Raw genomic sequence first — 50871 nt, 5'->3', positions numbered from 1 at the left:
ACCGACTCCATCACCGTGGTGGCCGATGCCCCCGGATAGGTTGCAGAGATGGAGATCTGCGGCGGAGCCACGTTGGGAAACTGCGCCACGGGCAAAGCCGGGATCGCCAGCAGGCCGGCCAGCAGGATGAAGATCGCGACCACCCAGGCCAGCTTGGGGCGATCAATAAAAAACCGGGACATTGTCTATCCTTGAATAAGGCTTGTCTTCTTGGCATTCAGCGCTTGCAGGACAAGCGCATAGTGCTCATTTCTTTTCCGTGACTTCCGCATCTTTGACAGCGTCAGCGAGATTTGCAGCGGCAGCTCTGATCTGCACCTTGGTGCCGGGCACGGCTGCCGCAAGGCCTCCGACCAGCACTCGGGCGTTTTCCTTGAGACCCTCGGTGATATGCCAGTCGGAGCCGTACATGGCACCGGTGCTCACCTTCTGGGATTGCACAATGTCGTTCTCGTCGAGCACCAGCACATGGGCCAGTCCGTCGGCGCCGCGCTGCACCGAGCGCTGAGGCACGAGAATGGCCGCGGGATCCTCGCCCAGGCCCATGGTCACGCGCACATACATGCCGGGCAGCAGCAAGCCATCCTTGTTGGGGAATTCACCGCGCAGTGCAAGCTGGCCGGTGCCGCGATCCACCGTCACATCCGAAAACAGCATGCGTCCCTGGCGCTTTTCGTCCAGACCGTCCGCCACCAGCGTCACTGGAGCACTCTTCTGCGACTGCTCTCCCTGTTGCTGTGAACGCAAGCGCGTGGCCAGCGCTGCGGTCTGACGGAAATCGGCATAAATGGGGTCAAGCTGCTGTATCACTGCCATCGGTGTGGCCTCCCCCTGGCCGACCAGGGCGCCTTCCGTCACCAGCGCACGGCCGATGCGGCCCGCAATCGGGGCCCTCACCGTCGCATAGTCCAGGTTCAGGCGTGCCGCCTCTACTTCGGCCTGGGCCGATTGACGCGTGGCCAAGGCGCTGTGCAGCGCGGCCTTGGCGCTGTCGAAATCCTGGCGACTCACAGCTTCCTGTTCCACCAGCGGCTCATAACGACGCACCACGGACTGAGCATCGGAGAGCGCGGCCTCCGCTCGCGCCAATTCGCCCCGGGCCCGCGACAGCGCCGCGCGCAGCGGTGCCGGGTCGATGTTGAACAGCACCTCTCCAGCCTTCACATCGGCACCTTCTTTGAAGTTGCGGCTCAGCACGATACCTGGCACCCGCGCACGCACCTCCGCCACACGTACGGGCTCGATGCGCCCGGGCAGCTCAGCGCTGAGGCTCAGCGCCCTGGGCTTGACGGTCACCACATCCACCAGCGGCAATTCCTGAGGCGGTCCGCCCGCTTCCGACTTGATGCAGCCGGCCAACATCATTGCGGCTGCCAATGCGGCCAGGGCCGACCAGGCACGCACATTCTGGCTTTTCTTCTTCATGGCTTTTGAGTCTTGTCAAATCTTGAAAGAAGCGCATGATGCATGAAAATATTTTTTGAATCAAATTTGATTCATTAAGACCTATATTGATTCATGGCATTTTGATACCAAGTAAAGTTGCTATCCCAAGCTTTTAGGCCCGCCGCTTGAATCAAAATAGGTTCATCCGTATCCGCCCCAACCGGAGCCACGAATGACGACCGCCCCCCACGACAACACAGCAATCCTCCCCCCACTGGCCCTGGCCCTGGTCAACCACCCGCGCGCCACGCTGCAAGAACTGGCCAAGGCCATAGGCATCAGCAAGGCCACGCTCTATCGCTTCTGCCCCACGCGCGATCTGCTGATCAAGCGCCTGCTGGAGCAAAGCCTGCGCACGCTGGACGATGCGCTGGACGAAGCCCGCATCGAGGAAGGCCCGGTGCTCGAAGCACTCAAGCGCCTCAATGCCAAGCATCTTGAACACCGCGAATTCACGCTGTTCCTGACCTATTACTGGAATGAAGTCGAAAAACCCATGGAGGAAAATGCGATCTGGGAACCCAAGGTCGACGCTTTTTTCCTGCGCGGCCAGCAGGAAGGTGTGTTCCGCATCGATTTCAGCGCCGCAACGCTGACCGAGCTGTGGTTGGGAACCGTGATCGCCCTGATCGACGGCGAGCGCCGCGGTCGCATCCCTCGCGCCCCGCTGGCACAGCTTGCCGAGCAGGCGTTTTTGCAGGGAGTCATGCGCCAGGACGGAACGGCGACAGCCTGACAGAATCGACCCGGACTGCGGCCTTAGCGGCAATACCTGCCTGCAACTGCACCATGGTCATGCCGTTCCCCTGCAACGCGATCTCGCGTGCCTTCACACTCGTTTTCACAACCAGAGAGTAGCCTTGTCATGATCAGTCACCTCGACCACCTGGTTCTCACCACGGCCAACGAAGCCCAATGCATACGCTTTTACACCGAAGTCCTCGGCATGCGGCTGGAATCCTTCATCGGCGGCACCTCGGCCGTGGAGCGCAAGGCCTTTGTGTTCGGCCGGCAGAAGATCAATCTGCATGTGAAAGGGCGCGAGTTCGAGCCCAAGGCCCACACGCCTGTGCCCGGTGCCCTTGATCTGTGCTTTCTGGCCTCGGTGCCGCTGGACGAGGTTATCGCGCGTCTGCAGCAGTTGTCGGTTCCCATCGCCGAAGGCCCTGTGATGCGCACCGGTGCCACATCGAAAATCCGCTCCATCTATGTGCGTGACCCCGACCTGAACCTGATCGAGATCTCGGAGCCGGCCTAGCCGCCCTCGCGCTGACAAGCCGGGGCCTCTGAAAACGGCCCCCGCTTGTCAGCTCAGAGCTGTGCCAAAGCCTTTTTTGCTGGTGCATGGCCTTGCTCTGCGGCGCGCTGCAACCACTCACGAGCCTGCTTGGCATTCTTCTTCACACCCAGACCGTCCCGGTACAAAGTTCCCAACGCGTACTGGGCCGGGGCATCCTGCTGCTCGGCGGCAAGCCGATACCACTTGAGCGCCTGAGCCAGGCTCTTGCCCACACCCTCGCCGTTTTCGTACAAGGTGCCCAGGTTGTACTGGGCCTTGGCATAGCCTTGATTGGCTGCCATGGTGAACCACTTGGCGGCCTCCGTGTAGTTGGGTTGCGCAAAGCCCTTGCCCAGATATTGAAAGACACCGACGTTGTACTGGGCCAGAACATTGCCCTTGAGAGCCGAGTTCAGGTTCTCCATGTATTCCATGGACTGCGCAAACTCTGCGGACTTGGGCGACGAAGCGGAGAGCTGCTCCAGCCGCTGCGCCGCCGCTGCATGCTGGTACTTCAGCGCCTGGGTGTAATAGGCAATCGCTTCTTTTTCGTTGCGATACTCGCCCTCTCCCTGCTCGAACAGACGGCCCAGCTCATAGTAAGCCTCGCCCGAGCCGCGGATGGCGACAGCGTGCAGCAGCAGCACGGCCCGCTTGTAGTCGGGGGCCACACCCTGGCCTTCGAAGCAAATCTTTCCCAGCAGCAACTGGGCCTTCTGCACGCCTTTGTCTGCCAGCGGGGTCAGCCATTTCGCAGCTTCGGCACGATTCTTCTCCACGCCTTCGCCAAGGTAGTACATCTCGGCCACGGTGAACTGCGCAAGCACATCGGCTTGCTGGGCCGCCTTCAGATACCAGCGAAACGAGGCCTGCAAATCCTGGGCAAGCAACTCGCCTTTGCGGTAGACAAAGCCCAGGCTATTTTGTGCCGTTGCAGAGCCCTGTTGCGCGGCGCGCTCCAGCCATGCGACACCTGTTGCGGCATCCTTCTCAACCGCTTCGCCTTTTAGATAAATAGTTCCCAGCAGGTTCTGCGCATCGAGATTTCCGGCGTTTGCAGCCTGATGAATGTGTGCCAGGCCTGCCTCAGGATCCTTTTTCACACCTTCGGCACCCAGCACATAGACCAGACCCAGCAGATACTGGGACGGCGCATGATTGTGCTCTGCGGCCAGCCGCAGCCAGCGCAAGGCATCGTCGGCATTCTTTTCCACGCCCTTGCCGTAAAGATAGGCTTTTCCCAACTCGTACTGTGCCGCGACATCTCCTGTCTTCGCGGCATTGACCATTTCGCTGGGCTGAGCCTGCGCACAACCCCAAACTGACAGCCAAGCCGACAGAACCAAAGCACCAGACCATCGCGCAAGCATTGCTTCCCCTGTTCACAGAAAAAAAGGGAGTATATAGAAGCAATACCTTGTCCATAAAGCGTTGGCAGCTATCAAAACCATACTGACCCGCCTCAGCACGGAAATGACTGCCGATAGGGCTCGTCCTTAACTGTAGTCACAGAGCCGCTATACGCCCGCGAAGTCTCTCTTGTCTCGGGACAGCATTGCTGCTTGATACTCACCCAGGCGGCAGCACAGGGATCTGCCCGGTCAAACTCCGCCGGAGTGCAATTTGCGTCGCATGTTCGCGATATTGCAAACAGTGCGGAAAGCCAGGCCCGGACCTTGCGCCTTTGCGGGCAGGCATCTCTGCGGATCAGGCAGCCATGGGCGTACAAAGCTCCACCACGCAGCCGTCGGGGCAACGCAGATAAGACACCATCTGACCCCAGGGCTTGGCCGTCGGAGCGGCCATCTCGATGGCGCCGGCGCTCAGCGCGTTCCGATGGGCCTGCACGATCTCCTCCGTGACCAGCGCGATTTCAAATCCCAATGGCTTGGCAGAGCTGTGCGCTTCGACATGGCCTCCAGGAAAATTCAACGCGCCCAGTTCATGGGCGGCGAATGCCAGCGTGGTCTGCCCTGTCTCGAGCTCGCCGTAGGTTCCGGATTCATGCAGAAAACGCTGTTGTATGCCGAATGCCCGGCTAAAGAATTCCAGCGATGCCGAGACATCCGGGACGTAGATGATTGTGTAACCCAATTTCATGAAGGCATCCTCTCAAAACCCAACCGAATTTGAACGGTCGCATCTTTACTGCTCAAGACCATTGCCTGCATCATCCTACTCAGCAAAAACGGCAAAGGCCTTGAAACGCTTCAAGGCCTTCCGGGGAACGGTCAGATTCAAGCTCTCATCTATAGCCCCATGCCCAGAATCGAGTTATCGGCATGCAGCTCGCTACCGCTCATGACACTGGACTCGTCGCTGGCCAGGAACAGCACCAGTTGCGCGATGCGCTCGGGCATATAGGCGCGGCCGGCGCGGTTGAGTTTGGGGTCGTGCAAGACCATTTCCTTGCTCACGCCCTTTGGCAGCGAAGCCTGCATCATGGGCGTATAAATGCCATCGGGATGAATGGAGTTGACGCGAATCGCATAGCCTTGCTTGCGACAGTTCAGCGCAGCGGCGCGCGTCAGCGCGGACACTGCAGCCTTGCTGGCGCTGTAGCCGGCATATTGCTCCACGGGCAGCCAGCTGGATACCGAAGCCATATTGATGATGGAGCCACCGGCCTGCTTCATCGCCGCAATGCCCTGCTGGCAACCGATGAAGACCGACTCGGTGTTGATCTTGAGCAGGCGGCTGAAATCCTCCAGACGCCCTGTTTCCATATCACCAGGCAGCAGGATGCCGGCGTTGTTGACCAGCACATCGAGCCTGCCAAGACGTTGCTGCACCGCCGCCATCACAAGCTTCCAGTCCGTCTCGCTGCTCACGTCATGGCGAACAAACATGGAGCCTTCGCCCAATTCAGCCGCCAGTTGCTGCCCCGCCGTTTCATTGATATCGCTGAATGCGACCTTGGCACCTTCGGCAAGAAGCAGCTTCACCACCTCCAGCCCCACGCCGCTGGCGCCACCAGTGACCAGGGCCACCTTGCCCTGCAAACGATTTGTCATCTACGTCTCCTCTTGTTTTTCCAAGCCCTGAGCAGGGCATTGCTACTGCCACATAAAAAAGGAGGCGCAAGCGCCTCCTGACTTGAATGGCAAAAGCCCGCAGCCACACAAACTACGCCACAAGCTGTTTGCCGGATTCATTTTTTAGTTGCCTGCGTTACGCGCTGCTTCGGGCGTAAACATGGCTGCAGTCATATTGCCCTTGTTCAAGACGGGACCCTGGGGGCGCTCCTGGAACAGGTTGTAGGCCACATAGCCGCCAGAGTTCAAGTCGTGATAGAAGCTGGTGCCCGCATGCCAGATCCTTGCGTCGAAGGCGTAGTAATGATTGACCACCGCCTGCAGCCACAGCTGGCCGCGTGCATCGTAGTAATCGCTCATCAGTGCCTGCCCGGTATCTTCATCGAGGAACAGCACGCGCTTGCCGAACATGTGGCGGTAGCCATCCTTGAGCGAAGCCTCAAGCACCCAGACCCGGCGCAGCTCGTAGCGCATGTAGTCGGGGTTTTCATGAGCAGGCTTGAGCAGATCGGCATACTTCACGTTGCTGCCGTGAATCTTGTAGGCATTGGCCGGCACATAGACTTCCTTCTTGCCCAACGACTTCCAGTTGTAGCGCTCGGGCGAGCCGTTGAACAGGCGATCGGAGTCAATCGTCAGCTTGCCACCGGTGCCCGACAATGGCTGGTCAAAACCGTACTCGGGAATCTGGCGCACACGACGTGTGCCGGGGTCATAGCTCCAGCCCAGGCGCTTTTCCTTGCCAAACTCAACCGGCTCGGAAACCACGCTGACGCCGCCTTTCTCGCGTTCGGGCAACTTGACCGCATTCATGCCCTGGGACATGGGACTGCCCAGTGGCTGTCCTGCGTTGGCCGGGTCGTTGATCTGACTGAAAGCGCGATTGTCGGCACGACCCCAGACGATGCTGCCATCGGCCAACACATTGGCGTTGTCACGCAGCGTGTGTTCGGTGAAAGCACGCGAAGGCAGCAGATTGTTGAAGGCCAGCTCAAGGCCATTTCTGGGGAACGGGAAGGGCAGCGCCCCCTTGACCGCACCCGTTGTGCCCTGACCGTCTGCGTTCATCACGGCATCCTGGGCATTCTTTCTGGCCGCCGCGCAGACGGCATCCGAGAAGCGAAAGTCACGGTGGCCCTGATAGACCGGAATGCGATAGGTCTTGGGGTATTTGGCAAACATGGCCTTCTGCCCCTCGCTCAGGCGCTCGCCATACTGCGCCAGATTCTCAGCCGTGATGGTGAGCAACGGCTTTTCACCGGCATAGGGATCCACCGGGTGCTGGCCAGCATGCGGGTTGTATTGAATGCCAGGCGGCGTACCCAGCCATTTGCCCGTGAACTCGGGTACACCACTGGCTGTACCCGCTTTTTCTCCTCCCGTGCAGGTCAACGACTTGCCCAGCCTAGCCAGCTCATCGGGCGTCGCCTTGGCCCAAGCCCCCCCCACAAACAATACACCTGCAGCCAAGACCGCCAGCAAATGGGGTCCCTCTCCTAACTTCATGCCTAGTCTCCTTGGATGCATCCGCCATGCATCTACCTGTCATTGAACTTCTCTTATCGTTCTTCTTCCTTGCCCACTCGCGATTCGCGATTCGGAAGCAACGAAATCATTGTTCGACCGGCGACAATCGCAAACATCGTCAATTAGGACTAGCGCAGGCAGACGCCAGCAACAGACACAAAAAAGCGGGCCATTGGCCCGCTCGGGAAAAGCAGTTTTCGTTCAGCGCTTGATGCCGAACACACCCAGCATCTGCTCCGTCTGCTTTTGCATCTGCTCCTGCATCTGCGTGAACATGTTCTGGGACTGCTCCATATAGCTGCCCATCAAACCCTGCATGGCTTGAGGCTGCATGCTCATGAACTGCTTCCAGGCCTCGGGATTCATGCCCTGGGACTGGCCCGCAAGCTTGCTTTGGAAGTCCGTGAACATCTGCACGTTCTTTTCGATGTAGCTCCCCATGAAGCCCTGCATGGCATGACCGTAGAAGCGAATGATGTTGGCCAGCATTGCCTCGGAGAACATGGGAGCCCCACCCGCTTCTTCTTCCAGAATGATCTGCAGCAGGATGGAACGCGTCAGGTCTTCATTGGTCTTGGCATCCCTGATGACCACTGGCTCGCTATCCATGACCAGTTGCTTGACCTCGGCCAGAGTGATGTATGAAGAGGTATTGGTGTCGTAGAGGCGGCGATTGGGATACTTCTTGATGATTCGCTGGCTCCCCACCTGGACATCACCCTCTTTGCCCTCTTTGCTTTCTTGCATCGCAAGTCCTTTATGTTCTGGGGGTCGGCCCCGTCGTCAATTGAGCTATTGCAGTGCAACAGATTTTAGGCAGTGCACAAGCCGCATCGGCAAGCAGTAACCCTGACAACCCTGCTTGTCCGTGTTGCAACAAAGTCGCACCACCGTCACAGCCAGCATCAGGTCTTTGCCATTTATTCACAAAAAACAGTTTGCCGTCTATCGAAATCAAGCTTGCAGAAGGTTTACAGTGCCTCTCGTTGTTTGACGAAAGGCTCAACGGATGATTACCACCAAAACACGCAATGCTGTTTGTCTGACCGCCCTGCTGGCTGCCGCCGGCTTCATGACTGCAGCACAGGCCCAGCCCGATGCTGCTGCGGCCGATGCCGCCAAGCCCGCTGCGCCGCAGGCAGCACCCGCAGCTCAGGCAGCCCCTGCCAATGTGGATGCCGCTGCCGCAGACGCCGCATTGCGCAAGCGCCTGCAGGCAGTTGTCGCAGCCATGGACGGCAAGTCCAAGCTGGCTGCCAACAATTTCAACGAGGAGTTCCTCAAGAACTCCCCCATCGACACCGTGCAGAAAGCCCTGGACTCCGTGCGCACCGGCGTCGGCAGTTGCCAGGCGGTTGGCCGCATGGAAAGCTCCACACCTCTGGCCACCAGCGTGCTGCTGAGTTGCACCAAGGGCTTTGTGCCTATGGAACTGGCGGTCGAGCCCAAGGCCCCTTACCGCATCTCCGGTATCTTGCTGCGCCCGGCCTTCTGGAAATAAGTGCTTTCACCACCAAAAATGGAGCCTCCTGGCTCCATTTTTTGTTGGTACTGACAAAGTCAGATCACCACCGGCTCGGGCTCCAGGCGAATGCCAAAACGTTCGTAGACACTGGTCTGAATTGCCCCTGCAAGCGTCATCACCTCGCCGCCGGTCACGCTGGCGTCGAGGCTGTGGCGATCTCCGCGATTGACCAGCACCAGCGCCTGCTTGTCGTAGACGCCCGCGCGGCCCATGGTCTTGCCTTTCCAGCCGCAGGCATCGATCAGCCAGCCGGCCGCCAGCTTGATGGAGCCGTCATCCATGGGATAGTGAACAATCTTGGGCTCGCGCGCGATGATGTCCGCGCATTGCTCGGTCGTCACCGTGGGATTCTTGAAGAAGCTGCCCGCATTGCCGATGACTTCGGGGTCCGGCAGCTTGGCACGACGAATCTCGCAGACCCATTCAAAGATCTGCTGTGCAGTCGGCTGCTCTATGCCTTTTTCCGCCTGCTTGCGCTGCAGATCGAGATAGCCCAGATCCGGCTGCCAGCTCTTGGGCAGCGCCAGACGCACCCGGGTGATCACCGCCCGTCCTTTGAGACCCAGGCCGCGCGGGACAGCCGTCGAGCCCGTCACGGGCCAGTACTTGGGCTGAGCCGGTGCATGTTTGAACACCGAGTCACGGTAGCCAAAGGCACATTGCGCGGCATTGAGGCTGAACTGCTCGCCGGTGACCAGATCGATCGCGTCCAGGGAGTCGAAGCGATCCTGCAGCTCCATCCCGTAAGCGCCGATGTTCTGCACCGGAGCCGCGCCTACCGTGCCTGGAATCAGGGCCATGTTTTCAAGGCCTGTATAGCCCTGGGCCAGCGTCCATGCCACCATGTCATGCCAGCGCTCGCCCGCCCCGATCTCGACAATCCAGTGCCTGTCGGTTTCGCGCAGCAGCCGCATGCCCATGATTTCCATCTTGAGCACCACGGGGGCCACGTCGCCCGTCAGCACCACATTGCTGCCACCGCCAAGGACGAACACAGGCTGCCGCCCCCATAGCGGGTCGGCGAGAAACTGACGGATATCGTCCTGGCTACGAATGCGCACCAGCGTTTCGGCGCGCGCGGCAATGCCAAAGGTGTTGCAATGCTGCAGGGGAACATTTTTCTCGACTAACATCCATCCAATTGTCGCACTGCGCCTGCTCTGCTGCTGGCAAGCAGCACATCACGGCCCGGCGCACTGTGGCTGTTTACCGCTCTGATACTGATAGGAATTACACATGCCTTCTTTTGACACTGTTTGCGAAGCCGATTTCGTCGAAGTGAAGAACGCCGTTGACAACGCCACCAAGGAAATTGGCACCCGTTTCGACTTCAAGGGCACATCGGCCGCCGTCGAACTCAAGGACAAGGAAATCACCATTTACGGCGATGCCGAGTTCCAGCTGCAGCAAGTCGAGGACCTGCTGCGCAACAAGCTGACCAAGCGCAATGTTGACGTGCGCTTCCTGGACATCCAGAAGGCACAGAAGATTGGCGGCGACAAGGTCAAGCAGCTCATCAAGGTCAAGAACGGCATCGAGTCCGAGCTGGCCAAGAAGATCCAGAAGCTGATGAAGGAAAGCAAGCTCAAGGTGCAGGCTGCCATTCAGGAAGAGAAGGTCCGCATCACCGGAGCCAAGCGTGACGATCTGCAGGCGGCCATGGCATTGATCCGCAAGGATCTGGCCGACCACCCTCTGTCGTTCAACAACTTCCGCGATTGAATGAAGCCCCCCCTGCGCAGCTCCGCTGCTTCCCCTTCCCTCGCCTTGCGGGAGGGGGGCGAGGCCCTTGCCACAGGGCGACGCGGCCAGCTCAGCTCCTTGCCCCGCGCCTCTCGCCTGCGTCGCATGGGGCTCTTGCTTTCAGTCGCTGTGGCCTCCAGCAGTGCCTTTGGACAGTCCGTAGCCCTGACCGGCGTGCTGGGCAGCAAGGCCTTGCTGGTCATTGATGGCAGTGCCCCCAAGGCGCTGGCCGTCAACGAAAGCCACAAGGAGGTGCGCCTGCTGCAGATCAGCGGCGACTCCGCCGTGGTGGATATCAAGGGCCAGCGCCAGACCGTGCATCTGGGAGCAGCTCCGGTCAGCGTGGGCAGCAGGGGCGGCATTGGCGGCGCCGCGCGCTCGGGCCGGCTGGTCCTGATCGCCGACTCGCGCGGCCATTTTGTGGATCGAGGCTATATCAACGGGAAAACCATGCAGTACATGGTGGACACCGGCGCCAGCACCATTGCCATAGGCCGTGCCGATGCCGATCGCATGGGACTGCCCTACGAGCAGGGTGCCCCCGTCCTGATGCGCACGGCCAACGGCACTGCCCAGGGCTGGCGCATCAAGCTCGACAGCGTCAGACTGGGCGAGATGGAGGTCTACGGGATAGAGGCCGTCGTTGCCCCCCAGTCCATGCCCTATGTGCTGCTGGGCAACAGTCTGCTGACCCGGTTTCAGATGACCCGCAAGGGCAATGAGATGGTTCTGGAAAAGAACTGAACCCGCCTCTCGCCCATGCACGCACGCTACGACGACCCCTATGAAGACCTGCTGGGCCTATGGTCGGATCTGGAGGCCGCACTCGCGGTTTTGCTGACCGAGCCGCTGCGCATCCCCGGCTTTGCCATCAAGCTGCACCAGCTTGATCTATGGCTGCAAGACCTCATCACGCAGGACAGCGATGCCGCGCTGTATCTGATGTTTCAACGTGCCAGCTCGACAACCGTGGGCTATAGCCCATCTCACGCCGTGGTCTGCGCGGGCCTGTGCCATATCCTTGCCAAGGAGCTTGACCTGCCTCAATCCGAGCGCGACACGCTGATCCAGGCCGCTCTGACCATGAACATCGGCATGACCGTGCTGCAGAATCAGCTGGCCGAGCAGCGTACACCGCTGAGCAGCCAGCAGGCCGAAGCTGTCAAGCAGCACCCCACAGAGGGCCGGCTGATGCTGGAGCGGCTCATGGTGCGTGACCGACTCTGGCTGGACACCGTGCAATACCACCACGTGGTGCTGCAGCCCGCGCCGCTGGCACAGTTGCAGCCGCTGGAGCGTCTGGTACGCATTCTGGGCACGGTAGACCGATATGCGGCCCTGATCAGCCCACGCAAGACCCGTAGCGGCCGCTCGGCTACCGAGTCGCTGCAAGTGCTGCAGCAGGGCGGCCAATACGCCGATGAGGTCAAGCAGGCCTTGATCGATGTCGTGGGCCTGTACCCGCCCGGCACCTATGTGCAGCTGGACAATGGCGAAGTGGCCGTGGTGCTGCGCCGCGGAAAAAGTCTGGAAGAGCCCGAGATTGCCAGCGTGATCGACCGTGACGGTCACAGCATGTACCCGCCCATCTGGCATCTGGACGGGCGCAGGCCGGCCATCACCTCCGCGCTGGCTCGTTCGTCGCTGACGCTGGATCTGGACCTGCGCTCCATGGCACAGCTGGGCATTCACAGTGCACGCGGCAATGCCGAGCTGTACCGCATGGTGAAGCTGCCGGGCAGCAGACGCTGACCCTTTCTAGACGCCTTGTGCAGCGATCAGGCCGGCATGGTGGCCACGCGTGAACGCCTCTTCCAGTACCGAGTAGCCGGCCCAGTCCGAATGCGCAAAGCTCAGCCGCGCCGTCGCAGGCGTGGGCAGGCCTTGCACTCGCTCCCCATTCAATAGCAGATTGCGCTTGCTGGCACTGAACTTGACGGCTATTTCACTCAATATCCGCTGATCGCCAGGACGCGGAATCGCCATTGCATGGCCATAGCGGGTGATTTCCATGCGTGTGGCATGCTGCAGCAAGTCTGGGTGCGGCTCGCTCAGCGTGTTCACGATGCGCTCGCGCCAGAAGGCAAACGGCTGCTGCATCAATTGCCGGCGCCCATCGGCCCAGTCCCCCAGCGCCTGGTAGTAGCTCAGCACCGTAGGCTGGCTGCGGATGCGGTCCAGTCGCTGATTGCCCGCATCCACATAGCCCAGCCCGCCCGCATTGCCATCGCGATACAGCACATTGTCCCAGGCGGGCTCGGCGCCGGGGTAGTCGGCCAACGGTCGGTCGATATGGATGTTCGCCACCAGCCAGGGAGCCCAGTCCAGGCGAGCCGCCACAGCACGCAGAAAATCGGGCGCATTGCGCAGCACTCTTGCAGCAACAAAGCTAGGCAGCGCCACCACGCAATGGCGCGCCAGCCAGCGCTCATGCTGCTGGCGGCCATGGTGATAAACCTCGATCTGCACGCCGCCCGCGTCCTCGGTGACGGCAAGCACGCTGCAATCGGTCTGCAGCTGCGTGGCTTTCAGTCCCGCCGCCAGTTGCTGCGACAGCCAGCCATTGCCCTGGGGCCAGGTCAGCACCTGCTCGCCATCCGCTTCGCTCTCGTGCTCGGACTGCGGACGCGGCGCATGGAAACCATGGCGGCTGGCGAAATAGTGAATCCCCGCCCAGGCCGATACGCGGCTCAGACCGGCACCGAAATCATCCCGGCAGCTGTAGTCCAGATACCAGAGCAGACGCTCGTCATCGAGGCCCTGCTCCGCCAGCCATTGGTCGAAACGCTGTGCATCGAGCACGGCATGAGAGGCAGGCAGACCCGCTTCGCGCTGCCAGACACGGATGGAAGGCATAGCAAAGGCCGCCGCCCGAGACGCTGCCTCGACCTGCTTTTCAAACAGCGCATATTGCTCCAGCGTGCGCTGGCTCACGCCCTGCACCGGCAACAGTCCTTCGTGCCAGCCGCCCTGCCAGTACAGACGCTCCTGCGGGCTATGGCAGAGATAGCGCTCGTCATAGCGCCAGCGGCCAGCGAAGCGCTGGCGCACGCCCAGCTCCTCGAGCCAGTCCTGCACCTCATGGGCATCGTCGCCGGGAACGGGCAGATAGTGGGCACCCAGGGGGCAGGCAATGCCCTTGACTTGCCCGGCCTGGCTGTTGCCTCCCATGGCGGCCTGGGTATCGAGCAAGGCTGCGCCCTGCACGCCAGCCAGTTCCAGCGCGCGTGCGGCCGCCAGCCCGGCCATGCCCCCGCCCGCAATCACGACCGGCGCCTGGTGTACCACCGCAGGTGCAGGCAGCTCCAGCCCCTGCGCCAGGCGCTGCCAGAAAGGGCGCAGGCCATGACCACGCTCCAGCGCCACGCCGCTGAAGCCGCCAGGCAAGTCCTCCAGTCTGGGCGCTGGCTGCTTGCAGCCGGCCAGGCCAGCTGCGCCCAAAGCGCTGGCAGCCGCCAGCCCGAGCCAGTCGCGCCGCTTCAGATCGGCCCGCATCAATGCTCCACCTTGCCCCACTCGCGCTCATAGGTGTTGACCAGCACCTGATTAGACAGGCGATTCACCTCGGTCGGCAGGCGCGCCATATCGAGAGGGAAGTCAAACATCAGGCGCAGCGTGGGCAGGGTCAGAAAACGCATGCCAGCGGGCAAAGCCTCGGGCTCGCGCCAGGGACGGTGGCTGGCCAGCACAAAACCCCATTCGCCAAAACTGGGCACATGCACGTGATAGGGCTTCGCCGTCAGACCCACGGACTCCACGGTCTGCACCACGGTCCAAAAGCTCTGGCGCGCAATCAGCGGCGAGGTGGTCTGAATCACGGCATAGCCGCTGGCCGCCAGACGCTTGTCCAGCAGCGAATAAAAACTATTGGTGAACAGCTTGCCTATGGCGAAATTCGTGGGATCGGGAAAGTCCAACACGATCACATCGAAGGTGTCCGCAGTCTCCTGCAACCAGTGAAAGGCGTCGGTGTTGACGATGCTCACGCGGGCATCGTTGAGTGCATTGCCATTGAGCGCCGTCATCATGGCATTGCTCTTGAACAGGCCGGTCATGGCAGGGTCCAGCTCCACCAGCACCACGGACTCCACGCCAGGGTACTTGAGCACCTCGCGCACGGCCATGCCGTCGCCGCCACCCAGCACCGCCACCTTCCTCGGTGCACCATGTGCGGCCATGGCGGGGTGGACCAGCGCTTCGTGATAGCGGTACTCGTCGCTCTGGGCAAACTGCAGATTGCCGTTCAGGTACAGCCGCGCGCCCTGGCGTCCCTGTGTCACCACGATGCGCTGGTAGGGCGAGCTGCTGCTCAGCACGATGCGGTCCTGGTAGAAATGGTCGTCGGCCAGCCGGGTCAGCTGATCCGCGCCCGCGATGCCGCCGCCCAGGGCCAGCAGCACCAGCGCACAGGCCCAGGCATGGGCGCGCAGATTGCGCAGCTCATGCTTGAACAGCACCAGGGCCCACACGGCAATGGCCGCGTTCATGAAGCCGAACAGCAGACCTGTGCGCACCAGCCCCAGCTTGGGCACCAGCACGATGGGAAACGCCAGCGACACGGCCAAGGCTCCCAGATAGTCGAAGGTCAGCACCTTGGAGACCAGATCCTTGAGCGATGCATTGCGCTTGAGAATGCGCATGACAAGCGGAATCTCCAGCCCCACCAGGGTGCCCACCACCATCACCATGCCGTAGAGCAGAAAGCGGAACGCGCCCGGCGCATAGGCATTGGCCAGAAACAGCACGGCCGGCAAGGCACCGCCGACCAGCGCCACCATCAGCTCCACGCGCAGAAAATGCGCGGGCAGCTGATCTTCGAAATAGCGCGACAGCCACGAGCCTATGCCCATGGCAAACAGATAGGTGCCGATGATGGTGGAGAACTGCAGCACCGAATCACCGAGCAGATAGGATGCCAGCGCGCCTGCCGCCAGCTCATAGAGCAGACCGCAGGCCGCAATCACGAAGACGCTGGCCAGCAGCGCCACATCAATGGGCCTAGGCCCCAGGCCAGCGCTGTCCTGCTCGGCCACCATCGAAGTCATCAAAGGTACTTTCTATCTAGTTCAGCACACCATCGGCCTGCACTCCTCAGGAATCAGCACTTCCCATTGGACTCTGAAGCTCAGACCCGGCGCGCTGCAAACGAGGGACTGCCAGCAAGCGCCGCCGCGCAGCGATGCAGTCGTCCCCCTCCCGCGTAGCGAGAGAGGGGGAAGGCGCGGGCGCCTCAGGGGGTGTTTAGTGAATCGCCGCAGCGACGATGATGCTGATCCCCAGGCACATGGCCGCCACCACCATGGCCAGTGCCTTGTTGTGCTTCTCCACGATCTCGGCCCACATGTCCACGGGCGTGATCTTGTCGATGATGATGAAGCACAGCCAGAACACCACCACGCCCACCAGGGCGTAGATGATGGAGCCGAAGAAGTTCTGGGCGCTGAACCAGTCGAAATTCATGATGTCTCTCCTGTAATGAGATAGGGGGCCTGCCTGTGAGAGCAGCGACGCTTATTTATGGCTGCCACCGGAGGTGTAACCACCGTAGGAGCCGCTGCTGGAGCGGCTGTACGTGCAGTTGGGATCTGTGCGCGGGTCGCAGTTGGGACTGGACATGCAGGCACGCAGGAACGGCAGGATGAACAGCAGCAGGAACAACCAGAACAGAATCGTGCCCCAGCTGAAGCCGCTGCCCGACAGAGGACTGACCTGGGAGCGATCCTTGAGCTTGGCCGTGCCGAACGCCTTGGCCACCGTCTCAGCCGAAACGCGCTGGCCATGGGTCCAGGTCGTTTCCTGATTGGCAGTCTCCAGCGCCAGCGTGGACTGCTTGCCGCCATTGGCAAAGTCCACATTGCTGGACTTGGCGCCCTTGAAGACGGGCCAGTAGAACTCGCCCTCTGCATATTCCGTCTCCGCCAGGTAGGCGTAGTCGCGCTGGTATTTGCGCTGCAGATAGGTCGCAGTGGCGCCATTCTTGCTGAGCTTGGGAGCACCCGTGATGACGCGGGCCGTGCTCCAGCCGTCTTCCGAATCGACGATGAACGAAAAGCCCGCCTTCTTGTTGTAGAGCAGGTACTCGTCCCAGGTGAAGCTGTCGTCCTCATCCTCGCCCAGACCACGCCCGCTGCGCCTTTGAAAACCCACGACCTGCCATTTCAGGCCATCCAGCGTGCCTTCGCTGCCCAGCGGGATCAGAGGCTTGACCTTTCTGCGCTGCTCGGCATAGCTCAGCTCCGCCCCCATGCCCTTGGACATGTCGATCAGGCTGCCACAGCTGGGGCAGCTCAGGGCCTTGGTGGTGTCGAAGCGCACGGGCACCACGGCACCGCACTTGGGACAGTTGAAGTGGCGGCCCTGGGTTTTCTGCTGGGCGCTGCTGCGCAGGCCCTGCATCTGCAAAGCATCCAGCGCCACGGCTGCCCCCAGGCTGAAGGCCGGTGTCTTGTCGCTGAAGTCGATGGAGAGAATCTGGTTCTTGTCGCTGCGCAGCTCCACCAGCTTGAAGCTCTTGCCCAGCTGAGGCAGTCGGGGCAGCTCGCCCTGAGCCACCATCAGTTGCGCATCCTGAATGCTGGTGACGGTGAAGGATTCGGTGCCTGCCTTGAGCTCGCGGCCCATGCGCCATTCACGCTGCTGGAACTCGGTCACGTTCCAGCCCGGCGGCTGCCAGCTCACGGCAAAGACAAAGCTGCCGTTGTCCTCGCTCAGCCAGGCCAGCTCGCCGTTGCTGAGCGCAGCCACCCATTCCGACCAGTTGCCAGCCGCGCTTTTGTACTGCGCGCGGCCCACGATGGTGAAGGGCTCGGGCTTGCCGTTGCGCTTGACCATGCCCGAGGCGCCCAGTTGCAGCGGGCTGTAGTCCTCGAACACCTCGGCCATGGAGCCAATGCGCTTGAGCGTCTCGCCATCGCGCAGCACGGTGCTGCGACAGAACTCGCAGACGGCAAAACTCGATTGCGCACTGGCGAAGTGGACCGGCGCGCCACAACCAGGACAGGGAGCGCTGTAGTCGCGCTGCGATGGGCTGGAAGCCATATCTTTTTGCTATTTAATCAGGAGCTTCTTGCGCTTGAATGGAAGAGGCCTGAAGGCGGCCTCGGCGAAATGTAGCAGCCGCGTCCTAGCGATGCTTGCTCTTGCCGTTCTTGCGGGCCGCGCCCTCTGCAGGCTTGGAGCCATCGGTCTTTTTCTGTCCCAGCCTGGATTCCTTGCCGGCGATCAGGCGCTGGATGTTTTCGCGATGACGCCAGACCAGCAGGATCGCCATCACGACAATCGCGGCAGTGATGGGCGTTTCCGCATCCCAGACAATGCCGCTGCACAGCACGTAATACACGGGCGCGAACACCGATGCCACCAGCGCGGCCAGGGAGGAATAGCGGAAGAACACGGCCACTATGACCCAGGTCAGGGCCGTCGCCAGACCCAGCCAGCCGCTGATGCCCAGCAGCACGCCCAAGGCCGTGGCCACGCCCTTGCCACCCTTGAAGCCGAAGAACACCGGGTACAGATGGCCCAGGAACGCTGCCAGGCCGACCAACGCGACCGTGCTGTCGCCCAGCCCGAACTGCGCGCCGAAGGCTTTGACCAGCACCACGGGCACCAGGCCCTTGAGCGCATCCAGCAGCAGCGTGACAGCCGCAGCCGCCTTGCTGCCCGAGCGCAGCACATTGGTGGCACCGGGGTTGCCGCTGCCATAGGTGCGCGGATCGTTCAGGCCCATGACGCGGCTGACGATGACGGCGAAAGACAGCGAACCAATCAGATAGGCCGCGATGACGGCAATAACGGGATAGAGGGCGTTCAAAGGAATTCCTCGGCCAGAGACTGGCCCTTAGGCCCGCCAACCCAAGTCGACGGAGCCGATTGTTGTCACGACTTACGCAAGTTCGGACCGTGCATGCTGTCTTGTCGATAGCAATGCCGTTGTAGATCCTTGATTGCGTATGTTTTAGTTGTTTGCTTTTTTGCCAGCCGGCGTCTGCCCCGGCTGACCAGCCCCCTATTCTGCCAGCGCGCAGTGCACCGGCCGGGCATCGAGCAAACGGGTGCAGACCTCAGGGGCCAGTTGCACCAGATAGCCGCGCCGCCCGCCATTGATGGCGATGCGTGGCAGCGCGAGTATGGTTTCCTCGATATAGACCGGCATTTCGCGCCTGGTGCCGAAGGGCGAGGTGCCGCCCACCAGATAGCCGCTGTGGCGGTTGGCCACTTCGGGCTTGCAGGGCTCCACGCTCTTGGCCCCGATCTGGCGTGCCAGGTTCTTGGTCGATACCTTGCAGTCGCCATGCATGAGCACGATCAGCGGCCTGGCATCCTGATCCTGCATCACCAGGGTCTTGACCACCGCATGCTCGTCCAGTCCCAGCTGACGCGCCGACTCCTCGGTACCGCCATGCTCCACATAGTCATAGGGGTGCTCGGTGAACTCCACCTTGTGGGCCCTGAGCATCTGCGTGGCCGGAGTCTCGCTCACATGGGCGTTTTTGTCTTTTTTTGCCATGATTCAATTTTGATAGCTAGTGGCGCATACCCGATATGGGCCACTAGCCATTTTCCCTCAATAAAGCGATCAGACAGCAGGATCGCGCATCTCCCAGCGGATGCGGTCGATTTCGGCCAGCAGCTCGGCAGACAGCTCGGTTCCCCAGGCATCGAGATCCTCGTCGAGCTGGGCCACCGAAGTCACACCGATGATGGTGCTGGCCACCTGCCACTTGGTGTAGCAAAAGGTCAATGCCAGCTGCGTGGGAGTGAGGCCGTGCTCGCGCGCCAGCGCGTTGTAGCGGCGCGCGGCGGCCAGCGCATCGGGGCGACCCCAGCGCTGTTTCTGCACGGATTCATACCTGGCAATGCGTGCCTCCTTGGGCGCACCGGCCTCGGTCGGCGCAAACTGATCGAACTTGCCCGTCAGCAGGCCGAAAGCCAGCGGCGAATAGGCCAGCAGCGACACCTCGAGACGGTGACAGGTTTCGTCCAGCCCGTTCTCATAGCTGCGGTTGATCAGGCAGTAAGGATTCTGGATCGCAGCCACACGCGGCAACCCATGCTGCTCGGCCAGTCGCACAAACTCGTGCACGCCATAAGGCGTCTCGTTGGACAGACCGATATGGCGAATCTTGCCCTGCCTGACCAGACCGGCCAGCGCCTGCAACTGCTCGTGAATGGGCGTGAGCGAGCTTTCCTTCTGCGGGTCGTAATACATGGTGCCGAAGGCCGGCACATGGCGCTCGGGCCAGTGAATCTGATAGAGGTCGATCACCTCGGTCTGCAGGCGCTCAAGGCTGGCGTCGCAGGAACGAACAATGTCATCCGCCGACATGCCAGAGCCTTCTCGGATCCAGGGCATGCCGCGCGATGGACCGGCCACCTTGCTGGCCAGCGTGATCCGCTCGCGCATGCCGGGGCGGGCCTTGAGCCAGCGGCCGATGATGGATTCCGTCGCGCCAAAGGTGGCCTCACGGGCGGGCACGGCATACATCTCGGCCGTGTCGAAGAAATCCACGCCGCGCTCCACGGCTCGGTCCATGATGCGCCAGGCTTGAGCCTCATCGACCTGCTCGCCGAATGTCATGGTGCCCAGACAGATGGGGCTGACGCGCAGATCGCTCTGCCCCAGAGCAACGGGATTCATGGAAAGACGGGAAGTGGATGCAGCAGAAGTCATGCTTCCAAGTTTAGAGCCTGACCGTACAAGATCGGGGCAGACTCCTTGTTTTTGCTGACACCGCTGTCCCGCGCACGACGGGCCATGCTGCAAGCGCAGCAATAATCAAAACAACGGAGACAATATGACAACGCACAACCCCGCGCAGACCGGCCAGCTCACCGATATCCCGCCCTATCAGCCGCGCCGCCAGTGGCGCTCGCAGATGCTGCCCGTGCGCAATATGCACTACCACCAGCGAAGCTGGGAGCCCGAGCCGGCTTCTGGAATCGATCCCGAGTTGCCCGTGCTGGTGCTGGCCCATGGCTGGATGGATGTGGCCGCCTCCTACCAGTTTGTAGTCGATGCCTTCAGCGACGCCTTTGTGCAGGGCCGCCGCATCCTTGCCCATGACTGGCGCGGCTTCGGCCTGAGCCGCTGCACCGAGCCCTGCGACAGCTACTACTTCACCGACTACCTGGCCGACCTGGACATGCTGCTGGAGCAGATTTCGCCCGATCGGCCCATCGACCTGGTCGGCCACAGCATGGGCGGCAATATCTCCTGCATGTATGCCGGGGCGCGGCCCGAGCGCATACGCCGCTTTGTCAATCTCGAAGGCTTCGGCATGGCGCCCACAAGGCCCGACCAGGCCCCCGGGCGTCTGGCCCAATGGATGGATCAGCTGCGCGAGCAGCGGGCGGGCGGCATGGGTCTCGCCCCCTACGACAGCGTGGAGGCCGTGGCCAATCGCCTGCAGAAAACCAATCGCCGCCTGCCCCGCGACAAGGCCCTATGGCTGGCTCATCACTGGTCGGCCCCGGATGCCCAGGGCCGCTGGCATATTCTGGGCGACGCCGCACACAAGCTCTCCAACCCCTATCTCTACCGCGTGGATGAAGCACTTGCCTGCCTGGCCGCCATCAGTGCACCTACCTTATCGGTCGAAGCTTCGGACGACAGCCTGGGCCATTGGCACCAGGGCCGTTACACGCTGGAGCAGTACCACGAACGCATTCGCCACATCCCGCAATGCGAGATCGCCCGCGTGCAAGACGCCGGCCATATGCTGCACCACGACCAGCCCGAGGCCGTGGCCAGGCTGATCGAGGATTTTCTGCGCTGACCGCTCGCTATCTAAAAAAGAGCTTTTGGCGCATGTTATCAAATGATTTCAGATCTATTTACCTCTTAAATCAATTGAATACATACGCCATCAGCTCATTTAACAATAGCAAACTCTGGATCACCGAGCCTGCAGCTCCAGCACATGGCGCCAGCGCCCGGGCTGCATCCGCAGCGGGCGATAGCGGCCGTCGGCCCATTCCGCACTCATGTCGGCATAGCGGCCCGACAGCGCCAGCCCGCTCTGCCCGGTCTGGTAGATGAACTGCGAGGACTCCGGATCGCCGAGGTCGTAAATGGCGCGCAGCGAGGGCGCATGGCGGCTGACAAAGCGCCCTCCCAGCGGACCTTTGGCATCGGCGGGCGACGGGTTGGCGTTGTACTGCCCGACATTGACGCTATAGGTGTCACCGCCCGAGGCCACACTGACATTGAACACGCCGGCCAGCGCCGCCACCGCGCCCAGCGGCTTGTGCGCGCTGAGCGCCGGATGCGCCGCGCCCCAGCGCCATTGGCGCGGATCATTGCCATAGGCCGCCTGCAGCTTGTCCAGCGCTCGGGTCAGCGCCTGCCCTGACTGTTGCTCGCAGCTCAGCGGCGCGCACCACCAGGCGTCATTGCGCGCGAGGATTCCTTCCAGCCCGGCACGGAAGTCACGCTTGCCGTAGCTCATGGCAAAGCGCTGCTCGCCAATGCGCGGAATCACCAGGCCGCGCGTCAGCTCGTCGACCCATACCGAGAAGATCAGCGGCTCGGGCCTGTCCCGCTCCATCTGCCCCTCAAAGCCCGCCAGCAGTTGCTGCGCCTGCTCTGCCAGGGCGTGGCTCGATTGCGCCTTGCGCAGCACGGGCAGCAAGGCCTGGGTGGCCAGGGACTGCACATCGTTCTGAATCGCCGCCATGCTGGCCACGTCATGCTGGCTGCCTGCCGCCAGCAGTTGCTCTATGCGCTGGTGGCGGTAAGGCAGGCTCCAGTCCTGGGTCAGAAAATGCGCATAGCCGGCATCCGTCACGCGCTGGTTGGCCGTGGCCACAAAGCCGCGCGTGCCGCCATCGTCCTGCGGCGTCTGGTCGTATCCCAGCCAGCCCTGCCAGTCATACCGCGCATCCCAGCCGGGCGCCGGCGCCACGCCGCGCAAGTCATTGCCCGGCGCACGCACAGGCACCCTGCCCGCAGCCTTGAAGCCGATATGTCCCTGCACATCGGCCGCCACAATGCTTTGCATGGGCGAGTGGTAGATGGAAAATGCCTCGAACAATTCGGGGACGGTCTGCGCCCCGTTGGCTCTGAGGCCGGCCTCCACCGTGCGGTTGTCCGTGTCCAGCGCTGCCCAGCGCAGGGCCAGCGCATAGCGATCGGTGTTGATGACCTTGCCGTATTGCTGCTGCGCGTCGCTGATCACCGGGCCGTGGCGCGTGCTGCGCAGCGTCACCCTGACATCGCTCTGGCCCTTGACCTTGAAGACTTCCTCGCGCACGACAAACTTTTCCCAGCCCATGGGCGTGCGGTACTGGCTGGCATCGGTCGGGTTGATCTGTTCCAGATACAGATCCTGCACATCGGGGTTGGTGTTGGTAAAGCCCCAGGCCACCTGCGCCGTACGGCCCAGCACCACGAAGGGCATGCCGGGCAAGGTGGCGCCCGTTACATCCAGCGCGCTCAGGACGCTGCCGTCGCCGGCCCGGCCCTCTGGCGACTGAAGACGCGCGAAGTACCAGATGGCTGGAGCGCTCAGCCCCAGATGCGGATCGTTGGCCAGCAAGGGCTTGCCGCTTCGGGTCTTGCTGCCGGCCACCACCCAGTTGTTGCTGCCCAGTCCGTCGTTGCTGCCCATGTCCCTCGCCATGGAGGCCGCCCATTGCTGCAAGGCCGACTGAATCTGCCCGTCCGGTGCCGAGACCTTGGGCTTGGCATCCTCTTGCCGGTAGACACCGAGCTGCCGGTACAGACTGGCGAGGTCCAGCGCCGTCGCGGGCTGCTCGCCCGGATAGGCTGGCATCAGCTGCCACAGCTGCTCGGTGCTCAGGACCTGCAGCAGATTCAGCCGTGCGAACTCGTTGCCCCAGTTGCCACCCAGATCCAGCGCCATCATCAACGCCCAGCCCACGGTGTCTTCAGGCTCCCAGGTCGATGGCCCTCCTGCTCCGGCCCTGGTGCCCAGCAGCAGGAACTCCGGCGCTGCAGCCTGCGAAGGCCTGGCATAAAAGGCGGCGATACCCTGACTGTAGGCCTGCAAGGCCTCCTGCACCGAGGGCGGCAGCGCCGCGTACTGGCGACGCGCCGCGCCATGAATATCGAGAGCACGCATCAGCTTGTCCAGCTCCAGCGTGGCTGGCCCCAGAATCTCCGACAGCTGCCCCTGCATGAGACGGCGGTTGAACTCCAGCTGCCAGCCGCGCTCCTGCGCATGGACAAAGCCCAGGGCCCGCCAGACATCCTGCGGCGACCGGGCGCTGATATGCGTGACATCGGACTCATCGCGCCTGACCCACACGCTGCGCTCAAGCCCGGCGAGGACCAGCTTGCCATCCATGCGCGGCTGGGCCCGCATGCCATAGACCGCCAACGCGGCCCCTGCCAGCAAAACCAGCCCGGTGGCCGCAGCCGCCAGATGCAGTGTGCGCCTGAGCCAGGGACGGGCAGAGGGTTCTGCCGCCGAAGTGATGTCTCCCATATCGCCTCTTGTCATGCGTCCGGTGCGCAACATCCACATGCTGATCGCGTCCAGCCATGGGCGACAATACCTGTTTGGGCCACGGCCCGGTGTTAGGAAAACGACTTACGCAGATTCGGATCAGGCATGGCGCTCCATGCCTGTCGTGCTTCCCTGTTCGCGTCAGTCCCAAGGAATTCAACGCATGTGGCCCTTCAGTCTGCTCAAGAAACTCAGCCAGGACCCCGCCGTGGGTCAGACCCGGGGCGACTATATCGGCTGCTATCTGCTGGGCACGCATACCAGCGGGCGCGACGATGACATCAGCTATATCTCGCTGGCCACCACGCGCGAGCAGCTTGAGCTGGATGCGCGCCAGTATCTGCAGGAGTTCCTGGAGCAGCATCCGCAGTTGACCGAAGCGGAGCGCCTTGCCCTGCAGGATCTGCTGGAGCACTGGAATGCGCGCGCCGATGCCCATCTGGCCAAAGCAGCCGGCAAGCCCAGTCAGCCCCTGGCCGTGCAGGGCGGCAGCGAGCTGTTCCTGCGCACCGGCATGCGGGCACGCAAAAAGGGAAAAGGCGTCTATCTGGAATAGACGCCGGGGCGGCGGCTGCTGCCCGACGCCTGCCGCTACTGCGTGAAATTCATGTCAAAGCCGGCTTCGGTCAAGCGCACCTCGCCGCCTGCTTTTTGCAGCCAGCCCCTGGTGACGGCCCAGTCCAGCGCGGACTGACGCTCGCCGTCGAAGATGCCATGCTTTTGCAGGTCGGCAGCAAGCGCTTTCTCGCTCATTCCTTCGCCGGCACGCAAGCTTTGCTCCACCACCAGGATGTAGACCATTTTGTGGGCTGCGATCTGAATGCTCTGCTCTGTCATGTTCACAAGTCCTTGTTCTTGAATGAAGGGAAAGCCGGGTGCCCGCCAGGCTCCAGGCCTTGCGCCCTGGCCTGCTGCTTGTGTTTTATGCCGCGAGCCATACCCACTCTGGCAGTGAGTTTGTAGCCATCTCTCTAGTATTTCCGATGCGTTTCCTCTGCTTGCCGGCTCCGCAACATGGTGCCGGCGCTTCAGTTTCAGAACTGTGTTTCAGGGAGGTCATCATGGCTCGCCACACGCCCATAGAACGCTATCGCAATATCGGCATCTCCGCGCATATCGATGCCGGCAAGACCACCACCACCGAGCGCATACTGTTCTATACCGGGGTCAACCACAAGCTGGGCGAAGTCCATGACGGCGCTGCCACCATGGACTGGATGGAGCAGGAGCAGGAACGCGGCATCACCATCACCTCGGCGGCCACCACGGCCTTCTGGTCGGGCATGGAGCACAACTTCCCGGCCCATCGCATCAACATCATCGACACACCCGGCCACGTGGACTTCACCATCGAGGTCGAGCGTTCCATGCGCGTTCTCGACGGCGCAGTCATGGTCTACGACTCCGTGGGCGGCGTGCAGCCACAGTCCGAGACCGTCTGGCGCCAGGCCAACAAGTACAAGGTGCCGCGCCTGGCCTTCGTCAACAAGATGGACCGCGTGGGCGCCGATTTCTTTCGTGTGCGCCAGATGATGGTGGACCGCCTCAAGGCCCACCCGGTTCCCATCGTCATCCCCATCGGAGCCGAAGCCGATTTTCATGGTCTGGTCGACCTCATCAAGATGAAAGCCATCTTCTGGGACGACGAGTCGCAGGGGGTGAAGTTCGAGTACCAGGAGATCCCCGCTGCACTTCTGGCCAGCGCACAGGAATGGCGCCAGAAGATGGTGGAAGCCGCTGCCGAGGCCAATGAAGCCCTGACCGAGAAATACCTGGACAGCGGCGACCTCGGTGCCGAGGACATCATCACCGGCCTGCGCCTGCGCACCATCGCCACCGAAATTCAGCCCATGCTCTGCGGCTCGGCCTTCAAGAACCGGGGCGTGCAGCGTCTGCTCGATGCGATTGTCGAGCTCATGCCTTCGCCGCTCGATGTTCCTGCCATCGAGGGTCATAGCGAGGACGACAGCGCCAGCACCACGCTGATACGCCATGCCAGCGATGACGAAAGATTCGCCGCCCTGGCCTTCAAGCTCATGACCGACCCCTTCGTGGGCCAGTTGACCTTTGTACGCGTTTACTCGGGCGTATTGGCCAAGGGCGATCTGGTCTACAACCCGACCCGCGGTAAAAAGGAGCGCATAGGCCGCATCGTGCAGATGCATGCCAACGCACGCCAGGAGATCGACGAAATCCGCGCCGGCGACATTGCGGCCTGCGTGGGCCTCAAGGACGTGAGCACGGGCGAGACGCTGTGCGATCCGCAAGCGCCCATCGTGCTCGAAAAAATCTCCTTCCCCGAACCCGTGATCGCCCAGGCGGTGGAGCCCAGGAGCAAGGCCGACCAGGAAAAAATGGGCCTGGCACTGGCGCGCCTCGCGGCCGAAGACCCGTCCTTCAGAGTCAGCACCGACGAGGAATCGGGCCAGACCATCATTGCCGGCATGGGCGAGTTGCACCTGGAAATCATCGTCGACCGCATGAAACGTGAATTCAATGTGGCCGCCAATGTGGGCAAGCCCCAGGTGGCCTACCGCGAAACCATTCGCAAAACAGTCAGCGATGTGGACGGCAAGTTCGTGCGCCAGTCCGGTGGCAAGGGCCAGTACGGCCATGTGGTGCTGACCGTTGAGCCGCTGGAATCGGGCAAGGGCTTTGAATTTGTAGATGAAATCAAGGGTGGCGTGATTCCGCGCGAGTTCATCCCCGCCGTGGAAAAAGGCCTGCGCGAAGCCATGAACTCGGGCGTTCTGGCCGGCTACCCGGTGGTCGATGTGCGGGTGCGGCTGACCTTCGGCTCCTACCACGAGGTGGACTCCTCGGAGCAGGCCTTCCGCATGGCCGCCATCCTGGGCTTCAAGGAAGCCTGCAAGAAAGCCGACCCGGTGATCCTGGAGCCCATCATGGCCGTCGAGGTGGAGACGCCCGAGGAATACGCAGGCGCCGTGATGGGCAATCTGTCCTCGCGCCGCGGCGCCGTGCAGGGCATGGACGATATCGCAGGCGACGGCAAGACCATCAGGGCCGAGGTGCCGCTATCGGAAATGTTCGGCTATGCCACGCATCTGCGCTCCATGACTCAGGGCCGCGCCACCTACACCATGGAGTTCAAGCGCTACGCACAGGCCCCGCAGCAGGCAGCAGCCGCGGCGACCGCGACGACCGGTCACCGAAAACAGGGCTAGGCGGATCCAGGCAACTCCGCCGCGGCTCGGCGGCAGAGTTGCCGGGCGGGTTCAGACAGACGACTCAGGCCGCATGCAGCCACTGCATGGCCATGGCATCTTGGGTAAAGGGGAAATGCCTGACCTCGGCATGCGTGATATGCCTGCCGACGAACTCGGCCATGCCCGCCAGATGACTGTCGGTCACCAGAGCGATCTGCTCCACCTGATGGCGATGATCTCTGACAAAGCCCATATGGGCGCTGAAGCCGGCCCAGTTTTCCCAGCCTGGAAAGTCCTTGGACTGAATCATCACCCCATGCAGTTTGGGATGCTCGGCCAGGAATTCGTCCACATCCTGGCTGACGCCGTCAAAATCCTGCTCGGTCAGGGGCCCATGGGGCTCCAGCAGCAAGATGCCTTCGGGTTTCATGAGGGAGTAATTGAGCATATGCAACTCCTGCAGCGAAACTTCACTGTACGCCTGCGCTCACTGGAATGCAGCCCTAGACAGCACCCGCAGCACAGGTTTTCTCTGCTCTTGCCGCCGCTCTGTACGGACTTGCTGAAACGCGACTGATTCGCTTACTGGCAGCCCATGGCCCGGCTCAGGCTCTGCATCTGCTCGCCCAGCGCGACACGCAGATCGGCGCGCATGGCATCGCGTGTCAGCAGTTCTTCGGCATAAAGTGCCGCCCAGTCAATCCCCACGCCCAGCACCACACCAGCGACCGCTCCCGCCACCGCCCCCACTGCCGTGCCGACACCGGGAACGACAGAGCCCACGGCCGCACCGGCTACCGCTGCCCCGGCCTTGCCCAGACCCTGCTTGGCAGCCGCCTTGGCCAGCACCTTGCTGGCGGCCTTCATCGAGGCCTTGGCCATGGCTTTGCCCGCGACGGCCGCGGCAAAAGCACCGCCCCCCGTGCCCACCAGGGCACTGGCCGTCAGACGCTGGCGTGCATCGCCCAGCAGCTCCAGCGCAGGCAGGCTGGCAACCTCGGCACGCACCAGACATTGCTCGGGACTCAGGGCCAGATGATGACGCGCCAGGGTTTGCTCGATGCGCTGCTGGCCCTCGGCCAGAGCGGCACCGCTGGTCAGCGCCTGTTTTTGCAGGGTCTGCACCCAGCCCTCCAGCCCTGGCGTGGCTCCCAGGGTTTCGCTGAGCTTGTTCTGCAGAAACTGACTCACATCGCCCGTGAGCAGACTGAGGATGCGGCCCCACTCCGCCCCCAGACTGAAATACCAGTCCAGATAGCGCTCGACGGCGGCATCCAGTTGCCGGTTCATCTCCGGGATGCTCTGGCACAGGGCCTGTCCGGCCTGGGCCCGGCCCAGCAGCTGCAGAACCTGCTGGCGTGTGGCCTCCAGCGTGCCGAGGCTGTAGAGCTGCTGCCCGATGCGCTCGCACTCGGGCAGGCGCTTGAGCGCCAGCGGGCTCTCCTGCGCACGCGCCAGGCCGTCAAGGGCTGCCGTGGTCTGCACCAGAATGCCCAGCACCAGCACGGCAACCAGGGCCAGCAAAGGCGCGGCCAGCAAAGGCGCGGCCGTCGAAGGCACGTCATTGCGCACTGCCCCCGAAGGCCTGGCCTGCAGCAGCAGGGCCGAGGAAGCCGATGCCCCCTGCATGGCGCGCGCCAGGCACAGCAGCACGCCTACCGGGCCGAACAGCGCCAGCAGCAACAGGCGCAGCATGGGCAACTGGGGCAGGTCGGCCATGGCGCCACTCGCCAGCTGCACGGCCAGCAGGGCATCCAGCCCCCAGCGCACCAGCCCCGAGGGCGCTGCATGAATCTGGGCCAGCGCATGATTCAATGCCTCGGGCTCCATGCCGGGGGCCAGCCCTCGCCCCAGATCCTGCTGACTGGCCATGGCGCATAGCCAGCTGCCGCCCCAAAGCACCAGCAGCAGCCAGGTGACAGCGCGCTGGGCCCAGGCCCAGGCAAAGGCTGACGATGAAAACTCTCGCTTCAGGCCCGCCTGCATGCCACAGGCCAGCAAGGCATAAAGCAAGGGGGCCAGCGCCAGCAGCGCCCATTCCCAGGGCGCCAGAAACCAGGCCTGCCAGAGTGAGCTGGTGCACAACAGCAAGGCCAGTGTCAATGCCTTGCAGGCCGGCCACCAACCGCCGCCGAGCCAGCGACCGATATGCCCCTGCGGCGCGAACTGCAAGCGCAGCAGCTTTTTGCGCAGCATCAGGAGCAGCCAATGCCCCCAGGCTGGCAACAGCACCAGCAGCAGGACTGCGAGCAGCCAGCCCCAGGGCGGCAGGCGCGTCAGCAGATGAGAAAAGCCGGCCAGGGCCGCCAGCCACAGCCAGCCCAGCAGTACCGCGCGCAGCAGAGTCCGCGGCCGGGTCGGCCCAAGCTCGGTCGCTGGCGCGCCAGCACGGTTCATGGTTCGCGGCTCTTGCCCGCTGCCCCCCGGCCTGCAGCAGCAATCCCTCTGGCGATGCGAGCGTTGTAGACCGTGAGGCGGCTCAGGCCCAGTTGTTCGGCAATCTTGGCGTCGGATGCGGTGCCAAGCAAGGCCACGGCCTCGTCGCTCCAGTCGAAAGCGCTGCTGGCAGCAGCTCCTGTCATCGAGTCAATACCGAGCTCGGTGCGCTTGGCCACCACGCTGGCCTTGCTGATGCCCAGCTGCTTCGCCACCTCGGCATCGGCCTCCCGGCCCAGCAGAGCCAGCGCTGGCTGCGTCCACTGGAAATGCCCGAAGGCGGGAATGCCCAGCGCATTGCGCTTGAGGTTGACCGTCTTGGCCGATGTGCCCCAGCGCTCGGCCAGCACGGCGTCTTTTTCCTGGCCCAGCAGGGCCAGCATTTCCTCGGTCCACGGCAGTGCAGCCTTGCCCATGCGTGCGTCCTTCCCGATCTCAAAAATACAAACCAGATTGGCACTCAGCCTATATTCAGTCTACGTTAACAGCTATTAAAACTGAATCATCTTAGGCACAGACACGAGGCGCAAGCCATGCTGGCGGCTCAACCTCAGCGGCAGTCTGCCGTCAGACATGTCCCCAGTAGATCAGCGCATCCCGCCCTTCCACAGACAGCGATACCTGCGCGCCCACGGGCAGCAGCACCTTGGTGGGCACATGGCCGAAGGGCAGGCCTTGCAGCACGGGGCGCTTAAGCTGCATGCGCAGCCAGTCGACAACGGTCTGCAGCTTGAAGCCCTTGTCGTGGGTGGTGAGTTTGAAGTCGGTGAACTGGCCAAAGATGATGGCTTTTTGCTTTTGCAGCACGCCCGCCAGCAGCAGCTGGGTCAGCATGCGCTCGATCTTGTAGGGGTGCTCTCCCACGTCTTCGATGAACAGAATGCCGCCGTCGACCTGCGGGAAGTAAGGCGTGCCCAGCAAGGACACCAGCACCGCCAGGTTGCCGCCCCACAAGGTGGCCCCGCCAGGAACATAGAAGTCCTTGAGTTGCGGCTTGCCATTGGGCAGCTCGCCAATCCTGGGCATCTGCCAGCCCGCGCCCTCGCCCTGGCCGCTGAGCAGGTCCTCGAAGCAGTCCAGCATGATGTCGTCCACGGGCTCGCCGGTCTTTTTGCTGTCCACACCGAAGTCGGCGTTGAGCGCGGGACCCGCCCAGGTGACCGAACCGGTCTGTGCCAGCATGGCCAGCTGAAAAGCCGTGAAGTCGCTCAGGCCGACAAACTTGGTGCCGCCCGCAATCGCCTTGGCCACGGTCTTGTACTTGATGCCCGGCAGAATGCGCGTGAGACCGTAGCCGCCGCGCGAAATCAGCGCCACGTCGGCTCCGCTGGCCGCTGCACGGTGGATAGCAGCCAGACGGGTGGCGTCGTCACCCGCAAAGCGCTGGCTGCTGGCCAGCGCATCGGCATCGACCTCCACCTCGTGGCCCAGGGCCTCCAGCTGCTTGATGCCGCGTTTGAAGGCTGCCTTGTCGCGCACCGCCCCCGAGGGCGAATAGATATAGACATGCTTGCCGCCATGGCTGTGATCATGGCCGCAGCAGCTGCCATCGGCGCTGTGCACATGGTCGTGATGATCGTGGTGACCGTGCTCATGGCTGCAGTGCTCGTCATGCACATGAGCCTGGTGGTCCGGCTCCTGCCCGTGCGAGTGGGCGTGGTGGGGATCTTGCTGCTGGGGCGCTGTAGTGGATCCAGGGGATTTGCGCGAGGTTGCCAAAGCCTTTTCATGCGGCCATCGGCCGCATGCTCCGTGAAAAGTGGGTGAATCCGCAGATTCAGAAGTTCATACGACTTCCGCAAAACAGGTTCAGGCCGGGCGACTGCCTCGGAAGGCAAGCCCTTGTTGCATTCTTGTTTGCGTAAGTCCTGGTTCAGATTCTTGCTCCGCCGGTCTGACCGATCGGGCTACGGCGCAAAGTATTCCACAGCCGCTGCACCACCGCCCTGCTGTGCTGCAGGAACCGGAGCGCCAGGCCGGGTTTGCCGCCAGACCCTGGCCTGTGCCGCCAACTGCGGCACGGCCTGCAGCCAGGCTGCCTGCCATTGCACAGCAGACACGGGCTGCTGCGTGGCTGCGGGCTGCAGCCACAGCCTGCCGGCCTGCGCCCATTGCTGCAGCAGATCGGCGGGAGGCGCAGCCAGCTCGGTCTGCAGACGCGGCCAGGCCTTGAGTGCGGCCCGATGGCCGGGCTGCGCAAACGGTGCATTCCACGCGCGGTCCTCTTCGGCATTGCTGCGCCCTTCCAATTCGGCCATGGCCCTGGCCACGTCCCAGCCGGGCTTGCGCGCTGCCTGCTCAAACCATTGCTGACGCTGCTCTGGCTGCGCATTCAGCGGCCAGGTATCGATCAGCCACGCGCCGGCAAAGCGCTCTGGCAGGGCTTGCGCTGCAGCCAGACCCAGGCGGCCACCATCACCCTGCCCGACCAGGACCAGCCGCCGCAGGTTGAGCGCTTCGATCAGCTCGGCGATAACCTGCAAATGCCACTGCGCGCTGTGCCGTTTGTCTTTCTTGGGTTGGTCGCTGCGCCCGAACCCTGGCAGATCGGGCACCACCACACGATGACCGGCGGCCAGCAAATCGGGCAGCAGATGCCGGAAGCCATAGCCCCAGCCCGGGCTGCCATGCAGGCACAGCCAGGTCAGTGCTGCATCCTCTGGCCCTTCATCGACCACCGCCAGACGCAGGCCCTGCAGCGCCGGCAGGTCGCTGCGCCACTGCGGCCGCCAGGGCCAGGCGGGCAGGTCGGCAAACGCCTCATCGGCATTGCGCAGCGCCCAGTCCTTGAGCGGATGCGGCTGCCGCGCCTTTTTTTCCTGGCGTCGCTGCTGGAAGAACTCTGCCATCAGCGCCGAGCATTGCGCGGCCAGCACGCCGCGCAGCACCCGCGTCTGGTGATTGATGGCGGGGTAGCCGAAGACATCGAGCACCGAACCGGCCGCACCGGTCCTGGGTTCGGCCGCGCCATAGACCACGGCATCCACACGCGCATGCAGCATGGCACCGCTGCACATGGTGCAAGGCTCCAGCGTCACATACAGCGTGCAACCCTCAAGCCGGTAATTGCCCAGAGTCCGAGCCGCTTCGCGCAGGGCCAGCACCTCGGCATGGGCCGTGGGGTCCTGGGCAGAGAGCGGGCTGTTATGACCGCGGCCTATGACCTGCCCGTCCTTGACGACCACAGCCCCCACCGGCACCTCGCCACAGGCGGCGGCGCGGCGCGCCTGCTCCAGCGCCTGGCGCATGAAGTGCTCGTGCACGGAAGCATCAGAATCCATAGCTATATGTGCCTGACAGACAAAGGCTTGGCAGATATTCCTTCAAGAAACACCGATACCGCTCAATGACCGCTGATCACCAGTTCCTTGCGCTCGCCAGAGTCATAGCCGTAGAGCGTGACCCGCGGGCTTTGCAACTCGCCCTGCGAATCAAAGGCAATCGTGCCCGTCACCCCTTCGTAGCGCGTCTGGCGCAAGCGGGGCAAATAGGCCTCGGCCTGGGCTGAATCGGCACTCAGCATGGCCTTGGCCAGCACCATGGTCGCGTCATAAGCGTAAGGGCTGTAAACCTGATATTGGCCGGGAAAATGCTGGTCGTATTTCTGCTTCCAGAGCAGACCGCCTGGCATATTGCCCAGGGAGCTGCCGCTCATCACGCAAACCACGTTCTTGAGCGCTGGCACCTTGTCGGCCATGGCAGGCAGGCGCTCCGAACATTGCGCATCACCGCCCAGGAATTTCACCTGATTCATGGCCAGCTGCGACATCTGACGCAGCATGAGACCGGCCTGCGCATCGAGCCCGCCGAAGAAGATCGCATCGGGCTTGCGGCCTTTGATGGCCGTGAGAATGGACGAAAACTGCGTGGCCTTGTCGCTGGTGTACTGCTTGTCGACAATCTGCACATCGCGCTCGGCCGCAGCGGCTTCAAACAGCTTGACGATGCCCTGTCCATAGGCCGTGCGATCGTCCACGATCGCGATGCGTTTGACGCCTTGGTGCTTGACGGCATAGTCCAGCAGAGCATTGACCATGGCCCGGTCATTGGCGATGACGCGGAAGGTGTCGTCATAGCCTGCCTCGGTAATCGCGGGGTTGGTGGCTGCGGGGGTGATATTGGGAATGCCACAGTCGTTGTAGATCTTGGCAGCCGGCAAGGTCGTGCCCGACTGAAGATGCCCCACCACGGCCGCCACCTTCCTGTCGCAGAAGCGGCGTGCCAGCGCCGTGGCCTGGCCGGGGTCGCCCACATCGTCACCGGCCTCCAGCTTCCAGTGCACGGGACGGCCGCCCAGTTGCAGCTTGCGGGCGTTGAGCTCGTCAATCGCCATGCGCACGCCGTTCTCCTCATCCTTGCCCAGGGCTGCGATAGGACCGGAGACCGGGCCGCCATGGGCAATGCGCACCACCAGAGGCTTTTCCGCATCCGCCGCGTAAGCGGACGACAGGGATGCGGCGACCAGGGCCAGGCTCAGGGCAGACGAGGTGCGAACACAGCGGCTCTGGGCCGAGCGATCAGTCATGGACATGCTTTCTCCTTGATGAAGCGGAAGGCTGTGGCACGCAAGCCTACGCCAGGCCAAAGCCTCAAGCGTAGCGGCAAAGCCTGCGATACCAGCTCGATGTGCAAGCGAAGGGGCAAACCCTGGAGTCTAGGGACCAGAACTCCATTGGAGCAATTGCTAGCAAGCCCGAGCAGGCCCGACTCTTCCTGCGTTGAGCACAGACTCCGGCTGCTGGGGATATTTCGGATTTCGGCTGAAGCTGCCGACCATGCTCTTGCACCATCGCCGACTCAGCGCCTTGATTGTGCCGCGTTGACAGGGATGGTGCACGCTGCGCCGGACTTTCCTGGCTTCAGGGAAAGCCTTTTTTTGAAGGCCGGCAAGTTCACCACGGCCACAGGCAGCCGCAGACCGTGCAGGCCCGGTACGGCTTTCGCGACCTCAGCGGTAACAATCAGGGATCTGTGACCTGCCTGCACGGTGTGAGCAGGTCCCGCGATGGGGAGCATGGCCACGCGCAATCTATCGGGCCAGCACCTGATTCAGCGCATACATCGATTGCGCCAGCGCGCGAATATCAGCCTGCTGATGCAGTCTTTCCAGCCAGTGCGCAGGAATGCCGCTGCGCCCCCAGAACGCCCCCGCGATCTGGCCGGCAATGGCCGCTGTGGTGTCGGCATCGTCACCCAGATTGGCCGCCTCCAGAACGACGGCTTCAAAGCTCTCAAGCCTGTCAAAACACCACAAAGCTGCTTCCAGACTGTGCACCACATAGCCCGAACTCTGGATCTGCTCGCGGCTTTTGCCGCGCCAGCTGCCTTGTGCAATCTCGGCAATGCGTGGGCTGCCAAACGGCAGCGCGGCAAGATCCAGCACCTGCGCCTTGTTGGCGCCCAGCAGGGCGCGGCTCAATATCACGGCAAACAGACGGCAGGCATCCAGGCACTCCGCAGCGGCATGTGTGGTGCGGGAGCTCAGCGCCGCCATCTCCTGCACCTCTTGCTCGTCATGGGCATACGCCATGGCCACCGGAGCCAGCCGCATCAGCGAGCCATTGCCGGCGCTGCGCGCATCTTCACTTCCCGCCAGCGCATTGCCGGTACGCAGGTATTGCTGTATCGCCTCGCGCGTTGCCATGCCGATATCAAAGCAGTGACCGGTGGAGCTCCAGTAACCCCACTGATACCAGTTGGCGTAGCGCGTCATCTGGTCCCCGGGGTCGCAACCTCCCTTGACGACCAGGCTCTCGGCCAGGCACAAAGCCATGGATGTGTCATCCGTCCATTGTCCGGCCCTCAGTGAAAACGGCCCGCCCCCCACCATATCGGTCAGCGGCGCAAAGCTGCCGCGCGCCCGGAACTCCAGTGTCGTGCCCACGGCATCGCCGCAGGCCAGGCCCAGCAGAGCTCCTTCAAAACGGTCCAGCGTGTTCATTGTCCGGCCCTCAGCTGCGCACGCGCGGCCATCAGCGCAAAACCCAGCAGGTTCTGTCCGCGCCATTTGCGCGGCTGCTCGGCGTCGGGATTGGCCGCGCCCATGCCGATGCCCCAGATGCGGTCGCGCGGACTGGCCTCGACCAGTACACGCTCACCAGTTCTCAGCAGAAACTCCCCCATGGCCGGGTTCTGCGAGAACTTGGCCACACTGGCGCGCACCACGATATCGAAGCACTCCGCCTTCCAGCGTGCCTCGTCAAAATTGCGCACGCTGCGCCCTATCTGCTTGGCACTGGCCGGAGACGGCGCAGCCAGCACCTGCGCGCGCGCCTCTTCATCCCCGAACAGCCGCGCCTTGGCTGCCATCATGAAATGCTCTGCCGTGGCAAAGCGGTCTCCTTCGACGGTGAATGGAGCAGAAAACCACTGGCTCAGGCAGCCTTTGCCCACCGAGCAATTCTTTTCGGGCTGATGGCCCCAGAAGCAAAGGAATTTGGGGCGGTAGCCTTGATCGAGCTGGACCAACAGGTCCGTCAGGGATCGAATTTCGTAATCTCGGTTCATGTCTGTTCTTCTTGATAATGGTTCAGCCACCAACGGGAAAAGCCCGCCAACGTGGCGTGAGTGGAGTCAATAGCCTGCAGACCCGGCCCGGTATTGGGCGACCCGCCTTGCTCGCGCAGCACCAGTGCCTTGTGAATCCGCTCGCCCACGCCTTCGAAATACGGCAGAAAGTCATCGACAAATGCCAGGGGCTGCAACTGGGCCAGGGCTTGAGCCTTGGGGCTGAGGCCTGGATCAGTACGGCTGCTGGTGGCGATCACACGCGATATGGGAAAGCCCAGCTTGCGCAGATTGGTCTGCCGAGCCTCGGCGAACTGCGGCTTGATCGCCGACACACAGACCAGCTCGTAACCGGCGGCGCACAGCTGCTCGCAAGCCTGTAGCGCTCCTGCAATCGCGGGAATACCGGACCAGAACTGCGCATCAAAACTGGCGCGAAAACGGTTCAGATCCTCGCCCTGCAAGTTGGCAACGCCCCATCGCTCCATGGCCCAGTAGGCGTCAGGCTGCTTCAACACCGGACGCTCGCCAAATACCCGCTCCCAGGCTGAGGCATAGGCGAGGTTGTAGTCCAGCAGCACGCCATCGGCGTCGCTAGCTATGATTTTTGAAACTTTCATGACGGCAGCTTCAGCAGATACCGGGCCGGGACGACATCGGTCAGCCACACGCCGTTGTCGGAGCGATAGAACACATGGCCCTCGCCCTGCATACGCGCGGCGTCCACCTGCAGCAAGGCCAGCTTGCCGTGACGACTGCCGACCTGAGCAGCCACTGCCTGGCTTTCGGACAAGTGGACATGATGGCGTGACTGCCGGTTCAGGCCCTCATGAAAGATCGCATCCAGAAAACGCGTGGCCGTGCCGTGGTAGAGCACTGCCGGAGGGCGCCTTGCCTCAAGACCCAGTTCTACCTTGATGGAGTGGCCCTGATTGGCGCGTATGCGCTTGCCATCTGCGCTGAAGGAATAGCGTTGCTTGTTGTTGTCAGCCACGATGGTCTGCAAATCCTCCAGACTGGTGGGTCGGCCGGAGCGCGCCAGACAGGCCAGCAGTTCATCGGTGTGGGCCCAACCCGCATCGTCGAGCTTGAGGCCTATGGTCTCAGGACTGTGTCTCAGCACCAGGCTGAGGAACTTGCTGCGTGCGGTAGTGTTTTGATTTTTCATTTTCTTGTTCTCTTTGTTTGAAGCTGTCGACCTGGCTCATGACAGGTTCTAGCGCTGCCCAGCGCCCGACCTTGGCGTACTTTCCACGGTGCCACAGCCTGGTCGCAAACCCAGGCCCGGCTTTGTCGGCATGCGTCTGCATGCGTCTGCATGCTTGGAGCGGGCTCCAGCTACAGGATATAAGTTGCATTGAACAACTTAAGAAAGTTGTACAATACAACCCATCATTCATCCCGTCAAGCCTGATTTATGAGCGTTACACAGCGTCACTCCAAGCCAGCGCCGGACTTTCCTCGCCCCTACACCACGGTGGATGTGGTGATCTTCACGATTGCGCAAGGCCGCTTGAATGTATTGCTGGTGCAACGCCCAGGTCACGACGATGATCCATTTCCCGGCCTCTGGGCCTTGCCCGGGGGGTTTGTGAATGTGGATCTCGATGCCGATCTGCAGGCCTGCGCCGCGCGCAAGCTCAAGGAGAAGACGGGTGTGGACAGCCCTTATCTGGAACAGCTTGGCAGCTGGGGCGGCGCGGCACGTGATCCGCGTGGCTGGTCGGCCACCCATGTGTACTTTGCGCTGATTCCCGCCCATGAGCTGCAACTGACCAAAGGCGCCAATGCGGCCGATGTGGCCTGGTTCGAAGTGGATGAATTGCTGCGCCGGCCTGCACTGGCGTTTGACCATGGCAGCATCTTGCAGACGGCGGTGGAGAGACTGCGCAGCAAGGTCGAATACACCTCGCTGCCCGCTTTTTTGCTGAGCGAGCCCTTCACCCTGCCCCAGTTGCAGCAAGTCTATGAAACCGTGCTGGGTCGCAGCGTGGACAAAAGCGGCTTTCGCACCCGCATGCTGGCAGCGAACTTTCTGGTCGAAGCCGGCCATGTGGAAGGCGTGTCGAACCGCCCCGCCATGGGCTACCGGCTGGCGGACCGCAGCGGGCCCGTGGTATTTCCGCGCACATTCAGCCCACGCGGCCATTGATACAGGCGATTACCCGCCGCTGTGCCGAAACCGGGGCTTGCTGAGATAATCCTGCCCCTATGTCTCTCCTGCCCCACCAGCTCGAACTCCTGTCCCCGGCGCGCGACGCCGATATCGGCATCGAAGCCGTCAATCACGGCGCGGACGCCGTCTATATCGGCGGACCGGCCTTTGGCGCGCGAGCGACTGCAGGCAATGACATCCGCGATCTGGAGCGGCTCATCAAGCACGCCCACCGCTTTGGCAGCCGCATCTTCATCACGCTCAACACCATCTTGCGCGACGATGAGCTGCAGGGCGCACGCGATATGGCCTGGCAGATCTACAACGCCGGCGCCGATGCGCTGATCATCCAGGACATGGGTCTGCTGGAACTCGATCTGCCACCCATCCAGCTGCACGCGTCCACCCAGACCGATATCCGCACGCCCGAGAAGGCCCGCTTTCTGCAGGACGCCGGCCTGTCGCAGATCGTGCTGGCGCGCGAGCTGGATCTGAAACAGATTGCCGCCGTGCGCGCCGCGACAGACCCGAGCCGCACCACCATCGAATACTTTGTGCATGGCGCGCTGTGCGTGGCCTACTCGGGCCAGTGCTTCATCAGCCATGCCCATACCGGACGCAGCGCCAACCGTGGCGACTGCAACCAGGCCTGCCGCCTGCCTTATGAAGTAACGGACGCCAGCGGCCGCATCATCGCGCATGAAAAGCACGTGCTGTCCATGAAGGACAACAACCAGAGCGATAACCTGCGCGCCCTGATCGACGCCGGCGTGCGCAGCTTCAAGATCGAGGGCCGCTACAAGGACATGGGCTATGTGAAGAACATCACGGCCCATTACCGCAAGCTGCTCGACGAAATCATCGAGGAGCGCGAGTTCTCCGATCAGCCGCTGGCGCGCTCGTCGTCAGGCCGCACCACTTTCTCGTTCGAACCCGATCCGGACCAGAATTTCAACCGCGAGTTCACAGACTACTTCGTCAATGGCCGCAAGGATGACATCGGCGCCTTCGACACGCCCAAGACACCGGGTCGTGCCATCGGCTGGGTGACACAGGTCGGCGACAAATGGTTCGAGATCGAAACCAGCGACAAGACCGCCGAGCTGCACAACGGCGACGGTCTGTGCTACTACGATCTGCAAAAGGAACTGGTGGGCGTGCACATCAACCGTGCCGAATGCGTGAGCGCCAAAAAAGGCATCTGGCGCGTCTTCCCCAAAAACGAGATCGCCGAATTCAAGGATCTGCGCAAGGGCCTGGAAATCAACCGCAACCGCGATATGGACTGGGTACGTACGCTGGAGAAGAAGTCCAGCGAGCGCCGTATCGGTCTATGGGCCGAGTTCAAGGAAGCTGCTGCCGGCTTTGCGCTGACGCTGACCGACGAGGACGGGTTTGTCGGGGCTGCCGCCATTGCGCATGAGCACCAGAGCGCCACCGACCCAGCCAAGGCAGAAGCCACGCTGCGCGAGCAACTGGGACGCTTTGGCGCGACGGTTTTCGAGGTGAACGATATTTCACTGAGCCTGAGTCAGCCCTGGTTTGTACCCGCCTCCGTGCTCAACCAGCTGCGTCGCGATGCCGTTGCCGCATTGGAACAGGCCCGCGCCGACGGCTTTGTGCGTCTGCCCCGCGCCAAGCCCGTGGAGCCGCCCGTGCCTTTTCCTGAAGACACACTGACCTATCTGGCCAATGTCTACAACCAGAAGGCCCATGACTTCTATGTGAAGCATGGTGTGAAGATCATCGACGCCGCCTACGAGAGCAAGGAAGAGGAAGGCGAAGTCTCGCTGATGATCACCAAGCACTGCGTGCGCTTCTCGATGAGCCTGTGTCCCAAACAGGCCAAGGGCGTGATCGGCGTCAAGGGCACCATCAAGGCAGAGCCGCTGCAGCTGATCAACGGCAAGGAAAAGCTCACGCTGCGCTTTGACTGCAAGCCCTGCGAGATGCATGTGGTTGGCAAGATGAAGAAGTCGGTGCTCAACCAGCATGCCAAGGAAATGAAAGAGTCTCCCATGCAGTTCTACCGTACACGCCCCACGCCTCAGCAACTTTCCTGAGCACGTTTGAGCCCACAAAAAAGCCCGCTACCGGCAACGGTTGGCGGGCTTTTTACAGCCTCAGAACCACTGGTAAAAACCCTCGGTTCAATCCCTTTGCTCAAATCGTCTATTTTTTAGGCAATCCGTGCAAATCACCATCTGGCGCGGGTTTCAAGGCTTGAAAGCATAGTTTTCCACAAGAGCGTCCACATGATGCGGGGATAAAACTGAGGCATCCATCACACATAACTGTATACATGAACAGTTGCATGTATCAGGCTTGTCCAACAGCCGATATCTTGCCAAAAGACAGCTTTGTACAAGCCTCTTGCAGCAACTTTGCCACTGCCGGCACCAGGGTGCTGAAGTTGGCAAACCCATGCAACATGCCTTTCGCACGAAGGCTGGAAACGGGTACGCCAGCCTGCTGCAGGCGCAGGCCAAAGGCCTCTCCTTCGTCGCGCAATATGTCCAGCTCCGCCGTCACCAGCACCGCTGCCGGCAAACCAGCGAGATCGGGGTACTGCATGATGGAGGCCAGTGGATGTGCAGGCCTGGCAGGGTGATAGTGATGCCACATCGCGGCCATGGCTTCGGTGGTGAGAAACGGCATCTGCCCATAAAGCGCATGCGATGGCGCATCCATATGCGCATCGCAGACCGGATAGAACAGCAATTGCTGGGATATGCCTCTCCAGCCGTCTTCTTTTGCGCGCAGGCAGGTGGCGACGGCCAGATTGCCCCCCGCGCTGTCGCCCGCCACCATCAGTTGCCGCGCATCGCAATGCAGCTCGGCCGCATGCAGTGCCACCCAGCGCGTGGCGGCATAGGCGTCGTCCAGCGCGGCGGGAAAGACATGCTCGGGAGCCAGCCGGTAATCGACCGACACAATATTCATGCCGGTTATACGCGCCAGGTGGCGGCACAGATTGTCATGCGTTTCCAGCGTGCCTATGCACCAGCCACCGCCGTGAAAATAGACCATGACCGGCGCTGCCTGCGCGGTGCCGGGACGGTACAGGCGCAGCTTGAGCGGCTGGCCATCGCCACCGGGAATGTCGATCTCACGCACCTCATGCATGGGCAGGTCGGCAGGCGGAAAGGCCATGTGGTCCATGAGCTTGCGGATTTCGGGCACCGGAGTGGCCACAAAATCCATGGGCGGAGCATCCTTGAACTGCTCCAGCACAGCAGCCATTTCTGGGTGTATCTGCATTGGGACTCCTTGAAGTTGATGGAGCGCGCCCGACCAGGACAGGCCAGGACGGGCGCAAGACGGCACTCAGGCCACAAGCTCTTCGGTCTGGTGGTGGATATAGTCCTGCCATACCGGCGCACTCATCTCCTGCCGGAAGCGCGACTGCGACCAGGGCCATGTGTTGGGCACACCGTTTCTGTCCAGGTACCAGCTGTTGCAGCCCGAGCCGAAGACCGAGCCTTTGGCGGCCTGCAAGCGCTCCTGGTCGTACTGAGCCAGGGCTTCGGGCCTGGCCGAAAGCCCTGCCACACCGGCTTGCTGACCACGCTCTATCAGCTGCGAGATATAGCCCCACTGCATTTCCGAGGTATCGATCAGCGAGAAGTTGCCCACGGGAGAGGTCGGCCCGTTCATGAAGTAAAAGTTGGGAAAGCCCGGCACCGAGATGGACTTGTATGCCGTGGGCACATCGCTCCAGGCCTGCTCCAGCGTGGCTCCGTTCAGGCCCGTCACATTCATGGGGCGCACATAGCGGTCGGCCTTGAATCCCGTGGCCAGGACGATGATGTCCACCTCATGCAGCACGCCGTCGCTGGTACGCACTCCCTTTTTCTCGACCTTGGCAATAGCTTCGGTGATCAACTCGGAATCGGGGTGCTGGATCGCCTTGTAATAGTCGGGCGAATAAATCAGGCGCTTGCAACCAGCCCGGTAATGAGGCTGCAGTTTTTCACGCAAGGCTGCGTCTGCAACAGAGCCATCCAGGTTGTCCTGGCAGATTTTCTGAATTTCCTGAATCTGCTCCGAATTCGGATCCAGCACACCCTCGGTAAAGCGCTCCACATTGGCTACATAAGTGGGTTCGCGCTGCAGATAAACCAGCAGATCGCGGTTGCTGCGGAATTCGGCACGCTGCTCTTCGCTGAAAGCTGGATTCTCGACCGGAAAAATCCATTGTGCCGTGCGCTGAAAATGTCGCACCCTGGCACGCGACGCCAGTGCCGAGACAATTTGCACGCCCGTTGATCCCGTGCCGATGACGGCGATCCTTTTGCCGTCCAGCGGTACAGAATGATCCCAGCGCGCACTGTGAATCGTGTCCCCCTCGAACTCCTCCAGGCCCTTGATCTGCGGATAGTTGGGGTGGTGCAGCACACCTGTGGCGGCAACCACCACCTTGCCCTGGTATTGCTTGCCATGCTGATCCTGCAGCGTCCATGCATCGCACGTCCATTCGGCACGCGTGATTTCGGTGCCGAACTGCGAAAAATCGGCAATACCGTGCTTCTGGAACACGCCTTCGAAATACTGCTGAATCTCGGCTCCGGGCGGAAGTACCCGAGACCATTCGGGGTTGGGCTCGAAAGAATAGGTATAGGCGTGCGATGGCACATCGCAAGTCAGGCCTGGATAAGTATTATCCCGCCAGGTCCCCCCCAATGTCCCGGCCTTTTCCAGAATAATGAATTTCTTCCCGCTATTCTTCAGATGAATACCAGCCAGAATTCCGGACATTCCGCAACCAATCACTATGACGTCATATTTCATTGGAAATCCTTAAATATTAATTACTTTTGCTGCAGAGAATCCACCATCCACCGGAAGATTGACCCCGGTAATAAATGAAGAAATATCGGAAAGCAAAAATGCCACGGCATTACCTACCTCTTGCGGCCTGCCCGCACGCTTGAGCAAATGCATGGCCTCGAAAGCCTGGCCTACAGGCAGTTCATCAAGCATGGTGGTCATGGGTGTATGGATATAGCCGGGGCTGATGCTGTTGACCCGCACGCCGTAAGGACCGAGATCCGATGCCAGACTGCGCACCATCTGGATCACAGCTCCCTTGGAGGTGCAATAGGCCAGATTGGTCGGGTTGCCCAGCATGCCGTTGATGCTGGCGATGGTGACGATGGAGCCCTGACCCCGCCGTTTCATGTGGCTGGCCACGGCACGAGCACTGAGCATGGTTCCCGTCAAATTGACCTGCAGTACCTGCTCCCACTCATGCAAGGGCATGCTCTCCAGATCACCCACGCGGGAAATGCCAGCCGAAGTCACCAGCCCATCAATCTGCCCATAGCGGTCCAGCATGTAAGCAGCCAACTCATTGGTCAGCTTCTCGCTGCTCACGTCGAGCTTGCGAAATTCGCAGCCCTGCGGCAAATCCTGACTTTGCTGCAGATCGGCACACACCACCTTGGCTCCGCTGGCTGCCAGGGCCTGGGCGCTGGCCAGGCCTATGCCCGAGGCACCACCTGTAACCAGAACCACTTTTCCTTCCAAACCACTGATGAATGGATTCATTTTCAAACCTCAATACTGGCTGACCGCCACCAATTGGCGATGAGGATTGAGATTCTTTGTTCTTTTCAAATTCAAATCACTCTGAGTTTTCCTCTTTACAAAATAAGTTTGTGTTTACAGTCCCTAGTGGAAACCATTAATTCATTTGGACGTACTGTGCCCGGATTTTTTATATGTCAAGCAGGTCTTTCCATTTAATCAATCAATAAAGACTGTAAACACCTTCAATAACTGTCAAGCGGGAATTCGTGAGAAATATAGATAAGCCGTAAATGCTTTAATTCATTCGTATTTAGCCAATGAGGAAATCATGAAAGTTGCAGTCATCACCGGTGCAGCCAGCGGAATTGGTGCAGGCCTTGCCAAAAAGGCAGTCACTCTTGGAATGAAAGTCGTGGTTGCAGACCGCGACCAGGCGGGTCTTGAGAAAGTCGCGCTGGAACTGGGAGATCAGGCATTGGCCGTGGCCACCGATGTCACCAGCCAGGCGTCGCTGGATACACTGGCCGACAAGGCCTATGCAGCTTTTGGTCAGGTCGATCTGCTGTTCAACAACGCAGGCGTTCTCAGCACCGGCAATAGCTGGGAGATCAGCGATGCCAAGTGGCAGCAGGCCTGGCAAGTCAACGTCAACGGCATTGTCAATGGCCTGCGCGCTTTTGTGCCGCGTCTGCTCAAGGCCAACCGGCCTGCCCGCATCGTCAACACAGCATCGGTAGGCGGCTTTCTGCCCAGCGCCATGATGGCCCCCTACTCCGCCACCAAGTTCGCAGTGGTCGCGCTGACCGAAGGTCTGGCTGGCGAACTCGCGGCCATTGATCCGCAAATCAAGGTCTCGCTGCTGGCACCAGGCCCCGTCAGGACAGCCATCTTCCGAGAAGCGCCTGACGCGGCGTCGGCAAAGTTTCACGGCATGATGACCCATTTGCTAGACGAAAACGGTATGGACACCGAGGAGTTTGCCAACCGCGTCTTTGCAGCCATTGACCGTGGTGAATACTGGATCGTGCCTCAGCCGGAAATGCTGGACCCGCTGCTCAAGGCCCGCAACAAGCTCATCGAGACGCGCACCGACCCGGTGCTGTCCTGGACGCAGGAGATCGCAGAGTGAAACCAGGGCCTGCTTTTGCAGGCCCTGGCAGCATTTGCGGACACGCCCGGATATCAGGTGCCCCAAAGCTCTCTGGCCACCTGCTCGAACTGGCGTCGCATCACGTTTTTCTGCACCTTGCCCGTCGCCGTGGACGGGAAGGCCTCCACAAAATGGACCAGTTTTGGCACTTCAAAGCCGCTGAGATGATTGCGGCAATGGGCCAGTATCGACTCCGAATCCACTTGAGCCCCCGGCTTGCGCATGACAAAGGCACAGACCGCCTCGCTCCAGTGGGGATGCGGCAGACCGAACACGGCGGCGGCCGCCACTTCAGGATGCGCCAGCACCACGGCTTCAACCTTCACGCTGGCCACGTTCTCGCCGCCGGTCTTGATCATGTCCTTCTTGCGATCTATGAACTCCATGCGCCCCTGCGCGTCCCACATGCCCAGGTCGCCGGTATGGTGCCAGCCAAACTTCTGTGCCTCTGCCGTCGCCTTTGGGTCCTTGAAATAACCCAGCATGACATTGGGGCCGCGATGCACGATCTCGCCGACCTGGCCCGCTCCCAGCAGATTGCCATCGTCGTCCATAACGGCGGTCTCACACGTGCTCAGAGAGCGCCCCCAGAAATTGGCATCGCATTCGGCATTGAGCAAGGGGTAGAAAGTCATGGTGGCCGGATATATCTCGGTCTGCCCCGTGGCTAGAGAGATATTGCGGCACATGCGCTGCGCAATCTGGGCGATCAAGGGTTTGGGAATGGGTGCCATGGCATAGATGCACTGCCGGATGGTGGTGGGCGCAAAACCCGGATCGGCCAGCACCGCTGCATACATCAGGGGCAGCCCGACAAAGATCGTCACACCCTCCTTCATCACCAGTTGCCCCACCTCCGCCGGCACAAACTGCCGCGTGAGCACGGTGCAAGCACCTGCCGCCAGCGCAGTCTGCACCAGCGCATGCTGGGCGCAATGAAACAGAGGCAACCAGCCGCTGAGCACATCGGCCTCGCCATATTTCATCTCGTCGATATTGCCCTTGACCGCCGCGTATACCGACAGATGGGAATGCACCACGCCCTTGGGATTGCCCGTGGTGCCGCTGGTGTACATGAGCAAGGCCGCCTGGTTGTCGTCAATATCAACCTCGGGCAAAGCATCGGACTGGCCTGCCTCGGACTGTGCCAACGATATGCCCGGCAGTCCTGGCTGTACTTGCTGCGTTTGCGGGCGCGTGATGATGAGCGGCACCTGCAATTGCTGCAGAATTTCGGCCAGCCCGGGCAGGGCCAGCAACTCCTGATCGACCACCACTGCCGACACCTCTGCATGCCGCAGGATGTAGTCAATGCTCGATACCTCCAGCTTGATATTGACGGGCACCCACACCTGCCCCGCCTTGTGAATGGCATTGCAGGCCACCACCATGTCTATGGAATTGGCGCACAGCATGCCGATCTGCTTGCCCGTCCCCAGCGTCGAGAGCAAATAATGCGCGAAGCGCGAACTTCGCGCATCCAGCTCGGCATAGCTGATGCGCTCAGCACCATCGACCAGCGCCGTGCGGCTGCCAGACTTGCGCGCACTGCGGTGGAGCAGGTCGCCCAGCGCAATGCGCCGGATGCGCCGTGCCTCCTTCGTCAGACTCATCTCGATCATGGTTTGTCTCCTTGATAGTGTGCAACCCGGAACCCATAACCCACGCTTTTTCTTGTTGTGTCTCTAATTCTGCTGCGGCATGGCCATCGCGGCGGCAGCAACCATGGGCGAAAGCTGGCCCTGCGCCCCGCCGTCACAGGCAATGACCGTGCCGGAGATATAGCTGGCCGCATCGCTGCCCAGAAACATGGCCAGTCGGGCAATATCCGCGATCGTGCCCATGCGTCCCAGCGGCACCATGCTGCGTACCAGAGCGTCTCCTTCAGCTCCCTGCGGGGCCAGCCGACGCATGCCTTCCGTGCCCTCGATGGGGCCGGGGGAAATGGCGTTCACACGAATGCCCCTGCCACCCCACTCCAGTGCCAGTACCCGCGCCAGATGGTCCACTCCTGCCTTGGCTGCACAGACATGGGCCTGGTACATCATGGGCACGGTGGACTGCGGCGCGGTGATGAAGATCAGGCTCGCCCCCGGCTGCCGCAAGTGCGCCAGAGCCTGACGCGCGACATGAAAGCTGCCCAGCAGATCGATGTCCACCACCACCCTGAAAGCGTTGGACGACATCTGCTCCGCAGGTGCGAGGAAGTTGCCTGCCGCACCAGACACCAGCACGTCGAGCGGCCCGTGGCAAGCCACGGCCTGCGCCAGCGCCGCTGCCACCGCCGGTTCATCGCGCACATCGGCTACCACGCCAAAGGCCTGAGCCCCCAGCGTCGCCAGGGCCGCGTCCACATTGGCCTGCTTGCGGCTGACGACCGAGACCCGGGCTCCTGCCATCGCGTAGTGCTGGGCAATGCCCAGGTTGATGCCTGTGGTGCCGCCAAACACCATCACATGGCGGCCTGAAAAATCAAATTGCACATTCATGAACAGCACTCCTCTGCTCTCAACAAGGCTTTCTGGATCTTTCCTGCCGGGGTCAACGGCAACTCGGTGCGAAACACCAGCTGGCGCGGCAGCTTGTAGTCAGCGAGCTGCTGGCGGCAATGCGTGAGCAGTTCCTCCTCGCCCACGCTGGCACCGGGTCTGATCACGATGTAATAGCGCCCCACCTCGCCCAGCACGGGGTCCGGCACGCCTATGCCGGCGACCATCAGCACGCCTGCATGACCGGCAATCACGCCCTCCACCTCGCAGGGATAGACGTTGAAGCCACCCTGTATGAACATGTCTTTTTGCCGCCCCTTGAGATGGATCAGGCCCTGCTCATCCACAAACCCCAGATCACCCGAATGAAGCCAGCCGCCGGAAAACACCTCTTCGTCCTGCTGCTGCCCCACATAGGCCGGAATCACCCCAGCACCACGAAACCACAGCTCCCCCACCTCGCCGCTGCGCAGCTCTTCGCCATCGGCCCCGGCCACGCGCAGTTGTACCCCTTGCAGCGGCTTGCCTATGCTGTGCAACAGGGCTTGCTGATCCGCCTGCCAAGGTGTCATCGCGATAGCCCCGGAAGTCTCGGACAGACCGTAGAGATTCATGATGTTCACGCCCGGAAACTGCTGCTGCAGCCGCTGCAGCAAAACCGGCTCCACATTCGACCCGCCCACCACAATCAGGCGCAGCCGGCTCATATCCACCTCTACCAGAAGCGGATGCATGAGCAGCAGCGTCAGCATGGTGGGCACGCCCACCAGCCAGGTCGGCGGATGCTTTTGCGCCATCCTCAACACGGATTCGGGGCTGAACATGGGCACCAGCTCGCAACAACCGCCCGCCAGCAACATGGTCAGCACGCCGCAGGTAATGCCGCCCACATGGTTGAGCGGCATGGCCAGTTGCACCATGTCGTCCGCCGCAGCCTTCACATGCGCATGCTGCGCCAGCGCTGAGCCCAATTGAGAGCGATGCGTCAGCCCCGCAGCCTTGGGCCTGCCCGTGGTGCCGGATGTGTAAATGATCATCAGCAGGTCATCCGGTGCAGGACCGTCGCCTTCATGCAAGGCTTTCGCGCCGGACTGCAGCGCTTGCTCGAATCCTTCATCCACCCACAGCAGATGCTCCAGCGCCGCAAAACGCCGACGGGCCTGCGCCAGATAGTTCTGGTAGTCGAAGCCGGCAAACTCGCGCGGCGCAAGCACGGCCTTGACCTGGCTGTCCTGCAGCATGAAGTCCAGCTCGGCATCGCGGTATCGGACGCTGAGGCCCACCACGACCAGCCCCGTCTTCGCCGCCGCAAGATAGCTCAGCACCCAGGGCAGACCGTTGGGCAGGATGATGCCGATGCGTTCACCGGGTCGCAGGCCCAGCGAGGACAGATGGGCGGCCCAGGCGCTGGCCATGACATCCACCTGCTGCCAGCTGTAGCCGCGCCCCTGGTCGATATAGGCATTCCTGTGGGGATGGTCGGCCACGGTCTGCGCCAGTGCCTGCGCCACGGTCCGAGGATGAGTACAAGCGTTCATCTGTGACTTCTCCCTGATTCAGGCAGCCAGGTGCAGCATCTGCCTGGCCTCCCTGGGAGTGGCGACTTCACGGCCCACATCACGCGCATAGCGAGCCAGCTGCTCTATCAGCGGAGCGTTGGATGTGACCTTGCTGCCGTCGGGCAGATAGAAAGTGTCTTCCAGTCCGCTGCGCAGATGTCCGCCGAGCTCGGCTGTGCGCAAATGGGTGGGCCAGATCTCGCTGCGCCCGATCAGCGTGGTCTGCCAGGGCGCATCCTTGATCTTGAGCCTAAGCAGTATGGGCAGCAGATCGGGGTCTGCCGGCATGCCGGACTCCACCCCCATCACGAAGTTGTATTCGGGCAGGCCTCGGTACATGCCGGTTTCCACATACATGCCCACGCAGCGCACGATGCCCACGTCAAAGCACTCGAACTCGGGCAATGTGCCGGTCTCTGCCATCACATCGAGAAAGTCCTGCACCTTGGCGGGCTGATTGTCGAACAGCATGGGCGGCCAGGCCCAGCTTCCATTGCTGCGGGTCTTGAGATAGTTGAGCGAGCCCGCATTGCAGGCCGCCATCTCTGGCCGCGTGGCACGTAAACAATCCAACGGTCCCTGGTAGTCGGGGCCGACCACGCCAGTGGTCTGATTGATGATGAGCTCGGGGCAGGCTGCACGCATGGCATCCACGCAGGCCCTGGCCACTGCCGGATCCCAGCTGGGCAGATGACCCTTGCCCTCCTCCTGGCGCCTGAAGTGGACATGAACCACCGATGCGCCTGCGTCATAGGCTCGGCGCGCCTCCTGCGCCAGTTGCTCTGGCGTCACGGGCACATGATGCTGATTCGGATCGGTCAGTACCCCGGTAATGGAACAGGTAATAATGGCTTTGTCGGACATATCGCTCCTTGGATAGAAGCTGATAACGCTTCATTCACAAGCGTTTCAGGCTGATTTCGCTCAAATTTCCCGGCAACGGCTGAGGCCGCTGCAACAGCCGCGCTAGATACGCCACTGGCGCGCGGCCAGCTCTTTCATGATTTCCTCGGTGCCGCCGCCAATCGTCAACACCTTGACTTCGCGGTAGATGCGCTCGCTCAGCGTGCCGCGCATAAAGCCCATGCCACCCAGAATCTGCACCGCCATATCGGCGCAGAACTGCATGGTCTGGGTGGCGTGGTTCTTGAGCACGCAGACCTCGCCCACCCAATCCGCACCGCTATCGCCGCCATCGGCACGTGCGCAGACGGCGTTGAGCCAGGCTTCGGTGCTGCGCAGGCGCTGCTGCATATCCACCAGCTTGTGGCGTATGACCTGATGCTGATTGAGCGTCACGCCAAAGGTCTGGCGCTGCTGGGCCCAGGCCAGCGCCTCGTCATAGCAGGCCTGAGCAAAGCCCAGTGCACCACAGGCAATGCCCAGGCGCTCGCCGTTGAAGTTCTGCATGATGGCGCGAAAACCCTCGCCCTCGGCGCCGAGCAAATGGCTGGCCGGCACGCGCACGCCATCAAACAACAGGTGGGCCGTGTCGGAGCATTGCCAGCCCATCTTGTGCAACGAGCTGCGTCTCAAACCCTCGCTGCCGCCAGGCACCAGGATCAGGGAGATGCCGGATGCACCTCTCTCCTCGCCCGTGCGCACTGCCACCGTGATCCAGTCCGCACGCATGCCCGAGGTGATGAAGGTCTTCTCGCCCTCGATCACATACTCGTGGCCATCGCGCCTGGCCCTGGTACGCAGCGCCGCTACGTCCGATCCGCCGCCGGGCTCGGTAATCGCCAGCGCCGCGATCTTGCGGCCCAGGAGCACATCGGGCACCACCTGCTGCTTGAGCGCATCGCTACCCAGAGCCACCACGGGCGGCAGGCCAATGTTGTGCGACAGCAAA

At 61.9% G+C, this 50871-nt stretch carries 47 protein-coding genes (1 of these 47 only partly in view); 12 read left to right on the top strand and 35 right to left on the bottom strand.

Annotated elements, in window-relative coordinates; all coding sequences use genetic code 11:
- A partial coding sequence (locus tag CSE6_RS11035) for an efflux RND transporter permease subunit (protein WP_152668559.1) occupies positions 1 to 182 on the bottom strand: 182 nt, incomplete at its 3' end.
- A gap of 64 nt (positions 183 to 246) precedes the next feature.
- Positions 247 to 1425, bottom strand: coding sequence for an efflux RND transporter periplasmic adaptor subunit (locus CSE6_RS11030; RefSeq protein WP_012837893.1), 1179 nt, complete (start codon positions 1423 to 1425; stop codon positions 247 to 249).
- Between the two features lie 193 nt (positions 1426 to 1618).
- On the opposite strand from CSE6_RS11030, the gene CSE6_RS11025 reads away from it, so the two are divergent.
- Positions 1619 to 2182: a TetR/AcrR family transcriptional regulator gene (locus CSE6_RS11025; protein WP_003063204.1), complete on the top strand. Its 564-nt coding sequence runs from the start codon at positions 1619 to 1621 to the stop codon at positions 2180 to 2182.
- Positions 2183 to 2311: 129 nt separating this feature from the next.
- Positions 2312 to 2704, top strand: a complete 393-nt coding sequence (locus CSE6_RS11020) for a VOC family protein (protein ID WP_059440523.1) — start codon at positions 2312 to 2314, stop codon at positions 2702 to 2704.
- A gap of 53 nt (positions 2705 to 2757) precedes the next feature.
- Here CSE6_RS11020 and CSE6_RS11015 read toward each other — a convergent pair whose 3' ends face one another.
- The 5 genes from CSE6_RS11015 to phaR form a co-directional block, all read right to left on the bottom strand.
- Positions 2758 to 4014 carry a tetratricopeptide repeat protein gene (locus CSE6_RS11015; RefSeq protein WP_238585682.1) on the bottom strand — a complete coding sequence of 419 codons (1257 nt, stop codon included), beginning with the start codon at positions 4012 to 4014 and terminating at the stop codon, positions 2758 to 2760.
- Positions 4015 to 4432: 418 nt separating this feature from the next.
- Complete coding sequence (locus CSE6_RS11010) at positions 4433 to 4825, bottom strand: VOC family protein (RefSeq protein ID WP_034351770.1); 393 nt, start codon at positions 4823 to 4825, stop codon at positions 4433 to 4435.
- Positions 4826 to 4974: 149 nt separating this feature from the next.
- Entirely contained in the window at positions 4975 to 5739 is a 765-nt protein-coding gene (locus CSE6_RS11005; protein WP_034393082.1) for an SDR family oxidoreductase, read from the bottom strand.
- Positions 5740 to 5883: 144 nt separating this feature from the next.
- Complete coding sequence (locus CSE6_RS11000; protein ID WP_059440521.1) at positions 5884 to 7266, bottom strand: DUF1329 domain-containing protein; 1383 nt, start codon at positions 7264 to 7266, stop codon at positions 5884 to 5886.
- Positions 7267 to 7488: 222 nt separating this feature from the next.
- Positions 7489 to 8034 carry a polyhydroxyalkanoate synthesis repressor PhaR gene (gene phaR / locus CSE6_RS10995; protein WP_012837888.1) on the bottom strand — a complete coding sequence of 182 codons (546 nt, stop codon included), beginning with the start codon at positions 8032 to 8034 and terminating at the stop codon, positions 7489 to 7491.
- A gap of 262 nt (positions 8035 to 8296) precedes the next feature.
- Between phaR and CSE6_RS10990 the strand changes: the two genes are divergently transcribed.
- Positions 8297 to 8788 (top strand): hypothetical protein, encoded by a 492-nt coding sequence (locus CSE6_RS10990; RefSeq protein ID WP_034351767.1) that lies wholly within the window; start codon positions 8297 to 8299, stop codon positions 8786 to 8788.
- 59 nt (positions 8789 to 8847) lie between these two features.
- On the opposite strand, the gene murB is transcribed toward CSE6_RS10990, so the two are convergent.
- Positions 8848 to 9945, bottom strand: coding sequence for a UDP-N-acetylmuramate dehydrogenase (gene murB / locus CSE6_RS10985; RefSeq protein ID WP_034393080.1), 1098 nt, complete (start codon positions 9943 to 9945; stop codon positions 8848 to 8850).
- A gap of 103 nt (positions 9946 to 10048) precedes the next feature.
- On the opposite strand from murB, the gene CSE6_RS10980 reads away from it, so the two are divergent.
- From CSE6_RS10980 to CSE6_RS10970, 3 genes are all read left to right on the top strand, one after another.
- Positions 10049 to 10534 carry a YajQ family cyclic di-GMP-binding protein gene (locus CSE6_RS10980; protein WP_003063225.1) on the top strand — a complete coding sequence of 162 codons (486 nt, stop codon included), beginning with the start codon at positions 10049 to 10051 and terminating at the stop codon, positions 10532 to 10534.
- A gap of 126 nt (positions 10535 to 10660) precedes the next feature.
- Positions 10661 to 11299: a TIGR02281 family clan AA aspartic protease gene (locus CSE6_RS10975; RefSeq protein WP_034351847.1), complete on the top strand. Its 639-nt coding sequence runs from the start codon at positions 10661 to 10663 to the stop codon at positions 11297 to 11299.
- A 15-nt stretch (positions 11300 to 11314) separates the two neighbouring features.
- The gene (locus tag CSE6_RS10970; RefSeq protein WP_034383801.1) at positions 11315 to 12307 is read left to right on the top strand and encodes an HD-GYP domain-containing protein; all 993 of its coding nucleotides are present in this window, start codon (positions 11315 to 11317) and stop codon (positions 12305 to 12307) included.
- A gap of 6 nt (positions 12308 to 12313) precedes the next feature.
- Here CSE6_RS10970 and CSE6_RS10965 read toward each other — a convergent pair whose 3' ends face one another.
- From CSE6_RS10965 to CSE6_RS10935, 7 genes are all read right to left on the bottom strand, one after another.
- On the bottom strand, positions 12314 to 14050 hold the full coding sequence (locus CSE6_RS10965) for an FAD-dependent oxidoreductase (RefSeq protein WP_059440520.1): 1737 nt from the start codon (positions 14048 to 14050) through the stop codon (positions 12314 to 12316).
- Positions 14050 to 15600 carry a polyamine aminopropyltransferase gene (locus tag CSE6_RS10960; RefSeq protein WP_059440519.1) on the bottom strand — a complete coding sequence of 517 codons (1551 nt, stop codon included), beginning with the start codon at positions 15598 to 15600 and terminating at the stop codon, positions 14050 to 14052. Before CSE6_RS10960 ends, CSE6_RS10965 begins: the two co-directional genes overlap by 1 nt.
- Positions 15601 to 15796: 196 nt before the next feature.
- Positions 15797 to 16015 carry a DUF350 domain-containing protein gene (locus CSE6_RS10955; RefSeq protein WP_003063240.1) on the bottom strand — a complete coding sequence of 73 codons (219 nt, stop codon included), beginning with the start codon at positions 16013 to 16015 and terminating at the stop codon, positions 15797 to 15799.
- Between the two features lie 51 nt (positions 16016 to 16066).
- Complete coding sequence (locus CSE6_RS10950; RefSeq protein WP_059440518.1) at positions 16067 to 17593, bottom strand: DUF4178 domain-containing protein; 1527 nt, start codon at positions 17591 to 17593, stop codon at positions 16067 to 16069.
- A gap of 85 nt (positions 17594 to 17678) precedes the next feature.
- On the bottom strand, positions 17679 to 18365 hold the full coding sequence (gene plsY, locus CSE6_RS10945; RefSeq protein WP_034351753.1) for a glycerol-3-phosphate 1-O-acyltransferase PlsY: 687 nt from the start codon (positions 18363 to 18365) through the stop codon (positions 17679 to 17681).
- A 195-nt stretch (positions 18366 to 18560) separates the two neighbouring features.
- A complete protein-coding gene (ybaK, locus tag CSE6_RS10940; protein WP_034351750.1) occupies positions 18561 to 19061 on the bottom strand; it encodes a Cys-tRNA(Pro) deacylase in 501 nt (166 codons plus the stop codon).
- A gap of 69 nt (positions 19062 to 19130) precedes the next feature.
- Positions 19131 to 20192 (bottom strand): aldo/keto reductase, encoded by a 1062-nt coding sequence (locus tag CSE6_RS10935; protein WP_059440517.1) that lies wholly within the window; start codon positions 20190 to 20192, stop codon positions 19131 to 19133.
- Positions 20193 to 20349: 157 nt separating this feature from the next.
- Between CSE6_RS10935 and CSE6_RS10930 the strand changes: the two genes are divergently transcribed.
- Positions 20350 to 21330, top strand: coding sequence for an alpha/beta fold hydrolase (locus tag CSE6_RS10930; RefSeq protein WP_059440516.1), 981 nt, complete (start codon positions 20350 to 20352; stop codon positions 21328 to 21330).
- 120 nt (positions 21331 to 21450) lie between these two features.
- Here CSE6_RS10930 and CSE6_RS10925 read toward each other — a convergent pair whose 3' ends face one another.
- A complete protein-coding gene (locus tag CSE6_RS10925; RefSeq protein ID WP_238585681.1) occupies positions 21451 to 24003 on the bottom strand; it encodes a penicillin acylase family protein in 2553 nt (850 codons plus the stop codon).
- A 184-nt stretch (positions 24004 to 24187) separates the two neighbouring features.
- Between CSE6_RS10925 and CSE6_RS10920 the strand changes: the two genes are divergently transcribed.
- The gene (locus CSE6_RS10920; protein ID WP_059440514.1) at positions 24188 to 24580 is read left to right on the top strand and encodes a hypothetical protein; all 393 of its coding nucleotides are present in this window, start codon (positions 24188 to 24190) and stop codon (positions 24578 to 24580) included.
- 35 nt (positions 24581 to 24615) lie between these two features.
- Here the strand turns inward: CSE6_RS10920 and CSE6_RS10915 are convergent, their stop codons facing one another.
- The gene (locus tag CSE6_RS10915) at positions 24616 to 24861 is read right to left on the bottom strand and encodes a hypothetical protein (RefSeq protein ID WP_034407752.1); all 246 of its coding nucleotides are present in this window, start codon (positions 24859 to 24861) and stop codon (positions 24616 to 24618) included.
- 224 nt (positions 24862 to 25085) lie between these two features.
- On the opposite strand from CSE6_RS10915, the gene fusA reads away from it, so the two are divergent.
- On the top strand, positions 25086 to 27209 hold the full coding sequence (fusA, locus tag CSE6_RS10910) for an elongation factor G (protein WP_059440513.1): 2124 nt from the start codon (positions 25086 to 25088) through the stop codon (positions 27207 to 27209).
- Positions 27210 to 27273: 64 nt separating this feature from the next.
- Here fusA and CSE6_RS10905 read toward each other — a convergent pair whose 3' ends face one another.
- The 10 genes from CSE6_RS10905 to CSE6_RS10860 form a co-directional block, all read right to left on the bottom strand.
- Positions 27274 to 27639, bottom strand: coding sequence for an STAS/SEC14 domain-containing protein (locus CSE6_RS10905; RefSeq protein WP_059440512.1), 366 nt, complete (start codon positions 27637 to 27639; stop codon positions 27274 to 27276).
- A 134-nt stretch (positions 27640 to 27773) separates the two neighbouring features.
- Positions 27774 to 29588, bottom strand: a complete 1815-nt coding sequence (locus CSE6_RS10900) for a hypothetical protein (protein WP_059440511.1) — start codon at positions 29586 to 29588, stop codon at positions 27774 to 27776.
- Positions 29585 to 30043 carry a hypothetical protein gene (locus CSE6_RS10895; protein ID WP_034383772.1) on the bottom strand — a complete coding sequence of 153 codons (459 nt, stop codon included), beginning with the start codon at positions 30041 to 30043 and terminating at the stop codon, positions 29585 to 29587. Before CSE6_RS10895 ends, CSE6_RS10900 begins: the two co-directional genes overlap by 4 nt.
- 151 nt (positions 30044 to 30194) lie before the next feature.
- Positions 30195 to 31244 carry an LD-carboxypeptidase gene (locus CSE6_RS10890; protein ID WP_003063276.1) on the bottom strand — a complete coding sequence of 350 codons (1050 nt, stop codon included), beginning with the start codon at positions 31242 to 31244 and terminating at the stop codon, positions 30195 to 30197.
- Positions 31245 to 31534: 290 nt separating this feature from the next.
- Entirely contained in the window at positions 31535 to 32908 is a 1374-nt protein-coding gene (tadA, locus tag CSE6_RS10885) for a tRNA adenosine(34) deaminase TadA (RefSeq protein WP_083994718.1), read from the bottom strand.
- A gap of 62 nt (positions 32909 to 32970) precedes the next feature.
- Positions 32971 to 34158 carry a branched-chain amino acid ABC transporter substrate-binding protein gene (locus CSE6_RS10880; RefSeq protein ID WP_034351726.1) on the bottom strand — a complete coding sequence of 396 codons (1188 nt, stop codon included), beginning with the start codon at positions 34156 to 34158 and terminating at the stop codon, positions 32971 to 32973.
- A gap of 498 nt (positions 34159 to 34656) precedes the next feature.
- Positions 34657 to 35568: an ADP-ribosylglycohydrolase family protein gene (locus CSE6_RS10875; RefSeq protein ID WP_059440510.1), complete on the bottom strand. Its 912-nt coding sequence runs from the start codon at positions 35566 to 35568 to the stop codon at positions 34657 to 34659.
- Positions 35565 to 36134, bottom strand: a complete 570-nt coding sequence (locus CSE6_RS10870; protein WP_059440509.1) for an NADAR family protein — start codon at positions 36132 to 36134, stop codon at positions 35565 to 35567. The genes CSE6_RS10875 and CSE6_RS10870 overlap by 4 nt, the downstream gene beginning before the upstream one ends.
- Positions 36131 to 36754, bottom strand: a complete 624-nt coding sequence (locus CSE6_RS10865; RefSeq protein WP_059440508.1) for an HAD family hydrolase — start codon at positions 36752 to 36754, stop codon at positions 36131 to 36133. The genes CSE6_RS10870 and CSE6_RS10865 overlap by 4 nt, the downstream gene beginning before the upstream one ends.
- Positions 36751 to 37302, bottom strand: coding sequence for an RNA 2'-phosphotransferase (locus tag CSE6_RS10860; RefSeq protein ID WP_059440507.1), 552 nt, complete (start codon positions 37300 to 37302; stop codon positions 36751 to 36753). The genes CSE6_RS10865 and CSE6_RS10860 overlap by 4 nt, the downstream gene beginning before the upstream one ends.
- 249 nt (positions 37303 to 37551) lie before the next feature.
- On the opposite strand from CSE6_RS10860, the gene CSE6_RS10855 reads away from it, so the two are divergent.
- Together CSE6_RS10855 and CSE6_RS10850 are read left to right on the top strand one after the other, a co-directional pair.
- Positions 37552 to 38286, top strand: a complete 735-nt coding sequence (locus tag CSE6_RS10855) for an NUDIX domain-containing protein (protein WP_034351716.1) — start codon at positions 37552 to 37554, stop codon at positions 38284 to 38286.
- A 59-nt stretch (positions 38287 to 38345) separates the two neighbouring features.
- Positions 38346 to 40352, top strand: a complete 2007-nt coding sequence (locus CSE6_RS10850; protein ID WP_003063288.1) for a U32 family peptidase — start codon at positions 38346 to 38348, stop codon at positions 40350 to 40352.
- A 256-nt stretch (positions 40353 to 40608) separates the two neighbouring features.
- Here the strand turns inward: CSE6_RS10850 and CSE6_RS10845 are convergent, their stop codons facing one another.
- The 3 genes from CSE6_RS10845 to CSE6_RS10835 form a co-directional block, all read right to left on the bottom strand.
- Positions 40609 to 41550: an alpha/beta hydrolase gene (locus CSE6_RS10845; protein WP_034397768.1), complete on the bottom strand. Its 942-nt coding sequence runs from the start codon at positions 41548 to 41550 to the stop codon at positions 40609 to 40611.
- A gap of 66 nt (positions 41551 to 41616) precedes the next feature.
- Positions 41617 to 43080, bottom strand: coding sequence for an NAD(P)/FAD-dependent oxidoreductase (locus CSE6_RS10840; protein WP_034383745.1), 1464 nt, complete (start codon positions 43078 to 43080; stop codon positions 41617 to 41619).
- A gap of 9 nt (positions 43081 to 43089) precedes the next feature.
- Positions 43090 to 43839, bottom strand: a complete 750-nt coding sequence (locus CSE6_RS10835; RefSeq protein WP_059440506.1) for an SDR family NAD(P)-dependent oxidoreductase — start codon at positions 43837 to 43839, stop codon at positions 43090 to 43092.
- A 310-nt stretch (positions 43840 to 44149) separates the two neighbouring features.
- Between CSE6_RS10835 and CSE6_RS10830 the strand changes: the two genes are divergently transcribed.
- A complete protein-coding gene (locus CSE6_RS10830) occupies positions 44150 to 44950 on the top strand; it encodes an SDR family oxidoreductase (RefSeq protein ID WP_034351709.1) in 801 nt (266 codons plus the stop codon).
- 53 nt (positions 44951 to 45003) lie between these two features.
- Here the strand turns inward: CSE6_RS10830 and CSE6_RS10825 are convergent, their stop codons facing one another.
- From CSE6_RS10825 to CSE6_RS10805, 5 genes are all read right to left on the bottom strand, one after another.
- Complete coding sequence (locus CSE6_RS10825) at positions 45004 to 46593, bottom strand: class I adenylate-forming enzyme family protein (protein WP_059440505.1); 1590 nt, start codon at positions 46591 to 46593, stop codon at positions 45004 to 45006.
- A gap of 63 nt (positions 46594 to 46656) precedes the next feature.
- The gene (locus tag CSE6_RS10820) at positions 46657 to 47460 is read right to left on the bottom strand and encodes an SDR family oxidoreductase (protein WP_059440504.1); all 804 of its coding nucleotides are present in this window, start codon (positions 47458 to 47460) and stop codon (positions 46657 to 46659) included.
- On the bottom strand, positions 47457 to 48998 hold the full coding sequence (locus CSE6_RS10815) for a class I adenylate-forming enzyme family protein (protein WP_059440503.1): 1542 nt from the start codon (positions 48996 to 48998) through the stop codon (positions 47457 to 47459). Before CSE6_RS10815 ends, CSE6_RS10820 begins: the two co-directional genes overlap by 4 nt.
- 18 nt (positions 48999 to 49016) lie before the next feature.
- Entirely contained in the window at positions 49017 to 49883 is an 867-nt protein-coding gene (locus CSE6_RS10810; RefSeq protein WP_003069778.1) for a 3-keto-5-aminohexanoate cleavage protein, read from the bottom strand.
- Between the two features lie 102 nt (positions 49884 to 49985).
- On the bottom strand, positions 49986 to 50871 hold the 3' portion of the coding sequence (locus CSE6_RS10805; RefSeq protein WP_059440502.1) for an acyl-CoA dehydrogenase family protein. Its footprint extends 257 nt past the window's final position; 886 of the gene's 1143 nt are visible here — the last part of the coding sequence; the start codon falls outside the window, past its right edge; the stop codon is at positions 49986 to 49988.

This window comes from Comamonas sp. E6 (genome assembly GCF_001010305.1).
Lineage (GTDB): Bacteria > Pseudomonadota > Gammaproteobacteria > Burkholderiales > Burkholderiaceae_C > Comamonas > Comamonas thiooxydans.
The sequence above is the reverse complement of the archived record's forward strand: the minus strand, read 5'-3'. Positions and strand labels throughout refer to the sequence as shown.

Coding starts and splice junctions, on each gene's coding strand:
- CSE6_RS10825 (WP_059440505.1), bottom strand. CDS start 46,593: ATGATCGAGATGAGTCTGACGAAGGAGGCACGGCGCATCCGGCGCATT.
- CSE6_RS10845 (WP_034397768.1), bottom strand. CDS start 41,550: ATGCAGATACACCCAGAAATGGCTGCTGTGCTGGAGCAGTTCAAGGAT.
- phaR (WP_012837888.1), bottom strand. CDS start 8,034: ATGCAAGAAAGCAAAGAGGGCAAAGAGGGTGATGTCCAGGTGGGGAGC.
- CSE6_RS10815 (WP_059440503.1), bottom strand. CDS start 48,998: ATGAACGCTTGTACTCATCCTCGGACCGTGGCGCAGGCACTGGCGCAG.
- CSE6_RS10870 (WP_059440509.1), bottom strand. CDS start 36,134: ATGAACCGAGATTACGAAATTCGATCCCTGACGGACCTGTTGGTCCAG.
- CSE6_RS10835 (WP_059440506.1), bottom strand. CDS start 43,839: ATGAATCCATTCATCAGTGGTTTGGAAGGAAAAGTGGTTCTGGTTACA.
- CSE6_RS10925 (WP_238585681.1), bottom strand. CDS start 24,003: ATGGGAGACATCACTTCGGCGGCAGAACCCTCTGCCCGTCCCTGGCTC.
- CSE6_RS10970 (WP_034383801.1), top strand. CDS start 11,315: ATGCACGCACGCTACGACGACCCCTATGAAGACCTGCTGGGCCTATGG.
- CSE6_RS10865 (WP_059440508.1), bottom strand. CDS start 36,754: ATGAAAGTTTCAAAAATCATAGCTAGCGACGCCGATGGCGTGCTGCTG.
- fusA (WP_059440513.1), top strand. CDS start 25,086: ATGGCTCGCCACACGCCCATAGAACGCTATCGCAATATCGGCATCTCC.
- CSE6_RS10950 (WP_059440518.1), bottom strand. CDS start 17,593: ATGGCTTCCAGCCCATCGCAGCGCGACTACAGCGCTCCCTGTCCTGGT.
- CSE6_RS10860 (WP_059440507.1), bottom strand. CDS start 37,302: ATGAAAAATCAAAACACTACCGCACGCAGCAAGTTCCTCAGCCTGGTG.
- CSE6_RS10840 (WP_034383745.1), bottom strand. CDS start 43,080: ATGAAATATGACGTCATAGTGATTGGTTGCGGAATGTCCGGAATTCTG.
- CSE6_RS10965 (WP_059440520.1), bottom strand. CDS start 14,050: ATGCGGGCCGATCTGAAGCGGCGCGACTGGCTCGGGCTGGCGGCTGCC.
- CSE6_RS10990 (WP_034351767.1), top strand. CDS start 8,297: ATGATTACCACCAAAACACGCAATGCTGTTTGTCTGACCGCCCTGCTG.
- CSE6_RS10920 (WP_059440514.1), top strand. CDS start 24,188: ATGTGGCCCTTCAGTCTGCTCAAGAAACTCAGCCAGGACCCCGCCGTG.
- CSE6_RS10975 (WP_034351847.1), top strand. CDS start 10,661: ATGGGGCTCTTGCTTTCAGTCGCTGTGGCCTCCAGCAGTGCCTTTGGA.
- CSE6_RS10900 (WP_059440511.1), bottom strand. CDS start 29,588: ATGAACCGTGCTGGCGCGCCAGCGACCGAGCTTGGGCCGACCCGGCCG.
- CSE6_RS10830 (WP_034351709.1), top strand. CDS start 44,150: ATGAAAGTTGCAGTCATCACCGGTGCAGCCAGCGGAATTGGTGCAGGC.
- CSE6_RS10955 (WP_003063240.1), bottom strand. CDS start 16,015: ATGAATTTCGACTGGTTCAGCGCCCAGAACTTCTTCGGCTCCATCATC.
- ybaK (WP_034351750.1), bottom strand. CDS start 19,061: ATGGCAAAAAAAGACAAAAACGCCCATGTGAGCGAGACTCCGGCCACG.
- CSE6_RS10850 (WP_003063288.1), top strand. CDS start 38,346: ATGTCTCTCCTGCCCCACCAGCTCGAACTCCTGTCCCCGGCGCGCGAC.
- CSE6_RS10915 (WP_034407752.1), bottom strand. CDS start 24,861: ATGACAGAGCAGAGCATTCAGATCGCAGCCCACAAAATGGTCTACATC.
- CSE6_RS11010 (WP_034351770.1), bottom strand. CDS start 4,825: ATGAAATTGGGTTACACAATCATCTACGTCCCGGATGTCTCGGCATCG.
- CSE6_RS10980 (WP_003063225.1), top strand. CDS start 10,049: ATGCCTTCTTTTGACACTGTTTGCGAAGCCGATTTCGTCGAAGTGAAG.
- tadA (WP_083994718.1), bottom strand. CDS start 32,908: ATGGATTCTGATGCTTCCGTGCACGAGCACTTCATGCGCCAGGCGCTG.
- CSE6_RS10880 (WP_034351726.1), bottom strand. CDS start 34,158: ATGTCCATGACTGATCGCTCGGCCCAGAGCCGCTGTGTTCGCACCTCG.
- CSE6_RS10930 (WP_059440516.1), top strand. CDS start 20,350: ATGACAACGCACAACCCCGCGCAGACCGGCCAGCTCACCGATATCCCG.
- CSE6_RS10810 (WP_003069778.1), bottom strand. CDS start 49,883: ATGTCCGACAAAGCCATTATTACCTGTTCCATTACCGGGGTACTGACC.
- CSE6_RS11030 (WP_012837893.1), bottom strand. CDS start 1,425: ATGAAGAAGAAAAGCCAGAATGTGCGTGCCTGGTCGGCCCTGGCCGCA.
- CSE6_RS11000 (WP_059440521.1), bottom strand. CDS start 7,266: ATGAAGTTAGGAGAGGGACCCCATTTGCTGGCGGTCTTGGCTGCAGGT.
- CSE6_RS11020 (WP_059440523.1), top strand. CDS start 2,312: ATGATCAGTCACCTCGACCACCTGGTTCTCACCACGGCCAACGAAGCC.
- CSE6_RS10855 (WP_034351716.1), top strand. CDS start 37,552: ATGAGCGTTACACAGCGTCACTCCAAGCCAGCGCCGGACTTTCCTCGC.
- CSE6_RS11005 (WP_034393082.1), bottom strand. CDS start 5,739: ATGACAAATCGTTTGCAGGGCAAGGTGGCCCTGGTCACTGGTGGCGCC.
- CSE6_RS10935 (WP_059440517.1), bottom strand. CDS start 20,192: ATGAATCCCGTTGCTCTGGGGCAGAGCGATCTGCGCGTCAGCCCCATC.
- CSE6_RS10895 (WP_034383772.1), bottom strand. CDS start 30,043: ATGGGCAAGGCTGCACTGCCGTGGACCGAGGAAATGCTGGCCCTGCTG.
- CSE6_RS10820 (WP_059440504.1), bottom strand. CDS start 47,460: ATGAATGTGCAATTTGATTTTTCAGGCCGCCATGTGATGGTGTTTGGC.
- CSE6_RS10875 (WP_059440510.1), bottom strand. CDS start 35,568: ATGAACACGCTGGACCGTTTTGAAGGAGCTCTGCTGGGCCTGGCCTGC.
- CSE6_RS10960 (WP_059440519.1), bottom strand. CDS start 15,600: ATGACTTCGATGGTGGCCGAGCAGGACAGCGCTGGCCTGGGGCCTAGG.
- CSE6_RS10905 (WP_059440512.1), bottom strand. CDS start 27,639: ATGCTCAATTACTCCCTCATGAAACCCGAAGGCATCTTGCTGCTGGAG.
- CSE6_RS11025 (WP_003063204.1), top strand. CDS start 1,619: ATGACGACCGCCCCCCACGACAACACAGCAATCCTCCCCCCACTGGCC.
- CSE6_RS11015 (WP_238585682.1), bottom strand. CDS start 4,014: ATGGTCAATGCCGCGAAGACAGGAGATGTCGCGGCACAGTACGAGTTG.
- murB (WP_034393080.1), bottom strand. CDS start 9,945: ATGTTAGTCGAGAAAAATGTTCCCCTGCAGCATTGCAACACCTTTGGC.